Raw genomic sequence first — 52,989 nt, 5'->3', positions numbered from 1 at the left:
GAATAATTACACATAATATATAAATTCTGTTAGGAATCGTGTCGAAAAATATTTTTTTGACACCCCAACAACGGCTCAAACCGTTGATAAATCAATATTTATAGAGGGAGGCATTACTATGAAAAAATACATTGGTGTAGTATTACTTGTGCTGATCATTGAATTAGCTGTACTTTTCGGTATTCATTTATATTTTGATACGAATTTGTTGTCGACGTTGTTTTTTGGTTCTATTATCTTTTCATTCTTTGCGTTTATCACAGGGTCTAGGGGAGATGCGTTGTCGAAACAATCAGAGCTTGCTGCCTTTGATTCTCAAGCAGGAGCCTATAAGCCTAAGCATGAAGCATTAACCTTACGAGTGGGTCCTTTTCTCATTGGTTCACTTTTATGCTTTATTGTTTATTTAATTTTGGAGATATTGATGTGAGGATTGATTAGGAGCGAAACATTTTCAAAGAAGTGGATCTGTTGTCCTAATTAATGTATTCAAATCTCTCCACTTCTTTAGCTGCTTTTTTCAGCCTGTATCTTTCATTGCATTCTGCTTAGATAATCTCTTTTCATCAATGAACTTAAAATATGGTAGATATATCCCGGCAAGTGAAACGGAACTAATAAGAAGGCCGATTAGAAGATATAGTGGTCTGACTCCCCATAGTTCGCTTAAGGCGCCACCAACTAGTACTCCTAAAGGCATAGCTCCTCTTATAATAAGTAAACGAACTGAAAATACCTTACCCATTAGATGATTAGGGACTGTTTGTTGGCAGATTGTTGTATTATGGATACTGAAAATCGCCATAACCACTCCGCCAATCATTTCCGTTGTTATCGCTAGAGGAATGCTTTTGTTGAAGGAAAGGGCGATAAAAGTCATCCCGCCGATAAAAAGTGAACCTAGCATCAGAATTCTACGACTCTTGTAATTTATTCTTGAGACTAACATAGCCCCAATCAGATAGCCACTCGGAAAGCCCGCCATGAAATAACCGTATTCAGCATACGTACCTCCTAATTCGCTAGTGATATATGGCAGCGTCGTCACCATAGTCACACCTACTCCAAATTGAACAAATGCTAAAAAGATACCTAACCAGACAATGATTTTGTGCGTAAAGAAGAAGGAAATCCCCTCCGAAAAATCAGCCAACCATGTTTTTCTACTTTCATTTTTGTTTCGTTTTTCTTTAATAGGAAGCAATGTACATCCACTGATGATAAGGAAAGAGCTTACTAGAAAAAGAGTGACTTGAACCCCAGCGTATTCAATGACAATTCCCGCTAGTATCGGAGACAAAAAGGTCATTAAGCGGACCGTTCCATCAATGTAAGCATTAGCTGATTGCAGCTGGTCTTTTGAGACAATCGTTGGTGTAATCGCATGGTTAGCAGGTACATACAACGGAGTGATTAACCCAACTACACATTGAACAGCATAAATATGCCAAATCTCCAGCTCTCCAGACATAAGTGCAGCCAACGGAATGATAAAGATAGCTCCTCTTGTCCATTGCGAGAACACCATTACCCACTTTCGACTCCATCGATCAATATAAGGCCCTATGAAAAGCTGAAGAATTAATGACGGGACAAAATACAGCAGCCACATACTCCCTAGCGCAAATGTTGAACCAGTCAATTGAAAGATCAATATCGAATTACAAAAGGTGCCAAATGCCCCACCAAGCTCTGAAATACCATTCCCTAGCCAAGCTGACACAAACGAGCGGTTCTTAAGCAAGGATTTTTTCATAGGTACTCCTTTCATTGCTTCAAATAGCGATTAAATTCTTTAAATAAGAGGTCAATGACATTTGCCTTTAAGCTTAATTTCAATCCATTTGCACGAGTGTAATTAAAAATAGAGATGATTGAGTAACAGCGTGTATATATATGCTGTTGTTCCGTACCATGAAAGGTGTTATGCAAATGAATTAAAAGTTCTTTATAGATAATCAACCTCTTAATGGATTCTCTAGTAATCTCATTTTTATTTCGTCTATTGTTTTTGCAATTTTATGGTTACTGTTTGCAGATAGTAAATGGTATTCAATCAGAGCCCTCTTACCAATTGGTTATAGACTTTATTCTTATTTCATCTATGAAATACACACTGAAAAAAAAATGGCTTGATTATGTTCCGGAAAGAATAGCTGCAACATCGGATAAACTAGTACAGCTGTTCATAAATCTCACGCAAATACTTGTCCGTATTCAAATTGGATTCTACTTTCTTATTATTAATCTTAATATCCCAAATTGGCAATTCATCAAGAAACCTTAGTTAGTTAATTTTCTAACAACTTATTTTACCGCACCCACTACTTCTCTACCCATATAGCTTTCGTATAAGCTATTCTCATTCCTGCTCGTTCCATATTATTTTGACTTATGGAAGCAAATCTTGCTTGTCCTACAAGAAGCTTGCAATCTTGTGAAAATGCTTCGTTCAATCTTTTCTTAATTAACGCACTTTGAACTCCATTGTTTCTGAACTTCGGAACTGTCGTTGCTGCAGCAAGTGTCCCGATTTGATTTTTTCGAAACAAAACTCCAATGCCTACAGCTTCACCTAGCATACTTGCTAGATAAAACGTCCAACCCTCTTTTTGATAAAGAATTTCATTATTTCGAGCAACTCCATCTTTTAAAAACGAAGGCAGCTCAAATCCCAAAGTATAGATTTCTGCAAAAAGATCAAATTCATCACTTTTCAATTTACGAATTGTTATAGATTCATCAATTACTCTTTCCTCCTCAGTATGTGGGGTAAAGAGAGTAGTATGGAAATCTGACTGATAAAACCCTTTCGTATTTAGATATCTTAATAAATCTGGAGAAACATTGGATGGTACTATCTCAAATCTAACAGGAATCTCTTTCTTATGATAAAAATCAATAATCTTATCAATTTCCTTTTCATCCTCAATTTGTAGCCCTTTTACAGTATTAAAAGACGGCCCCGGAATGTTTTTAACTGAAAATGCAGTTGCATTTCCAAAGCGTTCAACTTCTACAGACATCGGATTTCCTTCTATCTCTTTCATTGCAGAGAGTCTTGATAACAAGCAATCTATTTCAGACTGTTCTAGCTTCTTGGCCATTTCTTGATTAACAATCATGTTCATTACCCTCTCCTTAATTTATAGTTACTCCTTCCACAACCCAACCTTCATATACCAAACTATTAATTTTCTAGGCACTAAAAAAATACCCTCTGTACCAAAAGGGTATTAGATTATTTCCATTATATGTTTTTCGGAAATTTCTGTCTATTAATTTACTGGAATCCATATTTCTGAATAATAATTTGGGTCAGATGGATTTCCACCAGGATATACTTCTAATTCAGCTGTCTCTACATACTGGTATCCGCTTGATGGAAACCACTCCGAGAAAATTTGCTTCCATACCTTTGGCATCGCCTCTGGCATCGCGCCATGCACCTCAAACACAGCCCATGTAGAGGCCGGAATCTCCAATGAAAGAAATCCGTCAACCTCCTCCCCTTCATGTTCGACAGCAACCCAATAATCAATCGTTTTTGCTGACTGTGTCGAGTGGTCATCACAAACCCCAAGCACTCCTCTGATTTCACCGTTCATCAACTCAATTAATGAATCACAGGTACCATTTGAATTAACTTCATCCCACATTTTTGGAATGCCTACCAAATTTGCGTCTTGCTCTAATGAAAATTCCCGCTTTACTCCTACCACCTTAAATCCATCTCTTTCGACAATTCGATACTTCATTGGTTCTGCTCCCTTCAGTTTCATCTGGATAACCAGGCGATTATAAGATTGCAGCCTTCCATTCCCTTTTCGAACATCACTCGGGGTTACCCCATGCTGTTTTCGAAAAGCCTTTGAGAAAGCCTCAGGAGTTTCATAGCCATACTTAAAGGCAAGGTCAATAATTCTCGTATCCGTTCGAATCAATTCTTCAGCTGCTAAAGTTAACCGACGTCTACGCAAATATTCTCCTACACTAATGTCTGTCAGAATCGAAAAAGTTCGCTGAAAATGAAACGTTGATGCATTTGCATGATAAGCAATATTCTCAATCGAAACATCCTCTAGCATATTCTCTTCCATATAGTCGATCGCCTTCTGTAATGATTCCAACCATGCCATATCGCTCACTCCTTACTCTCATTTTATCCGTAGAGCACTTCGTCTTCCTGTCATTTCATGCTTTGTTTGGACAGATTTTCTCTAATGAAATTAATTGTATCTTCATGGGTCAATGTCTTAATCAGTTCATTACTCTTTACAAACTGCAACTCTACAATTTCATCATCCTGAGGAGTCAGGCTACTCTCATCCCCAACAAATTCAACAAGAAACATAGTCGTCTCCTGGCGCTCGTAGCCAATCCTGTCTTTGAGCTCTTCTGGGAAATCGAAGCAAATCTTTTCATCAAATTGTTTGATCATACGATAATCCGAAGAACCTGTTTCCTCACTTAATTCACGCATGATAGCTGCTTCAAGGGTTACATCATGAGGTTCAATACCACCTTTGACGAAATCCCATTGTCCATCAATCTTTCTTTTTCCTTCTTTTGTATTCATTTTTGTTTTATGTATCACTAAGTAAGTATCACCTTTAATAACAATTGCTCCTACAGCATGTCTAATCATGACATTTCTTTCCCTAGTGTTTTGTAGTATAAGACGGTTGTATCAAGCGTCCCTTCTAAGGATTGAGCAAAATAAGGAATTTCACCAGCTTGAATATATCCCAATGATTGATATAGTAAATTAGAAGGGTCACCTTTTCGAGTATCTAACACAAGCAATGACCTTTTTTCTCTGACTGCAATCTCTTCTGCTTTCTCCATCAGTAGGCGCGCAATTCCAAGACGTCTAAAGGCTGGATGAGTCATCAATTTCGCTATTTCAGCACGATGACTACCATTTTGCTTCATACATAAATGCACCTGCACCGTCCCAGCAATCTTAGAATCTTGCATTGCAATTATTAATCGTACATCCGGAGCAAGTACCGTCTCCCAATAGGACCTTGCTTCCGACAAATCAAGTGGCGGAAGAAATCCAATTGACGCCCCTCCATCAACAACCTCTTTCAGCAATTCAGACAATTGATCTATATATGGAACAACTGACGAAACTTCAGTGATCTCAACATTCTTGCGCATGAAACCCTCTCCTATATTTTCAGATTCATATTACTTCTATACTAAACTGAGAAATCCTTTTTCTATCATTTTTTTCCATTTCACACCCTAATTCTCCTTTTGTTCATGCTATAATCAAGAGGAGAAAACAGCAGGAGGAAATACAAACGTGGGAGAAGAAAAGAAGAAACAGAAACGAGTCAAAAAACAATTACATTTTCGTACCAATCTTTTATTTTTTATCACCTTTTTCTTATTTATCACATTGATCGGACGACTTGCTTTTCTTCAAATTGTGCATGGAGAAAACTATGTGGATGAGGCTACTAGACAAGATGCAACTACCGTGAAATTAAGCGCTCCTCGTGGAGAGATGTATGATAGACACGGCCGAGTTGTTGTTGATAATAAAGGGGTCACTGCTGTACTTTATACAGTGAATTCCTTAAACCAAACATCCCTTCATCTTGAAGTTGCTCGTAAGTTATCAGAATTATTAGAGATAGATACAAGTGAGATCAAAGAGAGAGATATCAAAGATTATTGGCTAGTGAAGGAACCTGAGAAAGCCAGAGAACTCATCTCTAAAGATGAATTAGAACTCTCTTCAAAAGAGACTTATGCCCTTCAACTTGAGCGAATTCCTGCTCATGAACTTGAAGAGATATTGCTATCACATCCTGAGGAAATTGTCATTTATAAAAAGATGACAAGTGGCTACATACATGAAGCGCAAATAATCAAAAGCACAGGGTTATCCAATCGTGAAATTGCCGCTGTTGTTGAACGTTTGGATGAATTACCTGGTGTTGATGTGAAATCTGATTGGCAACGGGAATATCCGTATGGAGAAATGTTAAAACCTGTCTTAGGTGGAGTCACCACTGAGAAACAAGGAATTTTAGAAGACCGTCGTTCGTTCTATATGACACGTGGGTATTCACGGAATGAACGCGTCGGAAAAAGCTACCTAGAATATCAATACGAAGAAACACTCCATGCTTCTAAGGGTGAAAAGACAATCGTCACCGACAAACAAGGTGACATTGTAAGTGAAACTCTATCGCATGAAGGTGTAAGAGGACGCGACCTTCGACTAAGTATCAATGCAGGTTTACAGCAAGCTCTTGATGCAACACTTATCGAGGAAATGACACGCGCAAAAAGTCAGCCTGGAAACCATTTAATGGATCGAGCATTTATTGTTATGATGGATCCTTATAATGGGGACATTCTTGGTATGTCTGGAAAAATGATAGATCCTACCCCAGATGGCAAACTTTCATTTTCCGATTACTCTGTTGGTACATTTACTAGTCAGTATGAAATCGGCTCAACTATTAAAGGAGCTACTATTCTAGCAGGCTATGATTCTGGAGTGATTGCTTATAACCATACTTTTTATGATGCACCTATTACCTTAGCTGGTCTGGGAAAACCAAAATCATCTTGGAAAAACTTTGGCCGTATCAATGACCTTACTGCGCTCAAAGTGAGTTCGAACGTCTATATGTTCCATACTGTCATGAATTTGGCAGGTGTCATCTATCGACCTGGTGGAGGACTTCCGATTTCCGAGGACGATTTTACACGTTTACGAAACTATTATGCTCAATTTGGGTTAGGTGTAAAAACCGGAATCGATCTTCCCAATGAAAGTGCCGGACTTCTGGGAAATATCACAAACCCCGGGCTATTGCTTGATATGAGCATTGGTCAGTTTGATACGTACACTCCCCTCCAGATGGCACAGTATGTGAGCACAATTGCCAATGGTGGCTACCGCGTACAGCCACGCATGGTAGCAAGCATTCACGAACCAGTGAACGACGGGACACTTGGTCCTCTTCTTTCTGAGCGACCACGCACCGTGTTAAATCGGATTTCAAACAGGGACGAAGATATCCAACGAGTTCAAGAAGGCTTCCGTTTGGTTACTCAATCAGTCGGTGGAACAGCTAATAACGTATTTTCGCCTCATGATGTAAGTGGAAAAACAGGAACAGCTCAAACCTTTTATTACGGGCCAGACCGAGACAAATGGGGACGAGCAACTTACAACCTGACATTTGTTGGCTATTATCCATCGGATAAGCCAAAAGTAGCCTTTAGTGTGGTCGTACCATGGGTAAGTGACAAATCTCCTATCTCTAAAAATCTAGCAAAACGTGCGGTTGAGGCCTACATCGAACATGAAGAAAGGTTAGCATTTGTTGACTCCATAGACGAAACCATACAAGTAGATAGTCAGAATACAGAAGAGTAATAACAAACTTTATATTTTGCTAGATTGTCCTTGAACGGTCAAATAATATATTTAGTTGAAAAGAGTATCTTTGGAGTCATTTGCTTCCTCGGATACTCTTTTCTTTAAGTTTTGTTAAAAATCAATAATATCGATAAATTCAAAATTATGAGATAATAAAATCAATAGTCTGATGATTGTTGAGGGGAAAGTGAATTGTGAAAATACTTTATGGTGATATGTTTAAAGACAAGAACTTCACACTCTTATTATTTGGAAGGTTTTTCAAAAGAAGCGCTTTGGTCTTATTTAGTTTAGAACTAATATGGTTAACTATGGAACTAACTCATAGTTCCCCTATACATTTATCATTTATGGTAATGGCTGAAACTTTGCCATTTATATTACTTGGAATATACGGCGGCGTAATAGCTGATAAATTAAATAAGAAAAGACTTATGGTTATAAGTGACATTCTTACGGGAATGTTAATTCTCTTAATACCTATTTTATATTATCTCAATTCTATTAATTATTTAATTTTAATGGGTATTGCTGTTTTGATCAGTATTTTTAATTGTTTCTCTGAACCGAGCTTCCGAGCTATTTTACCCGAGCTTGTTAAAGATAGTAAATTGCAAAAAGGAAATGCTTTGTTAGACTCCATTCAAAGAGGAGCAAGTATTATTATTCCTGCTTCAGTGGGTATTATAGTTAAATTAACAGATCAAATTCATATTTTAACTCTTGCTTTTATATTAATTAGCATTGCTAGTATTTGTCACTTCTTAATCTACTATAATACAAATATTGAAAATATGGCTAAAGTGAATAACAAGACTATGGTAGAAATAAAAATGACTTTATCCTATCTAAAAATAAATAAAGATATATTTTATGTTATTTTAGTTCAGGCCATTAGTATCTTTATTAATACCGGGTTATGGAGAGTTGGATTACCAATCTATCTAGAATCCCGTCTTGGCGAGGATATTGGTACTTTCGGATTAATTACTGGTATTCTTGGTGCTTCATCATTTGGAACCTCCATTTTAATTGGTTTAGCAAAAAAACTAAATCCCATTTCTATTTTTAATATGGGGATAATATTATGGGGTGCTGGCCTCTTAATAACGAGTTTTTCTCCTACAGTTTATGCTCTATTTGTTGCTGCAGCAATTATAGGGATTGGTCAAGCTCTTGAAGGTTTAGGCAGAGTTGTCATTATACAAAACGAAGTACCAAAAGAAATGTTAGGAAAAGTATTTAGTATCTCATCTTCCATTAATTATACGAGTGATACAGTTTCTTTGGGAATCATCAGTGCGGTATTATCTATTTTCTCCCCTTCAATCATTTTTTTTAGTGGGGGAACTTTAATCATCCTAACAGGAATATTAGGTATGCGATTACTTAAAGAACGTAGCAAAGAAATTGGGAAGAACTTAAAAAAGAGTGTGATTTAATGTGTTAATCTTAGGGCTATTTTGACTATACTTGTGTAAAAAAGAGCATTCATGAATTTTCATTTAAACTATGAAATTTAATAAACTAAAGGGTTCTTTTGATCTCAAATGAGCTCTTCTTTAAGAATTCACTACAAGAATATAAAAGATCAAATAATAACCTACTGGAATGAATGTTACAATTATCCCCATTAGTTTAGTTCGATCTTTAAACTGCATGAACAACCCGATTCCCCACAAAATAAAAAGGAGCATAAAGTACCATCTGTATGTAGGTGTGTCAGTTTCACCAATCCCTGGGCCACTCATCCACAACGATAAAAATAAAACAAATACTCCTGAAAGAACATTCCAAGTATGTTTAACTATTTTCATAGTCATTTTTCCACGCCTTTCTTTATTCATCTTCTATTTCGGTATTCTCTTTTACTTCCAAGATAAATTCTCCTAAATGAGTACCATCAATATATACAACGACCTCCCACAAGCCTGATTGAACAAACCCAATATAGGATGGCATCGTTTTGGTTGCACCAAGGTTAGCTTGTGTGAATCCATGATTAAATTCCCAAGTCGCATTTTTGAAGCTATATCCATCTAATAATAAAGGTGATTTTTCACCTGTTTCTAAATGGGTTCCTTCAATTCTAACTGCACCTTTGATTTCATCCTCTTCGCCCCAAAAATGCCATAAAGTCTTTATTGGTTCATTTTCAAAATAGGTTGTGTTCAGAATACCTACCTTTTTTTCGACACCTACAAATTCCTCCCCTTCAGAAATAAATATTGGAGTCCTCTCATAATTATTCGTTGTTTCTTTCTCACATCCTACTAATATAAGGATTATGATCATCCCAACTGCAACCATTCGCAATAAACCAATCAAAAAAATCTCTCCTTTTCATCATTAACTATGAATCGTTTTCATGGCATTTTGACCATCATCTAAGTTTCAGGAGCTTTTATAAGGACTAACCATTATCTTTTTTAAACAAACCTAATAACTAAAACGATAAATAATCCTATGACTGCTCCAATATCTGGAACGAAACTTTTGTTTCCCTTTTTCTTTTCAAATATCGTAATCATTTTCCCAAGAATGACTAAAATAATTGCTGTGTTTATTACAATATTACTTATTGTTGAATTGAATGTAACATCATCAGAAATTAATACTACAATTGTTGGAATGATAATTAAAGAAGCTCCACTCCAATACAAGATCCATTTTAATTTATTCATTATCAAAGTCACTCCTTTTTTGGAAAAATAAATAATTAACTCTTCTGTTACTTATGGATTCAATTACTTTACATTGGTTGCTAAAATATCCTACTTTCTATCGCCTTAATAATTGTACGAAGTTATCAGGTCAAAGTTTCATAAATCCTCTGTGTGCTAAAGAATCATGTACGACCTCCATTTACATGTTTCTGTTTGACAGTTCCTACAATCTACTTTTCCACTATCATTCAACAAAAAGGCCCATTAATCCTGTTTATATGATGAAAGAAATTATTACTTTTTCAATTTTCACGGTTTTATTTTTGGAACTATGTTTAAATTTGGGGGATTCAGTACTCTAAACTATCTAATTCCATTACCCATTCACTTTCATTCCAGATATTAGGGTTATGAATCTTTACGTTTTCACCACGCACTATGAAATCGTAACTATCCTTGGAACCAGTATACCAATCAACAATGACTAACTTTCCGTTTTGATTACGCACAAGAAATTCAGTAACTTCCCCATAACCACCTATAGATTTATTGATTTCCGCTGGTAAATATAAATAGAGATAACCACCATCTAAATCGTCAATATACTTCACTTCCCAAGCACCAATATCAATACTTTTCACCTCATCATTAAACTGACCATAAACACTATTTTGGGAATGAATTTTATTTTGTGTGTATTGTTTTAGATTCCCATTATCAATAAAAGTAGCTAATTCAATATCCAATCCGTTCCAATTTGAATCTTTGCTACAATTAATAATAAATTTAAAGTTAGAGAAGTGAAACTAATAACTGATTATATCCGTAGAGTTAGGGAGGAATGGAACTCTTAAAAATTGGGGAGGAATTTGATGACCAAAAAAAGTAGATTTTCTAACTCTTATTTTATTCCTATTTTCATTTTAGGCCTAATTGGGGTTCCCGTAGCAACAATAGCCAACTATAGAAACGGCTGGCCACCATTATCGACATTATTGACCGTTGTTTTCTTTGCTCTGTTTATTTTTGGATTAGTCGGGCTAATAAGGAACTATTCAAATAGAAGTAGGGAGTAAATCCCCCTACTCTCATGGTGCAGCCCATGTAACAAAGTTGATGTACTCACCTACTTACAAGTAAAACAATATATTTTTGGTAAAATGATACGTATAATGTATTTGCTATATTTTCTAACAGAGCATATAAGAATAACTAATTTGTAGTAAAATAATGACCCTGTGCACCGTTTTATTGGGGTTGTTAAGTTCCAGCTGAACTTAATTGAATACCCGTCCCTGCTTGTAGCACATGGTCTTTTTCTCGTTTTTGTTTATGTCACTTTTACCCCTACTTCCCTTTCAACCATTACATATCAGTATCTTGTATAAATTTGATAATTATTTTTCCCCTGTTCTTTAGCCCAATACATTGCTGTATCTGCTTGTTTTATAAGTGTTTCAGCGGTTTCCATTTCATTATTAGATAATGAAATACCAATACTCGGAGTAACAATAATCTCATTAGTATTAATCAGCATGGGTTCCCTTAAAGCTTCTATAATTCTTTGGGCAACTGCCACATAATCATTTTGACGAGTAGATGGTAACAATATTACAAATTCATCACCTGCTAGTCTCGATACAGTGTCTGCTCTACGAACACAACTGGACAAACGCTCAGCCACATTTACCAATACTAAATCACCAATATCATGTCCTAAAGTATCATTCACTTGTTTAAATCCATCTAGATCAATGAACATGACAGCCAAATAATTTGTTTTTTTATCTTTTAATGTTTTATTTAAACGATCTAAAAACAAAAGTCGGTTAGGTAATTTTGTTAATGAATCATGATAAGCCAATTGGTGAACCATTTTTTCAGCTTTTTTCCTATCTGAAATGTCTTGAAAGAAAACTTGTACTAATGTATCACCATTACTAGTTATTGAGAGTCCGGTCATTTCAACATCTATAACTTGTTTATCTAATCGTACCATTTTTTCTTCTAATGTCTCTGCTTTATTTTGTTCTCGTATCCTTAACCAGCGAGCCTTCACTATCTCGTGATAGTCAGGATGGATGAAATCTAATATATTCCGACCAATCAAGTCTTCCACTGAGTTAGCACCCAAGATTGTCATTCCTACAGGATTAATAAAAGTGATTACACCAAATTTATGTATCGCAATTCCAATTGGAGATAGTTCAACTAAACGTCGATACTGTTCTTCTCTTTCTCTCAGTTTCCATGCGTATCGTTCATCTATTACAGAAGTAATCAAAATGACTATTAAAACCAAGAAAAAAAACAAGCCACTTGCAACAATGAAAGTAGAATAACTACTATAGTCAATCGGACTCGGAACAGTTTGTTCATGACCACTAATTGTTATTTCTGCTGCAGACATACCCATATAATGCATACTTGATACGGCTATACCTAAAATGATTGAACTACTAATTTTCCCGGTTATTTTACCATTTCTGTACCTTGAGAATATAAATAATGCAAGCATAGAAGCCAATATCCCAACTAAAATCGAAATTATAAATAACATTGGTTCATATGTAATTTCTCCGGGTATCTCCATAGATTCCAACCCTGTATAATGCATCCCAGCAATACCAAGCCCCATAATTCCACTGCTTAAAAATACATTATGTTTCCTTTGTGAATGCCAAACAATGAACCAAAAAGAAATAATCGAAGAAGCAATTGGAAGTACGAATGAGACAATCGTTAAACCTATATCGTATCTATGGGAAATACCTTCATGAAACGCGAGCATCCCAATAAAATGCATCGTCCATATTCCACCACCCATAAGGATTGATGAAGTTAGTAACAACCACATATCTATAATTGTTTTAGCTTTAATTCTGCTAACAAGATTGATGGCTGCATACGAAGCAAAGATGGCAACCAAAATGGAGATGAATACCAAATGAATATTATAAGAACTTAATACTCCTTCTTCAATTAACACTTTTAACATTCCTTTACATATGACTACGTATTTTACATTCAAATGACACATCCGCTTATTTATTATGCCTATAAAAGGTTAATCTGATTAAGTGTTACATTAAATTGATTTTATGAAATTTTCTTATAAGGAAGTGATATCTTTTTATACACTTCTGATATATAAAACGCCTTATAAAGCGGTGACATGTATTCCTTAATACGTTCAAATTAATTACATAAAAAGATTAGACTTGTAAAATAAGAAAAAATCTAGTAAACTCATCAAAGTGGTTAATGAAACTAAATATCTCTATACCCTGTATAACCTCAAGAATATGGCTTGAGGGTTTCTACCAGGAACCTTAAAATCCTGATTACAGAAAAATGAATTCTATTCGTTTTCTGTAATCAGGATTTTTTTATTTTCAGAAATTTAAAGCAAATGATGAAAGGAAGATAAATTAAATATGAATTTCAAAGTTTTTATACTTGCATTATCGACTGTGGCCGTTGGGCTTGTTGAGTTAATCGTGGGGGGAATCCTACCTACGATTGCAAATGATTTTAACATCTCTCTAAGTAGTGCTGGCCAGCTAATAACCGTATTCGCGCTAATATATGCAGTCGCTGGACCCGTTTTGCTTGTTTTAACGAGTAAAATTGAGCGAAAGAAGCTGTATCTCATCTCCTTGTTTGTTTTCTTTCTCGGTAATATCATGACCTATTTCAGTTCAAGCTTTACCTTTATGATGGCCGCAAGGGTGTTGACTGCCATGAGTACAGCCCTTATCGTTGTCCTTTCGTTAACCATTGCTGCAAAAATTGTTACTCCTGCACATCGAGCAAAGGCTCTGGGGTTCATTTATGTGGGGATTAGTTCATCACTTGTCATGGGTGTGCCACTTGGGATATTAATTTCTAATGCTTTCGGCTGGCGTGTGATTTTCCTTGGTATAGCTATTTTATCCATTGGGTCAATTGTTCTAATTTCCATCTTTTTGGAGCGAATTCCAGGTGATAATACAATCCCACTTTCACAACAATTAAAAGCAGTAGGTAGCGCAAAACTAGGAAGTGCTCATCTTGCCACCATGTTTATGCTAGCTGGACACTATACAATTTATGCCTATTTCACGCCATTTCTAGAAGCGGAATTTAATATGACTTCCAATTGGATTAGTATTTGTTATTTATTATTTGGAATTGCAGCTGTAAGTGGTGGAGCCTTTGGAGGCATTCTTTCAGATTCGATTGGCGCACCAAAAAGCATCATTGGTGTCATCAGCGCATTTGTGATTGTTCTCTTCATCTTACCATTAACCACTTTTTCACTAATTGTATTCATTCCAATCATGATGATTTGGGCAGCATTAAGTTGGAGTCTAGCACCACCACAGCAAAGTTACTTGATTCAAACAGACCCAGCTACGTCAGATATTCAGCAAAGCTTTAACAATTCCGCATTACAAGTAGGAATTGCTCTTGGTTCAGGATTGGGTGGCCTTGTGTTAAGTCATTCCGGTACAGTTTCGCATACAGCATGGGTTGGCGGCGGGATTGTCATCATCGCCCTCCTATGTGCAATCTTTTCACTAACAAGAACAACCATTTTTAGAGAGAATACGATGAAAGTTTCTTCGTAAAATGGCTTAAGTCAAAACAACTAAAAGCGGTCAAGAAACCTCGTTCATATATATGAGGTTTCTTGGTCCGTTATGGTTTAAAATTAACCCTATATTTTTTAACCTTCCAGCTTGTTTGTTGACGTTTTTAATTGTTGGCCAGACTTATCTAGATAGATGTCTAAAAACGTACCATCAGTAAATTTTATTACTACTGCCTTTGTTGTAATAGCAACATCAGACACTGTCTTCCCCTTAAGTTTTTCAGGTATAACTTTAAAATTATTCTTTTCCATTTTTAAATTTCCTTTCAGTAACTCTCCTGTTTCTATCCACTCTATTAGTTGTTAGAAATCGAGCTTTTTAACAATTTTAATTCTATTATTCATTACCTTTATAACTTCAAAATAATAGCGATAATCGTTCTTGGATCATCGCATCTGTACTCCATTTAGTTATTACAGAGGGACATTTTCGAAATGTTCGACTGTTGGAAAAGGATCATAGAAATGATGTAGTTGGTTTTTCCATTCTTGATATTCCTTAGACTGTCTAAATCCAACTGTATGGTCTTCTAAATTTCTCCACTTCACCAACAATAAATATCTCCCCTTCACTTCCATACATCTTTGTAATTCGTGAGATATGTAGCCTTTCATTGATGATATAATTTTTGATGCCTCTCGAAATGCATCCTCATACTCATTTTCCATCCCCTGCTTAACTTGAAGCATAACAGCTTCTAATATCATAACTATCTCCCCTTTTAAAGAATATGACTACTGTGATACAGCTTTACTTACTTTAGGTTCTGTAAAGAGATAGATATCGATTTTAGTTCCTTTTCCAACTTCACTGAAAATTTTTATTCTTCCCCCATGTGCTTCTTCAACAATACTAAACGTAGTCAACATTCCAAGTCCTGTTCCTTTTGTGTAAAAAGGAAGACCTATTTTACTGAGATATTCCTTTGGTATACCACATCCCTGATCAGCAACTTGAAGACATATTTCATCCTCAGAGATTTTCCTTAAATGAATCTTAAGTTCCCCTCCGTTAGGCATCGATTCAATCGAATTTTTTATTACATTGATTAAAACTTGTTTTAGTTGATTAGCAATACAAGAAATAGGAGGAATCTCTTCATATTTAACATTTATAACCACATTATTAATTAATGCTTGAGGGTTCAGTAGGACTACAACGTTCTCCACTATTTCAGTGAACTTTTCTTTTTGAAAGTCACGAGCCTGAGGTTTTGCATTCAGTAATAATTCATTCGTAATACTTTCGATTCGTTCTATCTCATCTCTCATAATATGGAAGTAATCTGGAACACTATTAATTGAGGATTGAAGCAATTGCAAAAATCCTTTAAGAGACGTAAGTGGATTTCTAATCTCATGAGCAATGGATGCTGCTAGTTGTCCTACCACCGATAACTTTTCAGAACGTAAAAGCATGTCTTCGGACTGTTTCTGCTTTGTCAAATCTTTTGCAATACCATAAACACCAACAATCTCATCATCTACAATGATTGGGATGTTTGTCACGTTAACTGGTACAGCATGTCCATTTTTATGTAATACAATTGATTCATAGTTTTGAGTGATTCCATTAACAGCTCTATTAAATTTTTCATTCTTATGTTCTAAATAATCCTCTTCAACTAATTGCTTGTATGATAATGATAAGAATTCATTTGCCACCATTTACACGCATGCTTACTAATTAATCACGGACCTGTTCCCAGCCCTTATCAACAATTTTGTAATCTCGACTCTGCTTTTTGATGTACAGGCTTTTCACTGTATAATCCGGATCTTTACTTCTCACCCAACATCCTGTCCTTGTTTGTTCAGTATCCCATCAATTCTGTGATCGTTTTGTTTAATAGTCCAATTAATCGTAAAAAGACGCGTTATGTAGCAAACGCGCCAGATTGCAGATCTACTCATTCTAGTGAATTCATCGAAATTGATTTCTATGATAATCCTAAATGTTCACGGAAAGTATGGCCTTCATATTTTTTTCTAAAAAGACCTCTTCGTTGCAATTCAGGAACAACGAGTTCTACAAAGTCGTCTAAACTACCGGGTAATGTGGGAGGCATTAGGTTAAAACCGCCAGCCACACCAGCTTTAAACCAGACTTCCATCTGATCTACAATTTGTTCGGGTGTACCTATCAACGTGTGATGCCCACCGCCTGCATTAAGATAGCCTAATAATTCTCTTACTGTAGGTTGGGTATCATTTATAATTTCTAGTATGGTTTCGTATCGTCCAATAGGACCGGCAAATTCTTCTACTGGGGGTAATGGAGGTACTTCTTTATCAATTTCCCAATTAGAACAGTCTTGTTGTATGAAGAAACTCAACTGCTTTAAAGCTGTTTCAAGTGGTAATTGCTCATCTAACACTGCTTTTTTGGCCAGCGCTTCTTCGATGGTATGGCCCACGTAAGTTACTAAGCCTGGAAACACTTTAATATGTCTATCGCTGTTTTCGCTTTGTTTCACTTGTTCGTCTAATTTTTTCCGAAACTTCTTTGCTTGCTTTAAATTCCATGACACGGAATAGACTGCATCGGCATATTTAGCGGCTAAAGCAATTCCTTGTTTAGAAGCCCCCGCTTGCATAGATACTGGTTTGCCTTGAGGGCTTTTTGGCGTAGTGGATGGGCCATACACTTTAAAATACGTACCTTCATGTTTAATGGGATGAATGTTTGAAGGATTTATCAATGTTCTTTCTTCTCGATGATGGAGAAACTCATTGCTATCCCATGACAGAAATAACTTATTCATTAATGCAGCGAATTCATCTGCTTTCTCATAGCGTTTTTCATGGGAAGGTAATTCTTCCATACCATGGTTTAATGCCTCTACATCTCTCATTGACGTAACGAGGTTCCAACCAACACGTCCTTTTGTAATATGGTCTAAACTTAATAGTTGTCGTGAAGCTGTGAAAGGATTAGAAAAAGTACTTGAAATTGTTGAAACTAGTCCCACATGTTTAGTCACTTGAGAAATAGCCGTCAAATTGACGACTGGATCAAACCAAAAGGCTGGCATCTCACTCGTATCTTCCCCTTGAAAGGATTGATTATCAGCAAAGAATACTGCATCAAAGTACCCTTTTTCCGCCAGCTGAGCTAAAGACTGATAGTAGGAAATGTCACCGATACGTTCAACACTTGAATCAGGCATTAACCAAGCAGCTTGATGGTGTCCACAACCATACAGTAGAACACCTAAGTGTAGTTGTTTCTCTTTCATTTTTGTCATTTGTTTACACCTCAAAGGTTTATCTACGGTAATTTATTCGATTAGTTCATTGTCAAACCGCCATCTACTGTGAAATTTTGACCTGTAATCCCGTTTGCATGTTCGGAGGATAAATAAGCGACCATATTGGCTACATCTTCAGGTGTGGTCACCTTCCTCAATGGTGTTGATTGAGCAATTAAATCAAATACTTCTGGTGTTGTCACAGCACTTGCGTCAGTCATTTTTAACAATCCGCCTGAAACTACATTCGCTCTTATACCATATGGTCCTAATTCAGAAGCGACATTACGTGTAAACCCTATCAACCCAGCTTTAGCTGTTGTATATTCATGGTAAGGTACAACAGGATTTTGATATAAATTCGTACCTATACTTATAATACTTCCATCTTGGCGTTCTATAAATTGAGGTAAGACGCTTTGAACTACATTAAATGCTCCTTTTAACGTACCATCTAATTGGTTTTGATAGTCTTCCCAAGTCAAATCTATGAATGCTTTCTGTTTCGTTGGATCGAATTTAAAGTCTACTAACGCATTGTTGACGACAACATCGATTTGACCAAAATATGTGGTTGCTTTCTTTATTAAGTTATCAACTTCTTCACGATTGGTCACGTCCGCCTGAATGGCAATCGCATTCTCTTCACCAAGCTCAGAAACGAGCTTCTTTGCAGCATCTTCACTTTTATAGTAATTGATAACTACTTGAAATCCTTGTTTTGCCAATGTCCTTACAATCGTTGCGCCTAACCCTCGACTACTACCTGTTACGACTACTGTTCTAGTCATCCTAGCAACTCCTCTATTTTACATTTTTGTTGAAACTCACCTAAAAAATGATAGAAAAAAAACGCAACATCCCCAAAGGAAAGTTGCGTACAAACAAATATATACATAGTAAAACTAAGGCACAATGGCCTTTCAATATGTATTACAGTTTACACTTTCCTACGCTAGTATTAGCTAGTTCAGGTTCAAAGGGTTTGAGTAAGACTCATCTCAGTTAAATAACACCCCTAGTGTTTATCATTAAGTTATATATAATGTTATAGTTTCTAGAAAATTATGTCAAGAACCTCTAAACGAATGATTAGAAGCAGACTTGCAGTCAACAATCCCCATATTCCAAATCCTAATGAATTATTCCCCTTTAGAAATAAGTTACTTAATCATTTAAGGCACTTTGAATATCACTACTTTTTCTATATACTCTTTGGGTAGTCATAGCATTGAATGTATCAGCTATTGCAGTAATTCGGGAAACCAATGGGATTTCTTTTTCCTTTCGTCCTGTAGGATAACCCTTGCCATCAAACCTCTCATGATGAAATAAGATGCAATCTAATACTCCATTAAGTCTGACTACTTTCGATGCAGACGACGACCTTTCCCTTGGCGTTTCCTTCACCAAGATAGCGAATCGCTTCCTCCGTTAGATTTCAATTTTATTAATGCACCTTTATTAAACTGTCACTTATCTCTCTACCAATTCCAACTTCTCCCCATTAGGACCTTGGAAAAAGGCGATTTTAACAGTACCTTTTAAAATAATTTGAGGTTCTTCATTTATTAATTGAGTACCGGCTTCTTTTAATCGAATAATTTCATCTTCGATGTTATTCACTGTAAAGGCCAGGTGGTTCACGATCCCTTCGTTTTCTACAGGGACGCCGTGTACAAGTTCAATCTCTACACTTGGCTGTTCTGGGAAGAATAAAAAGGCAAGCTCAACCGTTTCATTCAACCATTCTCTTTTTCTTAATTTTAATCCGAGGATGTTTTGGTAGAACGCCAAAGACTCGTTCATGTCATTGACCATGATCCCTACATGTTCTATTTTCATAATTGTTTCCTCCTAAAATGAGATTAACGCACATTCATTTCCTTTGGATGAGGACCAGTCCTCCGTCCAGAATCTAATTGATTAATTGCCTCCATATCTTCATGAGAAAGCTCAAAGTCAAATACCTGAATGTTCTCTTCCATGCGGGAAGGTGTGACTGTTTTTGGAATTACAATTGTATGATTCTGTAAATGCCAGCGTAAAATGACTTGAGTTGGAGTCTTGTCATATTTCTCTGCAATCTGGAAAATTATAATTTATATTTAATTAATTGGACTAATTCTAAACAAGATCAATATGTGATGAGGAATTTAATATCTAGAATAGCTATCTTCTTTACTAGCTACAAGGGATCGACCCCTTACTAAGGCATCGCTCCTAATAGTATATTTATACTTTCCACAAACAACAAGGGACTGTCCTTGGTCACTTACATGCTCTTACAAATTCTACAAACAATTTAAAGTTATCGTCATCAAATTCGTAGTTGAACTCAGGATGCCATTGAACTGCTAAAGTAAATTTCCTATTTGGCATGACAACTGCTTCTATCAATCCATCTTCTGCTGTTGCGGCAGACTCTAATTGTTCCGATATAGTCTGAATACCCTGATGATGATAACTATTCACTTTTAGTGTATCTGTTTGAAGAATATGATATAGCAAGGTATTTTTAGCTATGTAAACATTGTGTACTGGTTCAGTGTATGGCGGCTTTTGCTTATGTTTAATATGACTATGACTTAGTTGAGTTGGAATATCCTGATATAAGGTTCCTCCTAACAAGACGTTAAATAATTGAAGACCACGACAAATCCCTAATGCTGGTTTATCTAGCTCTATAACTTGCTTAAAAAGTTTTGCTTCCATTGTATCACGTGCAACGCATATTTCCCCACATTTATCCCCTATTTCCTCACCATACAACTTTGGGTTTATATCATGACCACCAGTAAATAAAAATCCATCCAAAGTATTGGCTAATCTCAAGATCGCTTCACCATCGGTGGTTAACGGTAACATTATCGGGATTCCTCCTGCATCCTCAATCCCTTTCATGTAACCTGGTAGCATCCAGTAACTTTCTTTTTCACTATCATACAAGGGTAAAACGCCAACCAAGGGTTTCTCCATATCTTATTCACTCCCTGTTTATTTCTATTAAACTATAAAGGTGAAATTTATTTTACCTTTAACACTATTATATTTGATTTTCAAAAAATCACCTACTCCCGTTCACGGAACAATGGAGCGTAGGTTCATTTATACAGACATAATTACGATATACTGAACAAAAGTTAGGGAAGTCTGTTTTTTAATTGTGAATAAGGTAACTTATTATTATATAGTGTTGGCACTATTTACTATGAAAGATTCTCCAATAATAAGCAATACAATCTCCCAGTAGTTACTCACAAAGATAACGCCGGTTATAAAAACTGGTCGTTTAATTTTTTCTAAAAGAAATTCCTTCCAGTTTTTCATTGAATGATAGGTTTCCCTCCAGGTAATCCTCCTCAATAAAACCTTAAAACATATAGTAAAGATACCCAGTTTTATACTCTTTTTGTGGAACTATCCTGCTCGTTAGAGGTTAAGTATATTCTTCACAAGTTACCTAAAAATGAAGATATTTATTGCACAGTATTTAGTCAACTAAGTATTAAAAAAGCCACTGATTCCTCAGCAGCTCCCCAATCCCTTATACATATTTCCTAGTCACACTCTTCCCATCATACGTAAACACAACACCCTTGTTCTCAATCATCGACTCCATATGAACTGGTCTTCCCCAAAGCTGGTGAAGATATGGCATGACCTTCTCAAGGTATTTCAAATCAAGTTCGATTCCCTCATACCAATGTTTTAAATACAGCTCCCCCGTTTTCATGTAATCTCCATCATTAACGGTGATATATGGAAACCCTCCATTAACACGCATGCTCACTAGCTGATCACGTACTTGCTCCCAGCCTTTATCGACAATTTTATAGTCACGACCTTGCTTCTGGAATAAGTACATATCCTCGCGCATGACTAGATCTTTTGTTAAATAGTTACGGATAAACGAGATATCTGATTCCACTTCACGAACCTCAAACATCTTCTCTCGACCAGATCCTGGCTTCACACCCCGCTCAATCATATCAGCTGTAGGATTATTATAACGTTCCTCAATGTCTTCGAAGATTTTCAAACCTAAATAGTAAGGGTTAATTTGAGTCCTCGATGGCTGGACCACACCTGCATTTAGCTTTGCAAATTCAATCGCCTCATCAGACGTTAAGTCCATTTCACGAATGATGCGTTGATGCCAGTACGAAGCCCAACCTTCATTCATAATCTTTGTTTCAAGCTGTGGCCAGAAATAGAGCATTTCTTCTCTCATCATCGTAAGAATATCGCGCTGCCAATCTTCCAAATCTCTGCTGTATTCTTCAATGAATAGGAGAATATCCTTTTCTGGTTGAGGAGGGAGCTTTCTTTTCTTCTTCTTTCGAACTGGTTTTGGCTTATCTTTGTCATCCAATGACCATAAATCATCATAAGGTGAAACTGATTTTGCCGGGATGTCCTCTTCATCATCTTCTATTGTATCGTCCAGACTCCATGCAAGCTTTGGTCTCATAAGTGAGGGGTCAATATGCTCTTGAATCGCAAGAACCGCATCTAAAAATGATTCAACCTCTGCTGTTCCATAGATATGTTCATAATGCTTTACCCGCTCAGCTGTTGCAGCCATACTTTCAACCATGTCTCGCTTTGTGTTACTGAAGCGGTAGTTATTCTTAAAGAAATCACAATGTGCTAGAACATGCGCGACAATTAGCTTATTTTGAATAAGTGAATTAGAATCTAATAAAAACGCATAGCAAGGATCAGAATTAATCACAAGCTCATAAATCTTACTTAATCCAAGATCATATTGTAATTTCATCCGGTGAAATTGCTTACCAAAGCTCCAATGTGAAAAACGCGTCGGCATACCATATGCCCCAAACGTATAAATAATATCAGCCGGACAAATTTCATATCTCATCGGATAATAATCCAGACCAAATCCATCTGCAATTTCAGTGATTTCATCAATAGCATACTCGAGTGCTTTACGATCTTCCTCTCTCACTGCCATCTCCTCCTTTTTGTCCTTACAAACACTTTATGAACAAACCTATGAAATGATGAAAGAGGAATGCAGAATCATGTGATTTTCTTTTTATGTTGTAATAAAAAAGAGATAAAATGCACTAAGCACTTTACCTCATTTCTTCTAAGCTTAACGATATAAGTGAATCTGTTTTTGGATTAAATAAGATGATAACGTTCACCTTAATTGTTCCCTGTTCGCCTTCTGTATTTAATTCAAAAGTATCCTTTGCTTGGACATCAGAAATTTCTTCTCTGCCTTTGTAGCTGTAGTCACTTACCTTTCGCTCTGGATAATTTAATTTGACGACATCAATGGCAATTTTGCTCCATTTTTCATAATCTGCTGCCTGTTCTTCAGGCTCTGCACTCGCAAATGTGTTCATCAACCCAAAAGCCAATAAGCTACAAAAAATCGTAATAAAGCACGATTTAAGGACAAATTTTTCTCCCACGTTTTCTACCTCCTGCTTTGTTACATATTTATTGATAGCATACCCCGATGGAAGAAAAATAATCTTTTTAGTTGAGTGGTTTAATCACTTTTGCTTGTTCAGCAATCATTAGACCTACACCATTATTTCGCTTCCATACCTCAGGAAATATGCTCAATGGGAGGTTTGTTTCTTTTACTCTATATCCGATTTCAATGGTGTATGCCGGTCTTTTATAATGAGTAATAAACCAATCTGTTAGTCCTCCTCCTACTGCTGTCTTTGGAGGTTTAGCAAGCGAATATCCCGTTAGAGTCGAAAGCTTGGATGCAATGGCTTTATCTCGATTCACATTGTTTTTATCATTTTTATAAGCCCAATAAATGACTCGACCTGCTGAATGGTAAGCAACTGAAATGAGTGGATCCTCTTCAAGAATGAAGCGAACAAGCGCATTCACTTCGACAGCTTCTAGAGGCTGTGTTCCTTTGTAATATTGATAGGATTGAAAAGGGTGATCTCCTTTTATCTCTTTCCATCCAGCTGGATACTGTCGATTCAAATCTATCCCAATCCCATTTGCTTTCCATTTCTTAAAATTCAAATCATTGCCATTCATCTCCAGTAAAAGCTGTTGGTGAATTAGTGGAAAGGCCAGCATTCCTTTTTGTTGAATATCGACTCCATCTGGATTTAACATTGGCACAAACCAAATCGAGACTTCGTCTAATATCCTCGGATCAAATTGACCAACCTTTGTATGTTGATAGTATGCCTCTGAATAGCTCTCAATCATTTTCATTAACAAAGTCGATGTTAGCCATTCTCTTCCATGATGTGAGCCAACAAATAATACGTGTTGCTTTCCTGCTCCAAGTTTAATCGCTGGTATTTCTTTACCTAAAGTTGATTTGCCAATTGTTTTATATTCAATAAAATTCGGGTATTTTTCCGATAATAAATAGAGATCCTTCAACATTTTTTCATATGTATAGATCTGGGAAGTTTGAACAATTTTCTCTGTTTTCCCTTGAACAGGACTTACAAAAAGGAGACATAGTCCGAGGATACAAATAAATATTCGATGCATTTATTTAACACTCCAATGACTTCTTTTTGCTTAGTTTTCACTCTACCCTTGATATTACAATGGTAATTTAGGGAATCACCTATTTGGCGATGTGACCAATATTTACAGTGAGAAAAAATTGTACAACTCCACACACTAGTATTAACTCCTAAAAAGGAGGCAACTAGTGATGAATACAGCAGATTATGATAAAGCATTGTACTATACACATCGTTCCCAATGGGATAACCTACTTATTCTTATGGTCAGAACGAAGGACGATTTTCTTTCTAAGAAAATTGAGCATTTCCTACATGCGTATAACTTTGAAAAAGATTACTCGGTTATCGAGCGCGAACTCTATTCCTTGTTAAGATATATTGATCATGCCTCACATGATTTCAGTGATGACGAAGAATTAACGGCGTATCTATAAATAAAAGGAAGGGACCTCTAAAAGTCCCTTCCTTTTTTGATGCTTATATTAGCTCGTGAATTTGTGCCATCACATCTTCTTTGATCGCTTTTAACACATCTTCACTGTCAGCAAGTGAGTTGCCCTTCACTCCAAAGTAGAATTTCACCTTTGGTTCTGTTCCAGATGGTCGTAAGCAGAACCATGACCCATCCTCAAGGAAATATTTAAGTACATTTGATTTAGGTAAATCAATGACCACAGTTTCGTTTTGTTGAACATTAATTCTTTCGCTAGCTTTATAATCCTCAACTGTTACTACTTTTCGTCCAGCAACAGCCGTTGGAGGAGTACTTCTGAAGGTTGAAAGGATGCTGTTAATTTGTTCAGCCCCTTCTTTTCCTTTTAACGTTAATGACTCTAAGCCCTCTTTATAAAATCCATATTCTTCAAAGATCGATACTAACGCGTCATATAGTGACATGCCTTTTTTCTTGTAGTAAGCAGCAACCTCAACAGCAAATAATACCGCTTGAATGGCATCCTTATCACGAGCAAAATCTGCGATTAAATACCCATAACTTTCTTCATAACCAAATTGGAATTGGTATTGACCTGTTTGTTCATACTCTTTAATTTTTTCCCCAATGAACTTAAATCCAGTAAGGGTATCAATCGTATCTAACCCGAATGATTTAGCAATTTCTCTACCAATTTCTGAAGTAACGATTGTCTTTAGGACAACCCCATTTTCAGGTAAAATGCCTTTTTCCTTCTTCTCTGATAATAAATAATGTAGAAGGATAGCACCTGTTTGGTTCCCTGTTAAAACGGTGTATTCACCTTGATCATTTTTCACAGCGACACCTAAACGATCTGCATCTGGATCTGTTGCGATTAAGAGGTCTGCACCAACCTCAAGTCCATCACGAATCGCTAATTCAAAAGCCGCATGCTCTTCCGGATTTGGTGATGTAACTGTTGAGAAGTTTGGATCTGGTAGCTCTTGTTCTTTTACAACTGTAATATTTTTGTACCCTAATGCTTCTAAGCCTCTTCGTGCTGGCTTGTTAGCAGTACCATGTAAAGGTGTGAAGACAATCTTTAAATCCACTTCCTCAGAAAGTGTTGGATTTAGGGAGATTGTTTTTAACTTATCCGTATATGCTTGGTCAATTTCTTCACCGATCATTTTAATTAGACCCGCTGATTTAAGCGTTGCTTCGTCATCCACTTGAATTGTAAGTTCATTTTCAATTTCATTTACCTTGGCAATCACTGCATCTGCTTCTAATGGAGGTAATTGACCGCCGTCAGATCCGTACACTTTGTACCCATTATATTCTGGAGGATTATGACTAGCTGTGACAACGATTCCTGAGAATGCTTGTAAATGTCTTACGGCAAATGATAATTCTGGTGTTGGTCTTAATTCTTCAAATACATAGGTTTGAATGCCGTGGGTTGCTAATGTTTTCGCAGCCTCCATCGCAAATTCCGGAGATTTATGGCGTGAATCATAAGCAATAACTACACCTTTCTTTTTAGCCTCTTCTCCAGCTGATTCGATGAATCTTGCTAGACCTTCCGAAGCCTTGCGAACTGTGTAGAGATTCATTCGGTTTGTACCTGGTCCAATTTCTCCACGCATTCCACCAGTTCCGAATTCAAGATTTTTATAGAAGCAATCCTCAAGCTCCTTCGGATTGTCTTTTTTCTCTTCTAGTAATGCTTTTATTTCATCATCTAGGTTTGATGTGTTTGTCCATAAATCATATTTCTCTTTCCAGCTCATTTTGTTCCTCCTTAAATATGTAACTTTGTTACCATTTCTTATTCTCCATCTTTTGAAGGATTCCTGCAACAAGATGATGTCAGTATATGTCATTTTATCATAAAATCATTGAAAACCTTTTATATTTGATTTTTTTGTAATTTTTTGATGTGGGTTTGGTGATTGGGGGATTATGTTGAGGGTCTGTAGCTCTTATTTTGGAATTAATTGGATGATTGAGAGCTATTCTGGCGCTCTGCTATCCTTTTCATAGTATCCATGCCTTGATTGGGGGCACTACTCATGCGAACTAGTACCCCCATTCAGGCTTCATCTCTCCGTTCAGGTCACTACTCACGTGTTCTAGTACCCTCATCAGGACTTCTCCACTCCGTTCAGGCCACTACTCATGCGTTCTAGTACCCTCATCCAGTCTGCTCCACACGAATCAGGGCACTACTCACGCGTTCTAGTACCCCCATCCAGTCTGCTCCACACCAATCAAGCCACTACTCACGCGTTCTAGTACCCCCATCCAGTCTGCTCCACACCAATCAGGACACTACTCGCGCTCACTAGTACCCCCATTCACTCTTCTCCACACCAATCAGGACACTACTCACGCGCACTAGCAACCCCATCCAGTCTGCTCCACACGAATCAGGGCACTACTCACGCGTTCTAGCACCCCCACCTAGCAATCTCCCCCTTAATCAGGGCACTAGCACTAGTACTATTACCATCCAAACACCAATCCATCAACTCATAGCTTAAATTTTTGAAGCGAGGATGTTAATTCTTGGCTTACTTTCTCTAATTTTGTTGAAAGGTCGATTAAATTTTCTCCAATACTTAATTGTTGGACACTTAGTGAAGCTACTTCTTCTGATGTAGCGGAAGATTCCTCTGCCACCGCATTCACATTTTCCATTGCGCTTGATAATGTTGATTGTGAGTTCTCAAGCTCATAAATTGAGCGCGACACGATACCTAGTTCATCTAAAAAGCTAAACATTTCCTCTTTTACAGATAAAAAGATGGTATTTGATTCTTTCACTGCTGTCACTTGTTCTTGGAAAAGTGGATATGCTGTTGATAACACATCTACGGTTTCATCAATATCCTGTTGAATGCCATCGGTAATTTCTCCGACTATTTTAATTGATTGACTTGATTGATCAGCCAATTTTCTAATCTCATCAGCAACGACCATAAATCCTCTGCCTGCTTCACCAGCTCTTGCCGCTTCAATTGCTGCATTCAGAGATAGGATATTGGTTTGTTTAGTCATATTATTAAGCAAATCCAAAATTTTACGAATCGATTTTGTACTTTCTTTTAATTCATCTACTTTGTTAAGAATAGCAAGGTTCATTTGCTCTGTTGAATTAGTTTTTGAAATAAGTTCATTCATATAGACTGTACCTTGTTCACTGACCATATTTACTTCATTAGCTGTACTTCCTAATGATTCATTTGTTTGAATGACTTTTTTCATTTGATCTGAAATGGTGGTTGTGATGTATGTTCCTTTTTCAGCTTCAGATGCTAATGTTGATGCCCCTAAAGCAATTTCTTCTGTTGCTGTAGCAACCTCTCTTGCTGCTTCTGCTGTATGCTGAGATGCTTTTGTTAATTCAGTTGCTGTACTTAGAACCTCTTCAGTTGCTTCATTTACCTGATTCACTAAATGAGTGATTTGGTCCATCATGTCATTAAAGTTCTGTGCTAGCTGTCCAATTTCGTCCTTGCTCTTAATTGATGAACGAACTGTTAGATTCCCTCTTATTCCTTCAAGCATTAATGAGCTAAGCTGTGTAATTGGTTTTCCAATCATTTTCACGACAACAAAACCTATCACAACAGCAATGAGTGCAGCAGCTAATGCCATTAAGATTGTTAGTATTCTAATTGAGTTTGTTTCATCGGCTAACTCTGATTTAGGAAAAGCCCCAGCCACATCCCAGTTGAATTCACCTATCTGATTAGATACCTTAATCATTTCAGCATCATCTATAATATGCTCTGTTCCGATTAATTCAGAATCTGGAGAGTAAATGACTTGATTCTCCTCATTAATTACCATCGTATAACCCGCTTGTCCTAGCTGAGCTGACTCTAAATATTCCCCAAGTTGGGAAAGCTTGATTTCCATGAGGAGTACAAACTGATAATTTCCATTGGCTAGCTTCACCAATCGGGAAAGTCCAAAGGTTGGTTCTCCATTTCCTAGAATCCCTTCTTGATTAGATTCAATCCATCTTGGAGTTCCATCTAATGCGATGCTATCCTCAAACCACTTGGAATTCCTAATTTCATCAGGTACAGCAATCTCTGTTGAAATCTCTTCCTTGTCCTTATCAATCGGAATAATTGAAATGGAAGCGATCTCTTTATTGACATACAGGTAGCTTTTCAGCCTGTCCTCTGCTGATTTAATAGCTGTTAATCGATCAAACTCATTATCAGAACTTGAAGCGGTTACAGGAAATTTCATTAAATCCTGATCCACGATTAAACTCACGGTTCGCTTCACATAATCATCAAATACAATATTTAGCTTTTCAGCCGTCTGAGTAATCGTTTGTTGACTACCTTCAGACACCTTTGACTCAATGACTTTTTTCGAATTTGTATAAGAGAAAAGCCCCACTGCGACGACACAAACTACAATGCTAATGAAAAATAATACAAATAATTTCATCCCCACAGAATTGAATTGAAACGTCCTCTTCTGCCCATTTGTCTTTTTCTTTTTTTTCAGTAATTGTTTTTTTAATAACACGTCATTTTTCCCCCATAGCTCCAGTTTATGAATTCGTTTTCATTATACCATCGGACCCATTTTCATTGAGGAAATGTTTATGAATTTTATATGTTTTTTATTCATCAACAGGACTTTTGACCTAATTTATCCTCAACAAAAAATGTCAGACTTCATTAAGTCCGACATTTTCCATAGCTATTGCTTATAGTTAATATGATATATATCACGTCTTCGATCCTTCAGCTGGCGAACCGTTCCTGATTGGCGTTGTCGTCTTAACACTTCTAAGTCTACATCACCAATGACAACCATCGGTAAATTGGGACTACATTCTCCTACAATTCCATCTCTCGCGAATTCAAAGTCTGATGGAGCAAAAATCGCTGACTGTGCATATTGAATATCCATATTTTCTGTTTCTGGTAAATGACCAACAGTTCCAGCAATAACTGTATAGATTTGGTTTTCAACGGCTCTTGCTTGTGCACAATATCTTACCCTTAAGTAGCCTTGACGATCCTCAGTGCAAAACGGGGTGAAGATGATTTTGGCTCCTTGCTCTGTGGCAATTCTAGCAAGCTCTGGAAACTCAATATCATAACAAATTTGGATTGCAATTTTCCCGCAATCGGTATCGAATACTCGAACTTTATCCCCTCGACTAATCCCCCACCATTTCCGTTCGTTCGGTGTAATATGTAGCTTATATTGCTTCTCAATTGTTCCATCTCGTCTAAAAAGATAAGCAATATTATAAATCTTATCGTCTTCTTCTACAAAATGAGAACCACCAATGATATTAACATTGTATCGAACCGCTAAGCTTGTAAATAATTGAATATAATCTTCTGTGTACTCCGTCACTCGTTGAATCGCCTTACTTGGTGATTTCTCTTGCATAAAGGACATTAGCTGTGTTGTGAAAATTTCAGGAAAAACAGCAAAATCACTTCCTGCATCTGAAGCCACATCTGTATAGTACTCAACTTGCTTAGCAAATTCATCAAAAGACTCAATCAGCTTCATTTCATATTGAACAACACAAATACGGACTGGAAAGGATGTTTTGTAATGCTGCTTTGTTTTCCCGATGTAATCAATGTTATTCCATTCCATTAAGGTCGCATATTTATCCGATTGAAAATCATCTGGTAAATAGTTTGGATTGATCCTCATTAATGTAAATCCATTCATTAGTTGGAAGGACAACACTGGGTCATATAATTTGTGAAGCATCACCTGTTGAACGTATTCTCTAGGAGATAATTCACTCGAGTGCTTATGGAAATTAGGAATCCTTCCACCAATGATAATGCTCTTTAAATTCAGTCTTCTGGCAAGGTCCTTCCTTGCTTCATATAAGCGATTACCAATTTTCATCCCACGGTAATCTGGGTGTACCATGACTTCTATACCGTAGAGATTATACCCATCAGGATTATGATTAGTTATATAGCCTTCATCGGTAATATCATCCCATGTGTGGCGATCATCATATTCGTCAAAATTCACAATCAAACTTGAGCAAGAACCAATGATTTCTCCGTCAAACTCAGCACATATTTGACCTTCAGGAAAATGCTCTAGGTGACTAATTAATTGCTCCTTCTCCCAAGGTACCATTCCTTTGAAACACTTTTCTTGTAGTTTGATAATGTCCTCTATATCCTTAAACTCGATGTTTCTGATGATCATCTTCTTTTCAAATTTGGATAAATCAATTTTCTCTGACATCATTCATCCCCCTTGATTGACCAGGCTTTTGACTCTTTTGTTCCCTTTTTCATATAAAAATAAACCTTTGCGAGCTATTACCCCTTCTTTTTTCCCTATTCATCCATTCTTTCTAATTGTTATACTATATAGTTGTATGCTTTAATATATTTATCAAATGCACAATCAGAGAGGAATAAGCAGGAATGAGTCAAAGTTATGAGAAGAAATTAGAAACATATCAGCTTATTGCGTTTTCAGCTGCGTTAATTGCTACATTAGGAAGTCTATATTTTTCCGAGATTATGTTATTTATTCCTTGTGAGCTCTGCTGGTATCAACGGATTTTGATGTATCCACAAGTCATTCTCCTTGCGATTAGCATTGTAAAAAAGGATTATGGTGTTTCAGTCTATACATTCGTCCTTTCTGTGATTGGATTATGCACTTCCTTCTATCATTACTTAGTTCAGAAGGTACCATTTCTTGGTGAGCATTCACTTTCATGTGGGATCGTTCCATGTAATACACAGTATATTAATTGGCTTGGCTTTATCACTATTCCTTTTTTAGCATTAGTGGCCTTTATTATCATCTCAATTTGTAGTTATTTAATGATGAAACAACTGAAAGAAGGGAAATAATCGTGAAGAAACTAATTATCTTTACATCTATAATTATTGTATTATTTGGTGCCCTGGCTTTTGTCACCACCTATTCAAACAGTGAAAAAGTAAAAGGGAATCCTTATGGGAAAGATACCTTAAACCAAGCAACTACAGATCAATTAGATGATCCTAATTATCAAAATCAAATCCTACCAGAGGAATTAAAAGCTAGTCTAGAAGCTGGGGAAACACAAACTGTCTACTTCTACAGTCCTACCTGTCCAGCTTGCCAAGCTTCCACACCAGTCGTCGTACCATTAGCAGAAGAACTTGGAATAGACCTGAAGAAATTCAATCTACTCGAATTCCAAGCTGGCTGGAACGAATACGGAATCGACGTAACCCCAACCATCATTCACTTTGTAGATGGTAAAGAAGTAAAGCGCATCGACAGCTACCAAGAAGAAGAAACCTTTAGAACTTGGTTCAGTGAACTAGAAGTAGAAAAATAGACGGGTTCTCTAAGAGAATGGTGATTCACCACACTAGCAGGCTGAATATATGGAGACTCCCGTGGGACTAGTGCTACCCGAGAGGACGCGGAGTATATCCAGACTGCGGCATTTTATCAACAAAAAAAAGGCATTCCCACCAGTGCACCAGCACTAAAGGGAAAGCCTTTTTCATTATAATTACGCTAAATATAGATTAGTCGGTTTAGAATACCTACTTATTACCTCATGCTTCAACGTTGTAAATTGATCCAACGTAAAAGGAAACGAATACCCATATTCATTTAAAATCATCACATTCTTAGAAAAAATATCTTCGTGAGTACGCTCAATCATCTCATATTGAACAGTTTCCATCACAGCAATTAAAGCCTGCAAGCTTGAGATAAGTTGGAATGCCTCTTTCATCGTCCCATTATACTGAAGATCTTCCTCATTCGGTGCTAATACATTAATTGCTTCCATTTTGATAATATACTCATCAGAAAAATGTAAAGGAAAAATCTCAGAATAAATATATTCAATTAATTCCTTTATATAATTTTCCTGTTCTGGAGTAGATGCGCATACTATTTTCACCCTAAAACCACCTTACTGTCTAGTCTTCCAATTTTGCTACTAATAGAATAACATAGGGCTACATTCAAATGGTAAGGTAAGTCTTTCCTCTATATTCATTTCCTTCTAACGTTACCATTCGATATAATAGAGCTTACGTACATTTAGATTGAAAGGTGATTATCTTTGAAAATAGCGAAAAGAGGACAATGGTTACAAATAGCAGTACCCGTAGAATGGTCAGGACTTAAAATTGAAGACATTCTTAAAGAAAAACTACATATTCCTAAATCCTTACTACACGAAATCCGTATGAATAAAGGGGTAAAGCTAAATAATGATACCCTCCCCTGGAGCAATACAGTAAAAACATCCGATTCCCTTCAAATTCAATTATTTGTGGATGAGGACTACGGGTTGATTCCAGAGTATACCGATTTAAACATCCTTTATGAGGACGATCATGTGTTAGTCGTGAATAAGCCAGCTAATATGGATACACATCCAACAACAGAAGGGCAATTAGGGACACTTGCAAATGCAGTTGCTTTTCATTATCAAGCCCAAGGTATACAGACAAAGGTGAGGCATGTTCATCGTCTTGATCAAGATACAACAGGTGCGATTCTTTTTGCGAAGGATCGATTATCTTCAGCCGTGTTGGATCGTATGCTTGAACGCAGGGAGATCAAACGTACCTATTATGCACTAGTCCATGGAATCATCAAGCAGAAATCAGGAACGATCGATGCCTCCATCGGTCGAGATCGCCATCATCCAACTAGAAGACGTGTCTCCCCATCTGGGCAGCAGGCAAAAACGAGATTCAAGGTCATTGAGAAACTTCCTAGTGAACAGATGACACTTATCGAGCTTCAGCTTGAAACGGGAAGAACTCATCAAATACGTGTTCATATGAGTCATTTAGGGTATCCCTTGGTTGGGGATATTCTCTATGGGGGCAAAGAGGTTTTCTCTAGACAGGCACTGCATGCGAAGTATGTACAATTTCCACATCCAATTACAAATGAGGTTATTCAAGTTGAAGCACCTTATATGGATGTACCACCTATTTTTCCACAATAAAAAAGAGGTTGTCCTACAAGTATTCACTACTTGCATTGGACAACCTCTATATTTATTAAATAAATTTCTCGATTTCACTATCTTCTCTTAGCTGATCAAGTAATGCTTGAATTTCTTGTTGCTGTTTTTGCTGAACAATGGTTTGTTCAATTTGCGGCTTCACTTCTTCAAGTGTAGGTAACTCTTCTTCTTCACTTACTTCTGTATATTGATCATACATTTCTTTAATTTCTTCGTCTGTTGCTTCTGGTGTCGGAATCTTTGACGTTAGATATTTACTAATTTTTAAATCCTTAGCAATTTGAGCTTCTAACTCTTCTTCAGTCAAATTATTCGCTTCTAATGCTTCATTATATTGTTCATCTGTTTCAAATTGGCCTTTGATTTCAGTTAAACTAGCCGTCACATCTTCAGGAGAAGTAACAATTTCATCTTTATCAGCAGCTTGGAGGACTAATTCATTATTGATTAATTGATCTAGTGCCTGCTGTTCGAGTAGCTTCGTCTCTTCTTCACCCAAACTATCAACATCGATGCCGCTCTGTGCATAATTTAATTTATACTGCTCTAATGCAGAGCTATATTCAGATGACAAAATCGTTTGTCCATTGACACTTGCCACGACTTCATCCTTTTTTGACGATTCGTCTGTTGATTTATCGTTTGATCCACAACCAGCTAATGCGAAGATCAAGCTTAAGCCTACAATGATGCCCTTACTCTTATTAAAAAACATTTTACCTCTCCTTTTTTTTAAAGAATACTAATAATTGTAACATAGCTTCTCCTATCCTGCATTTTAATTTGCTGTTTGTCATGCAAATGTATTATCAATGGAAAATTTGGGCATCACGTTTTAAAGTTTTACATAAGAATGAGTTCATGCCCTTCTATAATCAACATGGTTTCTGTATGATAGGAGGAGAGACATTTTTTAACCTTAACCATGTTTAAAATCCTTATGCCATCACAAAATAGATAAGGGTTAGTAGATGGTCATAAGAAAGGAGTTTCTCAATTGCCAGAAATTATTCTTTATCTTTCTTTAGGTTTGGGAATTGGAATCTTGTCTGGTTTCTTTGGAATTGGAGGAGGATTTATCCTTACACCAATTCTATTATTACTTGCTTTCAATCCTGTTATAGCCATTGCGACAAGCCTATTATATACAATTGCTACTTCCCTTTCCGGCTCTTTCGCCCATTATCGGTTACATCATATTAAGTGGAAGCCTGCAATTCTAATTGGCATCAGTGGAATCATTGCCACACAATTTGCACATCCATTTGTTTTATATATTGAAAGGTTACAGATCGAAGATACAGTCGTCCCCATTTTATATATTCTGTTAATCTGTTATTTTTCCATCTCGTTATTACGGAGACAAAAAGAGCAAATATTAGCTAGTACAATAGAAAAGAATACTCGTGTTCAAGTCATCAGTAAAACAATTCTGATTGGATTCTTCGCCGGTTTCATTTCGGCTACATTGGGTGTTGGTGGTGGCTTCATCATTGTCCCATTATTAATTAGTGTTCTTTCCTTTACGCCTAAATATGCTGTTGGCACAAGTCTCTTTAGTGTTCTGTTAATTGTCACAGCTGGTTTTGCCTCATATGCCTTCAATACACCCCTTAATTATGAGATCAGTGGAATCTTAATTATTGGGGCCATTTTCGGTGGACAAATCGGTTCCCTTTTTACAAAAGGCTATTCAAATAAACAAATTCGAACCTTCCTGGCAGGTCTCTATATAGCAACAGGGATTAGCTTGGTTCTCGATTTATTTAAGCAAGATCTTGTAGGGTTAATGACACTTTCCATTTATTGTTTATTTTTACTTATTCATTTTTCAATGCATTCGATCCGTAAGAGAAATGTTATGAAAGAAAACCAAACCCCATAAAAAAACAAGGCAAGCTTCTGCCTTGTGAATTCGAACAATTATTGTCTTTCCGCATACATAATATAGCGGTCTGGAGCATCACCAATATAGCTAAATGGATAGCAGGTTGTAAGAATTAATTCTTCTTCCTCGTCCTGTAAGGTGATAATGCTTGTATCATCTGCACTTACGATTTTCGTATTGGTAATCTTGTAAGTGAAATCCCCTGTTGGTAATTGAATGACTAACGTATCTCCTAGCTTTAATTTTCCCATATCCCGAAAGACCGTGTCACGATGTCCTGATAAAACAATTTGTCCATTTTCATCTGGAAGGTAAGAACCTCGGTAATGCCCTACCCCTTTATCTAAATCATCAGGATCAGTACCTTCAACAATTGGTAGCTCTGCATTCAAAACAGGAATCGATAATATTCCGATGGTTTCACCGAATTTCACGTCAGATTTTTTGATCACTTCCTGACTATTATTCTCACGTCCCTGTTGAATTAATTCCTTAGCTTCAACCAAAGACTTAGATGTCTCTGCCTTGGTCTTATAGATCTCCCATCCAGAATAGCCGATAATGCCTCCTCCACAAAGAATAAATAAAAGAGCAATGATTGAGCTTTTTTTCATGGAATTCTCCCTTTTTTCGAATTTTTCATATAGGATTTATTTTAACATATTTTGTTGAAAATCAATTGTTAAAACTTTTTTGTTTTTCCACCGATGTCCATTTCACATCATCAAAAGGACGCATAGATTATAGTAACTCTGTTAAAGGAGGTGCTACTATGAGCTACGCAGGTGGAGGATATGGAAACAGCTTTGCGTTAATTGTTGTACTTTTCATCCTTTTAATTATTGTTGGTTCAGCTTACGTAGGCTGGTAATTAACAAAATGGAAGAAGGCCCACTCTAAAAAAGGTGAGCCTTTTTTCAATGACTTTATTCAAGAAATCGGAATAAGTCACCATATATGATTTGATCTGAGTAATTAAGCTCTTCTTTTGCTAATGACATGTAAGGTTTGCAGGATTCTTTCGCAGCCTTCATCCCTGTATCACGTATGTAACAGTTATTTCCAGTCATGATATATTTATCCGTTATAAAGCTTCCATCCCTCAAAATCACAAATTGTCGCTTATCTGTTGAAAATAAATCACTCCCAAATTGAATCGCTCCCTGTTCATTAATCCCCATCAGGTTAAGAATCGTTGGTTTGACATCAACCTGTCCAGCAACCGTAGTGATTTCTTTCGTTTCCGTACGATTTGGAAAATGAATGATAAAAGGGACACGTTGCAATTGAATCGTCTCATATGGTGTTATTTCCTTTTCTAAAAACTGAGCCATTGCTTTATTATGATTTTCGGATATACCATAATGGTCTCCATACAGGATAAAAATAGAATTATCATATAACCCCTCTTGCTTCATCTTCTCAAAAAATTGCTTTAGGGCTTCATCCTGATATCTTACGGTTGTAAAGTAGCGATTCACCGTACCATCCTTTGATGTCCATTCAGGAATAATCTCGTCTGCTTGTGCTAGAGTGAACGGAAAGTGATTGGTCAAGGTCAGTAATTTTGCATAATAAGGCTGTGGAAGCTCTTTTAAATACGGAATCGTTTGGGAGAAGAATTCTTCATCCTTCAAGCCCCAGCCAATTGAATTCTCCTTACTGATCTTATATTCCTCTTCTGCATAAAAGCGATCATAGCCTATTGCATTATACATTACGTTTCGATTCCAGAAGCTTTTATTATTCGCATGAAAAACCGCAGAATAATAGTCACCCGCTTCCCCTAAGACACTTGCTAAAGTATGGTATTGATTTTCCGGATTCGAAAAAAACACCGCTCCTCTCGGAAGTCCATAAAGCGAGTTCTCAATAATAAATTCTGCATCAGACGTCTTACCTTGTCCGGTTTGATGGTAGAAATTCGAGAAATAATAGGTTCCCCGCTCTTTAATTAATTGGTTAAGAAATGGCGTGATTTCTTGCCCTTCTACCTTATTATTAATAACAAAGCTTTGTGTTGATTCGAGCGCAATCATGATAATATTTTTCCCTTTAGCTGCCCCAAAGTAATCTGGATTAGGTTTCTGTTCATTCGCTTTGACATAATTAATGATTTCAGTCAGCTCATTATTATCAGCTAATACGATTTTTGTCTTCGTATTGGTATATAGATAGAAATCGTATACATGATAAGCATAGAGACCAATATTTTTCACAAGCAGCTTTCGATCAAACGATCTCGTTAATAATTCTGGTCGTTCTTTATGGGCTAATCCTGTATTCAGAAGAAGTAAGATTATCCCCATAGTAAGAATGGCTGTCCTATTTTGATTGATCACTTCACTTCTTAAGTGTAATCTTTTTGAAAGAAGAATCAGCAAGAGTAAATCTACAAACAATAGGAGATCTAGCAATCCAATCAACCCGAATAGACTCCCACCAAGATTGGCCAAGTGCATCGACTGAAACATCACCGGGATTGTAATAAAATCATTAAAGAAACGGTAGTAGAGAACATTGCCATATAATACAACAGATATAATGGAATAAATAATGAATAGGGCAGATTGATGATACTTCCTCTTCACAAATAATGAAGCTGATAGAAGAAGCATAATGGCACTTACCGTACTTAATACTAAAATGATCTCAGCAATCGCTGTATCAATTCCCAGATCAAATACCGTTTTGCTCACAATATATGTTTTGATACTTAATAGAATAGTTGCCACCCAATACAAAGAAATCCTAAACACAAAAAAACGCAATGTACAGCCTCCTTTTTTGCCTCTTTTAGGATTATATGTATTTACTTGTTTTTTTAACAAAGAAATCATACAATTTGTCCATTTTTTTCATAAACTTGGTAAATAAATAGAGCTATCAGATAAGTGGTGTGCACTTATTTCAATAGCTCTTAATCATAGTATATTTATTGTCCTGCAACAAAGCGTCCTGCTGATGTGATTTGCACTTCTAATGTACCAGCGCTTTCGTTCATTATTGTTTTGATGACGACTGGGTAGTCTTTGTTATTGATGAATTTAAAATCTTTGAATCCATATGCAATGGTCGCGTCTTTTCCTTTTGGAACATAGCCTACTTCTTTTGAATGATGATGAAGTTCGATGATTTCTAGTCCCGCTCTTTCAACTGCATTATAGAGGGTACTTGATGTTTGACAGATGCCTCCACCATACCCTGTCACAAATTGTTTGTTTTCAATAACAGTAGCAAGCTGATAACCTTTATCTGGCGTTGAATCTCCTACAATTAAGTTAAAATAAAAACGGTCCCCTGGCCCTAAGACAATTTGATCAATTTCTTTTGCAGATAACGCAATATTCGTTGTTCTGCCTTTGACAGAAGGGTCAAATCTCGTAGTATAACTCCCTAACACAACCTCCTCAAGTCCCATTACGGTTTCCATACTTACGTTAGGTTCTGTCTCTGTAATAGGCAATTCTACTACCCTATCAAATACTGACACATTCGTAAGTTGTTCTAACAACGCTTGCTCATCTAGGATGACTCTGCTTTGTCCGTCAATTAGACTCCCATCCTGACTGATGCGTGCGGGAATCATTGGTTGATCATATACCGAAGCTAGCTCTTTCACTAATGCTTTCATTTCTTCTTCATACTGTGTTTCGTCTGTATAATCAAATGGCTTAAGTGATTGAATGACAGAATCATTTCTTTGGTCAATCAACGTTAATTCATGTTCAAATTGTTTCGCTGACATTTGGATTTCTTTTTCTAAATGTGTAGCTGGACTTGCCTCTCCTTTTACTGTTGCTTTCGCTTCAACACTGCACCCCGCTAGTAATACTGAAATTCCTAATAAAAGTCCCCATTTCCTTTTCAACCGCACTCTCTCCCATACTAAAAGTTAATGTCACCATTTGTGCTTACTAGGAATTTTATTACAAATATTACAAATATATTACTGAATATGTTATTGTTTTATCTCCCATAAGTATTAGACGTTTTAGAGAACGGAAAGGTTACATAAATTGGAAAAATGTTTCAAATGGATATTAAGTAGTTGTGGATTGTTTGGGGAGCCACAATTTTGGTGGCCCCCTTCACCTGGTTATCAAAATATTTGAGGAGTTTGTCATTCATTTTACTTAGATAGCAGCACCGATTTTTTTGTACACTGTTCCATTGCTTTTAGAATCGTTCCTCTGAATTGAGTTTGTTCTAAGCTAACAACTGCTTCAATTGTTGCACCACCTGGGGTGCAAACATGATCCTTTAATTCTGCGGGATGGATTCCTGTTTCGAGCACCATTTTTGCTGCTCCTAATACAGCTTGGGCTGCCATATTCAAACCTTGTTTCTTTGTAAATCCTTGTTGAACAGCACCATCAGCAAGAGCTTCAATTAACATATACACATAAGCTGGAGACGATCCACTTACAGCCGGAATCGCATCCATTAATCTCTCTTCGATCGCTTCGACTTTCCCAATGCTTTCAAAAAGAACTTTGATTTGTTGTAACTCTTTATCAGTGACTAGGTCATTGTGACACATAGCTGTCATTCCTTCACCAACTAAGGAAGGGGTATTTGGCATCGTTCGAACAGCCTTAACTTTTCTAGAAAAACGTTCTTCTAATCCATCCAAACTTATCCCTGCAGCAATCGTTATGATGACAGTTGCTTCATTTAACTTGTCTTTTATTTCATCAATAACTGTTTGATATAAATTAGGTTTGACGGCAAGGACGAGAAAATCTGATTTTTGCGCTACCTCTAAATTATTTAATGTGACATGTATGCCATATGTATTCCTTACTTTTTCAAGGGTCTCATCCGACTTTGCACTTGCGATAATACGTGTAGGTTCAATGGTTTGAGCTCTAATTAGGCCTTGAATAATGGATTGAGCCATTTTTCCACAGCCAATAAAACCAATCGTTTTTTCCATAGTGTTCTCACTCCTGCTGCATTTATTTACTCTAAGGATACCCATTGAATGTTCGATCTTGCAACTTTTTAATTCCATGAATAATCCAAGGGTGACTTGGAACGCTAAAGAATAAAAGGACTGATGATTGTGGCTAAATTTACGCAAATGATGGATGTGATTTTTGGATTAACCCATTGGGTTGATTTCACAAATGAATGGAACGGCTTAACATCAGAGACAACAGATGTCCAAGGTGCTACAAATGAAGAACTGGAAGACATTAGCCCTGTTGTGACTGAATAGATCCATAAATGAATGCAACATCTCCATTGCCAGTCAAATGACTGGTTATTTTTATATAGAGAAAATCTTCAGCTTGTGGGGGAATTTATGGTTATAACAACCTGGAGGTGAACAAGATGGAGAACGAAGAGCTTAGAGATACGATTACGGTTGAAGATGAGAATGGCGTGATTAGAGATTATCGTATTGAAGCATTATTTGATATGGAAGAGGATTCCTATGCGTTATTAAGGGATGGCGAGGAAACTCTCTTGATGAGAATTGAGGATGAAGATGAGGAGCAGTACCTCGTAGGGATTGAAGATCTTCAAGAAAAAAACTCCATTCTCGATGCGTATCAAATTGCCGTAGAAGCAGCACCAGCTGACTAGAAAGAAAAAGACCCCAAGAGGTCTTTTTCCTGTTGATTATTAATACGGATCTGACGGGTGACCCATTTGTTCTGCTTGCTTTACAGCTTCTTCTGTATCTGTTGCCCCAATCGGACCACGATGAGTCGCGTTTGGATCATTATCGGCCATAGAAAGTCCTTCTCTGACTCTTCTTCCATATTCTTCATCACATTTTGTGAAATGTTCAACCATTTGGTCTTGAATTTCTTTGCGACAAGGCTTTAATGTGTTAACTAAATTGTTAATCAGCTCATCACGTTCCCAATCAGTAAATCGGCGATAGGTTTCACCCGCTTGACCATAATTATTTTCTCGCTCAATTTTTTCTCTTTTCACTTCACCCTCAACATAAGGTGTATGCTCTTTGCCAGTTTGTTGTGCTTCCTTTAGTCCTCCAATGATCGATGGCTCATAGTTTACATGTGGATTTTGTTTCTCACCTTTATCCACTACATATTCCATTTGCCCACCACGTTGATTGGTTGCTACATGTTTTTTCGGAGCATTGATTGGCAGCTTTAGATAATTTGTCCCAACCCGGTATCTTTGTGTATCAGAGTAAGAGAATGTTCTCCCCTGTAAAAGCTTATCATCTGAGAAATCAAGTCCATCTACAAGGACCCCAGTACCAAAGGCAGCTTGCTCAACCTCTGCAAAGTAATCCTCAGGATTCTTATTTAGCACTAATTTCCCTACTGGCACCCATGGGAAATCTTCTTTATACCAAAGCTTTGTTGGGTCAAGAGGATCATAATCTAGCTCAGGATGCTCATCATCACTCATGATTTGAACAAAGAGTTCCCATTCTGGATAATCTCCATTTTCAATTGCTTCATATAAATCTTGAGTCGCATGATTAAAGTTCTTTGATTGAATTTCTTCCGCCTCAGCTTGAGTTAGATTTTTAATCCCTTGCTTTGGTTCGAAGTGATATTTAACAAGCACTGCTTTCCCTTCATCATTCACCCAACGATATGCATGAACACCTGATCCTTGCATATGACGATAGTTTGCAGGAATTCCCCAAGGTGAGAATAAGAAGGTAATCATTTGCATTGCTTCTGGTGATTGAGAAATAAAATCAAAAATACGCTCGCCATCCTGAAGATTTGTGACTGGATCTGGCTTAAAGGCATGCACTAAATCTGGAAACTTAAGAGGATCTCTGATAAAAAATATTTTCAAGTTATTCCCAACTAAATCCCAGTTCCCATCCTCGGTATAGAATTTAACAGCAAATCCTCTTGGGTCTCTCAATGTTTCTGGAGAATGTCCTCCATGAATTACTGTGGAGAATCTGATAAATACTGGAGTTTGCTTTCCCTTCTCCGTGAATACCTTTGCACGAGTATATTTTGAAATCGGATCATCACCATATGTACCATACGACTCGAAGTAACCGTGTGCCCCTGCACCACGGGCATGAACAACACGCTCAGGGATTCTCTCGCGGTCAAAATGACTAATTTTTTCAAGGAAATCGTAATTTTCTAATGTGGTTGGTCCACGATTCCCCACAGTTCGTACACTTTGATTATTTGTTACTGGATGCCCTTGTCGATTCGTTAATACGTCTTCACTATTCGATTGTTTATCTTCCATTTTCATCCTCCTTATGAACATCATGGAAGTATTATTACCCAACCTATATCGTAATACACCAAAATAATATGAAAAAAATGTTAATTTTTTTGTGCTTTTTTTCATAATAACTGGGGATAACAAGAGCATACTTGTATACAAAACTCTATATGAAAGCGATCGACATGTGGATAATGATGTGGATAAACCTCATTTCGCTGTGGATATGATGTTATTATCTGTTATTTCAAATAAAAAAAACATAAACAATCATCTCTAGAAAAAGGATGAGTTGTTTATGTTTTAGTAATCCTGTTCTAATAACATTTTGGCAGTTAAGTCATCAGTGACTAACACATTAGCATAGCCGCCCTTAAGTGCCCCATATATAGCATCAAGCTTTCGCGGACCACCTGCAATCAGGATGGATTTATCCTTTTTCGCTAATTCGTCAAGTTGAATCCCAATCGTTCGATCATTTAGCCCCTCTATGCAAATATACCCCTGCTTATCGAAGAATCTTGAGCATATTTCGCCCGCTGCCTTCGATTGAATTAACTCTCTATCACTGTTTGAGAAATATTCAGCTTGTAATAAGACTGAATCAACTTCTGGGATACCTACACTGAAGATGGCGATATTCGCTTCTCTTCCTTTTTCCAATAGCTTATGAATATGGCGATCAGCTTCAATTGCCTGCTTAACGACGATGTGATCAACAATCGCTGGCAGTGGCAATAGAAATGTTGGCGTATTAAATGCCTCACCAAACAAATGGATGATTTCAGATGCATATGTTTTTGTTTCTGAATGACTAATTCCTCCATTTAATTGGACAATTTGAGCACCTGATATATTCTTAGGCTTCAGGTTTTTGGCCACTTCATAAATCGTTGTTCCCCAAGATGTTGCAACAATATCGCCTTCATTAATAACATTATATAAGTAAGCTGCTGCAGCTTCTCCTATGTATTTCTTGATGATTTCGTTTTCAAATTCAGGAACTGAAATGACATACGCATCTTTTAATCCAAATTTCGCTTTTAACTGCTCTGTTAGAATTTCACCGGTCTCTACTGGGTTGTTGATTTTTATTTCAACAATTCCTAACTCTTTCGCCTGTTTAAGCAGCCTTGAGACAGTAGGCCTAGAAACATCTAGTTTTTTTGCAATATCCTGCTGACTATAGTCTAATTGATAATATAATCTTGCTGCTTCAACGATTTTAGCTAGTTTTTCATTCTCCATTTAACCGCACCTATTAATCCTTTAGAATCAAAAAACAAAGTTGGTTCAAACTTTGTCTCAACTACTTCTTTTGTAGTAAACCACATCGCTGAACCAACTTTGTTTGTGTCATACATTAAATTAGTTATTATTAATTAAGTTCTTTACACGTGAAACCACGTTTTCAACTGTGAATCCGTACTCAGCCATGATTTTTTCACCTGGAGCTGATGCCCCGAATTGGTCAATGGCAAGAATATCTCCTTCGTCACCTGTGTAGCGTTCCCAGCCAAGAGAAGAAGCCATTTCAATGCCAAGACGTTTCTTCACTGATTTTGGAATCACTGATTCTTTGTATTCTTTTGATTGCTTCTCGAAGCGATCCCATGATGGCATACTTACAACCGATACTTGAATATTCTCAGTCGCTAATACCTTCTGAGCTTCCACTGCTAAGCTTACTTCAGAACCTGTAGCCAAAATTAATGCGTCTGGTTGATCTGAACTTGCTGGAGATACCACGTATGCTCCTTTTTGAACACCCTCATAAGCATTTTTATCTGTACCAGGTAGTGTTGGTAAGTTTTGACGAGTTAGAACAAGTGCAGTTGGCGTATCTGTTGATTCAACGGCAGTTCTCCATGCAGCAGCTGTTTCATTACCATCTGCTGGACGGATAATTGATAATCCAGGCATTGTTCTTAATGATGGTAATTGCTCGATTGGCTCATGTGTTGGACCATCTTCCCCAACGGCAATACTATCATGTGTGAATACATAAGTTACAGGAAGCTTCATTAAAGCTGCAAGACGGATTGCTGGTCGTAAGTAGTCAGAGAAAACAAAGAATGTTCCACCAAATACCTTCACACCACCATGAAGCGCCATTCCGTTTAATGCTGCACCCATTGCAAATTCACGTACACCGAACCAAATGTTACGGCCACTGAAATCTGCTGGAGTAAAGTCATTTCCGCCCTTAATCATTGTTTTATTTGATCCTGCTAAGTCAGCAGAACCTCCAAAGAATTGAGGAACACTGCTTGCAACTGCATTTAGTGCTTCTCCTGATGATGCACGAGTTGCTAAGCTTTTACCTTCTTCATAGACCGGTAAGCTTTTTTCCCATCCTTCAGGTAGCTTTCCAGCAATCGCTAGCTCCAATTGATTACTTAAATCAGGATATTGTTTTTTATATTCAGCTAATAATGCATTCCATTCTGTTTCTTTTTGTTCACCAGCGTCTTTGATCACTTCTTTAAAGTGTGCATAAACCTCAGATGGCACGTGGAAATCTTCTTCGAATTCCCATTTGTAAGAAGCCTTTGTTAATTTTGTTTCTTCTGCTCCAAGTGGTGCACCGTGTACATTTGACGTTCCAGCTAAGTTTGGAGAACCATATCCAATCGTTGTTTTTACTTCGATCATGGTTGGACGTGTAAGATCACTCTTTGCTTCTTCAATTGCTTTTGCAATTTCCTTAATATCATTTCCATCCTCAACACGGATGTATTGCCAATTATAAGATTTGAAGCGTTGTTCGATTGACTCTGAGAACGAACGATCTAAGTCACCATCTAGTGAAATATCATTTGAATCATATAGAACGACTAATTTCCCTAATTGTAAGTGACCAGCTAATGAAGCTGCTTCTGCAGATACACCCTCCATTAAGTCGCCATCTCCACAAATGCTGTAAGTGAAATGATCAACTACGTTAAAGCTGTCTTTGTTGTAGACAGATGCTAAATGTCTTTCTGCCATTGCCATACCAACAGCCATAGCAACACCTTGACCTAGCGGACCAGTTGTTGCATCTACTCCTGGAGTGTGACCAAACTCAGGATGTCCTGGTGTTTTGCTTCCCCATTGACGGAAATTCTTGATGTCATCAATCGATAAATCATAACCAGATAAGTGTAATAGGCTGTATAAAAGCATTGAGCCATGACCTGCTGATAAAACAAAGCGATCACGATTAAACCATGTTGGGTTGCTTGGATTATGATTCATGAATTTTGACCATAACGTATACGCCATCGGTGCTGCTCCCATTGGCATTCCTGGGTGACCTGAGTTAGATTTCTCAATCGCATCAATTGAAAGTGTACGAATTGAATGAATAGCTAATTGCTCTAAATTTACTGTTTCACTTACTGACATTGTTGTTCCCTCCGACTTTTTACTTTTTTTTGAAAATAACTTCATGATTTTGAATCACTAAACGTCCAGGCTCTAGACCTTTATTTATTAAATCTAATAACATAGTGCTAAGCTTTCTTATATAAATCTGATCCAATGCAGTAGGAAACGGACCGACACATTGGGACTTACTAATGCTCATGACCTTCCAGTCTACATCAAATTCAGTGGTAATCACTTGCTCTAGGCTTTTATGATCAACAGAGTAGTCCATCAGAATAAATAAGTATGATTGATTACGTCTATTTTTTTCCTCAATCGCCTTTTTTATTATCGTGAGACCTTCATTATGATCATTTGTTACAAATGGTGCATTAACAGCAAGTGCTGCATCCTCGACAAGTGGTGTAAATTGTTCACCAGGTACTTGAATCGGGAACACTCTTAATTTGTTATAAATTAAAGAACTCGCTGTATCACGAATTTTTTCTACTGATGAATATACCGTGTTAAGAGCTGAATCATATCCTAGGGAATAGCTTGATTCGGGTATCTCATTGAAAATCGAAACTGGCACATGAATCATATTAATCGTTGAATTGATTTGATGATGCTCTTCTCCACCTAATACAATCACATGATCAAGTTGTGCGATTTCCTCTAATTCATGATTGCTCCAATATTGATCTGGAAATGACATCAGAAGTGAATCACCTTTATAATCTGCTTGTTTGATTGATTCTGTATGTAGTTCTTTAAGTTCGATTCCTTTTGTATGACGATTCCATTCAATTCCATATAATGTATAGAGATTCTGATGATTTTCCTCAATAAGTGTACGAATTACTTCTATCGCACCCATTGTAAAGGAACCAAAATGAACTACTCCTAATTTCATGAACACCCTCCTCACGCATGAAATTTTGTTAATTCAGTTATGAACAAATGTTACATAAATTAGTATACTATATTCTCTTTTTAAAATAAACACTTCAACTCTTACTTTTTTATGTAAAATACGAAACAATGTTCATCTGTTTGTTAACTTTTTTACAAACGCTATACAAAAAGAAAGGGTAGACTCTAAATAGTCTACCCTCTTCAAAAGTTTTTTTATAAAAATTATCGCTTATTTGACCAAACAAAATCATTCCATTGTAATTCTTTGCGGAACTGCTGTACTTTTGTATCTTTATCAATGACAACGCACTCAATGCCAGTCATCTCGGCAAAGTCTTGTAATTGTTCAGTTGTTACCTTAAAGGAGAATCCAGTATGATGCGCTCCACCCGCATGGATCCATGCCTCCACTCCGTCTTTTAACGAAGGCTCAACTTTCCATAATACACGAGCTACTGGAAGATTTGGCATTTCTTCTTCTAATTTGACTGCTTCTACTTCATTCACAATCAGACGGAAGCGATTACCCATATCAATGATTGACGCATTTAATGCTGCTCCAGAAGCTCCATCAAACACCATACGTGCTGGGTCTTCTTTTCCACCTATTCCCAGAGGATGTACCTCTAAACGCGGACGAGTCACTGCAATTGTTGGGCAGATTTCTAACATGTGAGATCCCAACACTAGCTCATTTCCTGGCTCGAAGTGATACGTATAGTCCTCCATAAATGAAGTACCTTCATTACCTGCCATAATTTTCATTAAGCGAACAAGTGCAGACGTCTTCCAGTCACCTTCTCCACCAAATCCATAGCCTTGCTCCATTAAACGTTGAACAGCAAGACCTGGAAGCTGCTTCATTCCATGTAAATCTTCAAACGTTGTTGTGAATCCACCAAAGTTCCCTTCTTCTAGGAATCCTTTAAGTCCCAATTCAATCTTTGCTTGCTCTTTAATTGAGTCTCTTACTGGCCCTTCCACTAATCCTTCAGGAGTAAATTCATACGTTTCTTCATATTCTTTCATTAAATTGTTTAACTCTTCTTCTGACACATCGTTGATTCTTTGAACAAGGTCACCAATTCCATAGCCATTGATTGACCAGCCAAATTTAATTTGAGCTTCAACCTTATCCCCTTCTGTAACAGCTACTTCACGCATGTTATCACCGAAACGAGCAATCTTCAAATGCTTGCTTTCATTTACTGCCACTGCTGTACGCGTCCAAGTACCAATTTTCTCAAGGACTTCTTGGTCTTCCCAATAACCAACCACCACTTTACGGGAGATTCCAAGACGTGCCCCAATGAAACCATACTCACGGTCACCATGTGCAGATTGATTTGTGTTCATGAAGTCCATATCAATGCTATCCCAAGGAATATCACGATTAAACTGTGTATGAAGATGTAATAAAGGCTTCTGTAATGCTGTTAATCCAGCAATCCACATTTTCGCTGGTGAGAACGTGTGCATCCAAGTGATAATTCCAGCACAATTCTCATCATGATTAGCCTCCATACATAACGCACGAATATCATCTGGAGTTGTTAGAACAGGCTTAAAGACAATCTTATAAGAAATCTCTTCACTACTATTGATTCCTTCTGTAATTACCTTTGAATGCTCGGCTACTTCTACTAATGTTTCAGGTCCATATAAATGCTGACTACCTGTTACAAACCAAAACTCATAGTTCTTCGTTAATTTCATTGTGAATTCCTCCTACTATTTTTATGATATTAATAAATTACCGTTGTTAGTTCCCTTGACCATAGTAAGCATTCGCACCATGTTTACGTAAAAAATGCTTGTCTAATAACGCTTGATTAATTGGCTCTACATTCGGATTTAATTTCATTGTTTCTGATGCAATTTTTGCAACCTCTTCTAATACAACAGCATTATGAACGGCGTTATGTGCATCCTTGCCCCAAGTGAATGGTGCATGACCATTCACAAGTACGCCTGGCATAAATAAAGGATTAACCCCTTGGAAATGCTCGATAATGACGTTACCCGTTTCCAATTCATACTCACCTTGAATTTCTTCGTCTGTCATCTTTCTTGTACAAGGGATTTCCCCATAAAAATAATCTGCATGTGTTGTTCCTAACGCAGGAATACTTCTGCCTGCTTGAGCCCAGCTTGTAGCCCATGGAGAATGTGTATGAACAATTCCACCGATGGTTGGAAACGCTTTATACAACGCTAAATGAGTAGGAGTATCTGACGAAGGTTTTAACTCTCCTTCTAATCTATTACCCTCTAAATCTATAACCACCATGTCCTCAAGCGACATATCTTCATACTCTACTCCGCTTGGCTTAATCACAACTAAACCACTTTCTCTATCAATCGCACTTACATTGCCCCATGTAAACGTCACCATTTTGTATTTAGGTAATTCCAAATTAGCCTCAAATACAGCCTTTTTTAATTCTTCAAGCATCATCTCAGCTCCTTGTTCGAAAAAATCATTCTACACTCATTATATAATTGTACGTACAAATTTTCTAGTTATTTTTCATTTGTACGTACATAACTTTATATTATTCTCGTTGAATCCCTAACAATTAACTCAGGTGAAAATATAAAGTCATTCTGTCTAATTGAAGGATTCTCTATCATCTGTAAAAGAACTTCAGCTGCTTTCTTCCCGATTTCTGCCTTCGGATGACTTAATGTAGTAAACTTCACTTCCGTTGCAGTAGCTAATAGCGAATCATCAAAGCTAACCATTGAGAGATCACTTGGTATGCTTAGTCCCTCTTGACGCAGGACTTCTAAGAGCTTAATCGCCAGTTCATCATTATAACAAACAAATGCAGTAGGTCGTTCTTCATTTCGCTTTATCGCTTCTAGTGCTTTCTCTAGTGGCTTATCATTTTTCTCTTCTGTTGCATAGGTAATCACATTTACCGGATTCATAACAACTTGATCCTTTTGATGAGCACGGATAAATCCCTTCAGACGATTCACCCCTTGAATATCATCCGTCTTAAAAAATCCCATGATCCTTTTGTGTCCAAGCTTTATTAAATGCTCTGCTGCTAAAAATCCACCCAATTCATCGTCCACTTTTATGCAAGGACATGATAGCTCTGGATATCTTTCATTAATCATTAAATATGGTAGGTTTTTATTCTCAAGGGATAAGTAGAATTCTAAATTCGGATTTCCTTGAGCACTTTTAGTTGGCTCTATAATTAATCCCGATAACGGCTGATTCATTAACATTTCTAAGTTTTCTTTTTCCTTCTCCTTATGATTATCGGTACTAGATAATAGAAGACGATACCCTTTTGTCCTTAACGTTTCTTCAGCCCCACGAACTATATGTGGAAAAATATAATCTGAAATATATGTTGTTAATATCCCAATTAGATTAATATCCTTGCCTTTATTTGCTTCACGCTTAGACACAAAGGATCCTTTCCCTTGCACTTTGTATAACCAGCCTTCTTTTTCGAGTTCACCTAATGTTTGTCGAACCGTATGGCGACTGACCTCAAACTGTTGGGCCAGTTCATTCTCTGTAGGAATTTGGCCATTCATCTTTAACCTGCCAGAATGTATCCATGATAAAATCTCTTGCTTTAATTGTAGGTATTTCGGAATATTTCTTTCTTTCATTAGGTCACCCCGTCATCATCTAAAAAAATAGATCGTTTCTTTCACCTATTGTACCACGGATTAAATTTGTACGTACAAATGGATTTTTATCTGACAATTAAATGAAAATCTTCTTCTTTGTCCTATTTAATGTATAATGAAAGGGTATTAATCATTTATTGGAGGAATTACTTATGCAGACTTCCGGATTGATGGGCGGCTTTTATAAAATCACATTGATTATCTCAAGACTTGCCTATGTAAATTTACTTTGGACAATCTTTACACTAGCAGGACTCGTTGTATTCGGGTTATTTCCTGCCACTACTGCCATGTTTGCCGTAACACGAAAATGGGTAATGGGAGAGGACGACATCCCTGTCTTTAAAACCTTTTGGCAATCATACAAATCAGAATTTCTTAAGAGTAATCTAATTGGGCTAATTTTAATTGTGATCGGATTTATCTTATTCATTGATATTAGATTTTTCCAATCCCCTGACATTGGATTTTTTGCTATTCTGTTTATCCCTTTACTAGTCGTTTCTGTTATTTTTCTTTTAATATCGCTCTATGTCTTCCCTATCCTGGTTCATTTCGATATTAATATTAGACAAGTTCTTAAGAATTCATTTTTAGTGATGGCTTTAAATCCATTATTAACAATAATGATGTCTGTTAGTATCCTTGCATATTTCTTCATTCTATTTAAAATACCTGGATTAACGCTCTTTTTCACAGGAAGTGTAACTGCTTATATCATTATGTGGTTTGCAAATCACGCTTTCCAAAAGGTTCAACAAAAGCAACAAACATTTTTTGCAAAGAAGGAGAATGTGTAATTCATTGTTTTTGATGAGTCGGCTGGTTGAGCAACAAACTAGAAGTCGTAGATAAGAAGAACTTTTGCGGAAATTGCCTTCGATACAAAGCTAAATGCCTCTTTTAATTGGAAAGAGAGGCATTTAGTTTTTTTTATGCTGTTTTATCCTATTTGACTGGCTTACAGGACATTAGTGGCATTGACTTAGCTTGTTTATCTGTTTTATTCTTTTGATTTGTCCTATTGGATGCTCCCCTAAGACACTTCGCTCGAGATTTGCTCCTGTTTTGTCCTATTAGATGCTCCAACAAGACAGTTCGCTCGTTCTTTGCTCTTGCTTTGTCCTATTGGATGACCAACAACAGAACAGTTTGCTAGTTTTTTGCTCTTGCTTTGTCCTATTGGATGACCAACAGAACAGTTTGCTAGTTTTTTGCTCTTGCTTTGTCCTATTGGATGACCAACAGAACAGTTCGCTCGGGATTTGCTCTTGTTTTGTCCTATTGGCTGCTATAACAGAACAGTTTGCTAGTTCTTTGCTCTTGCTTTGTCCTATTGGGTGCTCCAACAAGACAGTTCGCTCGTTCTTTGCTCTTGTTTTGTCCTATTGGATGACCCTACAGGACACTTCGATTGGGAATTTCTCTTGTTTTGTCCTATTGGCTGATCCTACAGAACAGTTCGCTCGGGATTTGATCTTGTTTTGTCCTATTGGATGACCCTACAGAACAGTTCGCTCGGGATTTGCTCCTGTTTTGTCCTATTGGATGACCCTACAGAACAGTTCGCTCGGGATTTGCTCCTATTTTGTCCTATTGGATGCTCCAACAAGACAGTTCGCTCGGGATTTGCTCTTGAAGTGTCATATTGGATGCTACAAAAGAACAGTTCGCTCGGGATTTGCTCCTATTTTGTCCTATTGGATGCTACAACAAGACAGTTCGCTCGGGATTTTCTCCTGTTCTGTACCATTGGATACCCCAACAAGACAGTTCTTTCGTTTTTTGCTCTTTCTTTGTACTATTGGATACACCAACTGGACACTTCAATCTGGCTTTGTTCTTACTTTGTCCTATTAAATGCCCCAACAGGACACTTCAATCTGGCTTTGCTCTTATTTCGTCCTTTAATATGCTAAAAAACAATAATCTAAAACACAAAAAAGACCAGCTCCAAAAGGAACTGATCTTTTGTCTTGCCTAGCGACGTCCTACTCTCACAGGGGGAGTCCCCCAACTACCATCGGCGCTGAAGAGCTTAACTTCCGTGTTCGGTATG

50 protein-coding genes, 1 rRNA gene, 2 pseudogenes and 2 riboswitches are annotated in these 52,989 nt (G+C 37.0%); of the genes and pseudogenes, 13 read left to right on the top strand and 40 right to left on the bottom strand.

Annotated elements, in window-relative coordinates; genetic code table 11:
* Nucleotides 1-118 precede the first annotated feature (118 nt).
* Nucleotides 119-430, top strand: a complete 312-nt coding sequence (locus F7888_RS19395) for a hypothetical protein (protein WP_191782490.1) — start codon at nucleotides 119-121, stop codon at nucleotides 428-430.
* A gap of 90 nt (nucleotides 431-520) precedes the next feature.
* On the opposite strand, the gene F7888_RS19390 is transcribed toward F7888_RS19395, so the two are convergent.
* The 5 genes from F7888_RS19390 to F7888_RS19370 all read right to left on the bottom strand — a co-directional run bounded on the left by F7888_RS19390 (nucleotide 521) and on the right by F7888_RS19370 (nucleotide 5,166).
* Nucleotides 521-1,756: an MFS transporter gene (locus F7888_RS19390; RefSeq protein WP_191782488.1), complete on the bottom strand. Its 1,236-nt coding sequence runs from the start codon at nucleotides 1,754-1,756 to the stop codon at nucleotides 521-523.
* Nucleotides 1,757-2,324: 568 nt separating this feature from the next.
* The gene (locus tag F7888_RS19385; protein ID WP_191782486.1) at nucleotides 2,325-3,131 is read right to left on the bottom strand and encodes a GNAT family N-acetyltransferase; all 807 of its coding nucleotides are present in this window, start codon (nucleotides 3,129-3,131) and stop codon (nucleotides 2,325-2,327) included.
* A gap of 147 nt (nucleotides 3,132-3,278) precedes the next feature.
* Nucleotides 3,279-4,139, bottom strand: a complete 861-nt coding sequence (locus tag F7888_RS19380; RefSeq protein ID WP_191782484.1) for an AraC family transcriptional regulator — start codon at nucleotides 4,137-4,139, stop codon at nucleotides 3,279-3,281.
* A gap of 50 nt (nucleotides 4,140-4,189) precedes the next feature.
* Nucleotides 4,190-4,648 carry an NUDIX domain-containing protein gene (locus tag F7888_RS19375; protein WP_191782482.1) on the bottom strand — a complete coding sequence of 153 codons (459 nt, stop codon included), beginning with the start codon at nucleotides 4,646-4,648 and terminating at the stop codon, nucleotides 4,190-4,192.
* Nucleotides 4,645-5,166, bottom strand: coding sequence for a GNAT family N-acetyltransferase (locus F7888_RS19370; RefSeq protein ID WP_191782479.1), 522 nt, complete (start codon nucleotides 5,164-5,166; stop codon nucleotides 4,645-4,647). The genes F7888_RS19375 and F7888_RS19370 overlap by 4 nt, the downstream gene beginning before the upstream one ends.
* A gap of 148 nt (nucleotides 5,167-5,314) precedes the next feature.
* Here F7888_RS19370 and F7888_RS19365 point away from each other — a divergent pair, with 148 nt between their 5' ends.
* Nucleotides 5,315-7,411: a peptidoglycan D,D-transpeptidase FtsI family protein gene (locus tag F7888_RS19365; protein WP_191782477.1), complete on the top strand. Its 2,097-nt coding sequence runs from the start codon at nucleotides 5,315-5,317 to the stop codon at nucleotides 7,409-7,411.
* A gap of 197 nt (nucleotides 7,412-7,608) precedes the next feature.
* Nucleotides 7,609-8,856 (top strand): MFS transporter, encoded by a 1,248-nt coding sequence (locus tag F7888_RS19360; RefSeq protein WP_191782475.1) that lies wholly within the window; start codon nucleotides 7,609-7,611, stop codon nucleotides 8,854-8,856.
* A gap of 120 nt (nucleotides 8,857-8,976) precedes the next feature.
* Here the strand turns inward: F7888_RS19360 and F7888_RS19355 are convergent, their stop codons facing one another.
* From F7888_RS19355 to F7888_RS19335, 5 genes are all read right to left on the bottom strand, one after another.
* Nucleotides 8,977-9,231 (bottom strand): hypothetical protein, encoded by a 255-nt coding sequence (locus F7888_RS19355; protein ID WP_225228906.1) that lies wholly within the window; start codon nucleotides 9,229-9,231, stop codon nucleotides 8,977-8,979.
* A gap of 22 nt (nucleotides 9,232-9,253) precedes the next feature.
* Nucleotides 9,254-9,742 (bottom strand): DUF4871 domain-containing protein, encoded by a 489-nt coding sequence (locus F7888_RS19350; RefSeq protein ID WP_191782471.1) that lies wholly within the window; start codon nucleotides 9,740-9,742, stop codon nucleotides 9,254-9,256.
* A 101-nt stretch (nucleotides 9,743-9,843) separates the two neighbouring features.
* Entirely contained in the window at nucleotides 9,844-10,098 is a 255-nt protein-coding gene (locus F7888_RS19345; protein ID WP_191782469.1) for a histidine kinase, read from the bottom strand.
* 332 nt (nucleotides 10,099-10,430) lie between these two features.
* Nucleotides 10,431-10,826 (bottom strand): hypothetical protein, encoded by a 396-nt coding sequence (locus F7888_RS19340; protein WP_191782466.1) that lies wholly within the window; start codon nucleotides 10,824-10,826, stop codon nucleotides 10,431-10,433.
* 626 nt (nucleotides 10,827-11,452) lie between these two features.
* Complete coding sequence (locus F7888_RS19335) at nucleotides 11,453-13,111, bottom strand: sensor domain-containing diguanylate cyclase (RefSeq protein WP_191782464.1); 1,659 nt, start codon at nucleotides 13,109-13,111, stop codon at nucleotides 11,453-11,455.
* A 236-nt stretch (nucleotides 13,112-13,347) separates the two neighbouring features.
* Nucleotides 13,348-13,447: riboswitch (purine riboswitch) on the top strand.
* A 70-nt stretch (nucleotides 13,448-13,517) separates the two neighbouring features.
* Here F7888_RS19335 and F7888_RS19330 point away from each other — a divergent pair.
* Nucleotides 13,518-14,693 carry an MFS transporter gene (locus tag F7888_RS19330; RefSeq protein WP_191782462.1) on the top strand — a complete coding sequence of 392 codons (1,176 nt, stop codon included), beginning with the start codon at nucleotides 13,518-13,520 and terminating at the stop codon, nucleotides 14,691-14,693.
* A gap of 98 nt (nucleotides 14,694-14,791) precedes the next feature.
* Here F7888_RS19330 and F7888_RS19325 read toward each other — a convergent pair whose 3' ends face one another.
* The 12 genes and pseudogenes from F7888_RS19325 to F7888_RS19270 all read right to left on the bottom strand — a co-directional run bounded on the left by F7888_RS19325 (nucleotide 14,792) and on the right by F7888_RS19270 (nucleotide 24,483).
* Nucleotides 14,792-14,968: a hypothetical protein gene (locus tag F7888_RS19325; protein WP_191782460.1), complete on the bottom strand. Its 177-nt coding sequence runs from the start codon at nucleotides 14,966-14,968 to the stop codon at nucleotides 14,792-14,794.
* Between the two features lie 162 nt (nucleotides 14,969-15,130).
* Nucleotides 15,131-15,424, bottom strand: a complete 294-nt coding sequence (locus F7888_RS19320) for an antibiotic biosynthesis monooxygenase family protein (RefSeq protein ID WP_191782458.1) — start codon at nucleotides 15,422-15,424, stop codon at nucleotides 15,131-15,133.
* 27 nt (nucleotides 15,425-15,451) lie between these two features.
* Entirely contained in the window at nucleotides 15,452-16,384 is a 933-nt protein-coding gene (locus F7888_RS19315; RefSeq protein ID WP_191782455.1) for an ATP-binding protein, read from the bottom strand.
* Nucleotides 16,385-16,656: 272 nt separating this feature from the next.
* Complete coding sequence (locus tag F7888_RS19310; protein ID WP_191782453.1) at nucleotides 16,657-17,964, bottom strand: LLM class flavin-dependent oxidoreductase; 1,308 nt, start codon at nucleotides 17,962-17,964, stop codon at nucleotides 16,657-16,659.
* A gap of 41 nt (nucleotides 17,965-18,005) precedes the next feature.
* A complete protein-coding gene (locus tag F7888_RS19305) occupies nucleotides 18,006-18,758 on the bottom strand; it encodes a 3-oxoacyl-ACP reductase (RefSeq protein WP_191782451.1) in 753 nt (250 codons plus the stop codon).
* Nucleotides 18,759-18,897: 139 nt separating this feature from the next.
* Nucleotides 18,898-18,997, bottom strand: a riboswitch (TPP riboswitch).
* A gap of 137 nt (nucleotides 18,998-19,134) precedes the next feature.
* Nucleotides 19,135-19,377: an HD-GYP domain-containing protein gene (locus tag F7888_RS19300; protein ID WP_318246326.1), complete on the bottom strand. Its 243-nt coding sequence runs from the start codon at nucleotides 19,375-19,377 to the stop codon at nucleotides 19,135-19,137.
* Between the two features lie 66 nt (nucleotides 19,378-19,443).
* A complete protein-coding gene (locus F7888_RS19295; RefSeq protein ID WP_191782449.1) occupies nucleotides 19,444-19,812 on the bottom strand; it encodes a VOC family protein in 369 nt (122 codons plus the stop codon).
* Nucleotides 19,813-19,835: 23 nt separating this feature from the next.
* Nucleotides 19,836-20,066 (bottom strand): annotated as a pseudogene (locus F7888_RS19290) (aldo/keto reductase); the annotation flags it as partial.
* A gap of 172 nt (nucleotides 20,067-20,238) precedes the next feature.
* Complete coding sequence (locus F7888_RS19285) at nucleotides 20,239-20,946, bottom strand: gamma-glutamyl-gamma-aminobutyrate hydrolase family protein (RefSeq protein WP_191782447.1); 708 nt, start codon at nucleotides 20,944-20,946, stop codon at nucleotides 20,239-20,241.
* Nucleotides 20,947-21,514: 568 nt separating this feature from the next.
* Nucleotides 21,515-22,945 carry a SpoVR family protein gene (locus F7888_RS19280; RefSeq protein WP_225228904.1) on the bottom strand — a complete coding sequence of 477 codons (1,431 nt, stop codon included), beginning with the start codon at nucleotides 22,943-22,945 and terminating at the stop codon, nucleotides 21,515-21,517.
* 124 nt (nucleotides 22,946-23,069) lie between these two features.
* The gene (locus F7888_RS19275; protein ID WP_191782443.1) at nucleotides 23,070-23,414 is read right to left on the bottom strand and encodes a DUF3889 domain-containing protein; all 345 of its coding nucleotides are present in this window, start codon (nucleotides 23,412-23,414) and stop codon (nucleotides 23,070-23,072) included.
* A 67-nt stretch (nucleotides 23,415-23,481) separates the two neighbouring features.
* A complete protein-coding gene (locus F7888_RS19270) occupies nucleotides 23,482-24,483 on the bottom strand; it encodes a M14 family zinc carboxypeptidase (protein ID WP_191782441.1) in 1,002 nt (333 codons plus the stop codon).
* Nucleotides 24,484-24,652: 169 nt separating this feature from the next.
* Between F7888_RS19270 and F7888_RS19265 the strand changes: the two genes are divergently transcribed.
* Entirely contained in the window at nucleotides 24,653-24,898 is a 246-nt protein-coding gene (locus F7888_RS19265; RefSeq protein WP_191782439.1) for a YhdB family protein, read from the top strand.
* Nucleotides 24,899-24,941: 43 nt separating this feature from the next.
* Here F7888_RS19265 and F7888_RS19260 read toward each other — a convergent pair whose 3' ends face one another.
* From F7888_RS19260 to F7888_RS19250, 4 genes and pseudogenes are all read right to left on the bottom strand, one after another.
* Complete coding sequence (locus F7888_RS19260) at nucleotides 24,942-26,672, bottom strand: phospho-sugar mutase (RefSeq protein ID WP_191782437.1); 1,731 nt, start codon at nucleotides 26,670-26,672, stop codon at nucleotides 24,942-24,944.
* 742 nt (nucleotides 26,673-27,414) lie between these two features.
* Nucleotides 27,415-28,359 (bottom strand): methyl-accepting chemotaxis protein, encoded by a 945-nt coding sequence (locus F7888_RS23125; RefSeq protein ID WP_412096019.1) that lies wholly within the window; start codon nucleotides 28,357-28,359, stop codon nucleotides 27,415-27,417.
* Nucleotides 28,360-28,488 (bottom strand): annotated as a pseudogene (locus F7888_RS23120) (HAMP domain-containing protein); the annotation flags it as partial.
* Between the two features lie 1,125 nt (nucleotides 28,489-29,613).
* The gene (locus tag F7888_RS19250) at nucleotides 29,614-31,152 is read right to left on the bottom strand and encodes a bifunctional GNAT family N-acetyltransferase/carbon-nitrogen hydrolase family protein (protein WP_191782433.1); all 1,539 of its coding nucleotides are present in this window, start codon (nucleotides 31,150-31,152) and stop codon (nucleotides 29,614-29,616) included.
* Nucleotides 31,153-31,337: 185 nt separating this feature from the next.
* On the opposite strand from F7888_RS19250, the gene F7888_RS19245 reads away from it, so the two are divergent.
* Entirely contained in the window at nucleotides 31,338-31,775 is a 438-nt protein-coding gene (locus F7888_RS19245; RefSeq protein WP_191782431.1) for a disulfide oxidoreductase, read from the top strand.
* Nucleotides 31,776-31,777: 2 nt separating this feature from the next.
* Nucleotides 31,778-32,251, top strand: a complete 474-nt coding sequence (locus tag F7888_RS19240; RefSeq protein WP_191782429.1) for a thioredoxin family protein — start codon at nucleotides 31,778-31,780, stop codon at nucleotides 32,249-32,251.
* Nucleotides 32,252-32,431: 180 nt separating this feature from the next.
* Here F7888_RS19240 and F7888_RS19235 read toward each other — a convergent pair whose 3' ends face one another.
* Nucleotides 32,432-32,830: a DUF5365 family protein gene (locus tag F7888_RS19235; protein WP_191782427.1), complete on the bottom strand. Its 399-nt coding sequence runs from the start codon at nucleotides 32,828-32,830 to the stop codon at nucleotides 32,432-32,434.
* Between the two features lie 165 nt (nucleotides 32,831-32,995).
* On the opposite strand from F7888_RS19235, the gene F7888_RS19230 reads away from it, so the two are divergent.
* Complete coding sequence (locus F7888_RS19230; RefSeq protein ID WP_191782425.1) at nucleotides 32,996-33,895, top strand: RluA family pseudouridine synthase; 900 nt, start codon at nucleotides 32,996-32,998, stop codon at nucleotides 33,893-33,895.
* Nucleotides 33,896-33,950: 55 nt separating this feature from the next.
* Here F7888_RS19230 and F7888_RS19225 read toward each other — a convergent pair whose 3' ends face one another.
* Nucleotides 33,951-34,631: a SurA N-terminal domain-containing protein gene (locus F7888_RS19225; RefSeq protein WP_191782424.1), complete on the bottom strand. Its 681-nt coding sequence runs from the start codon at nucleotides 34,629-34,631 to the stop codon at nucleotides 33,951-33,953.
* Between the two features lie 282 nt (nucleotides 34,632-34,913).
* On the opposite strand from F7888_RS19225, the gene F7888_RS19220 reads away from it, so the two are divergent.
* Nucleotides 34,914-35,801 carry a sulfite exporter TauE/SafE family protein gene (locus tag F7888_RS19220; protein WP_191782422.1) on the top strand — a complete coding sequence of 296 codons (888 nt, stop codon included), beginning with the start codon at nucleotides 34,914-34,916 and terminating at the stop codon, nucleotides 35,799-35,801.
* 38 nt (nucleotides 35,802-35,839) lie between these two features.
* On the opposite strand, the gene F7888_RS19215 is transcribed toward F7888_RS19220, so the two are convergent.
* On the bottom strand, nucleotides 35,840-36,418 hold the full coding sequence (locus tag F7888_RS19215; RefSeq protein WP_191782419.1) for a class D sortase: 579 nt from the start codon (nucleotides 36,416-36,418) through the stop codon (nucleotides 35,840-35,842).
* 158 nt (nucleotides 36,419-36,576) lie between these two features.
* Here F7888_RS19215 and F7888_RS19210 point away from each other — a divergent pair, with 158 nt between their 5' ends.
* Nucleotides 36,577-36,675: a YjcZ family sporulation protein gene (locus F7888_RS19210; RefSeq protein WP_191782418.1), complete on the top strand. Its 99-nt coding sequence runs from the start codon at nucleotides 36,577-36,579 to the stop codon at nucleotides 36,673-36,675.
* 55 nt (nucleotides 36,676-36,730) lie between these two features.
* Here the strand turns inward: F7888_RS19210 and F7888_RS19205 are convergent, their stop codons facing one another.
* The 3 genes from F7888_RS19205 to proC all read right to left on the bottom strand — a co-directional run bounded on the left by F7888_RS19205 (nucleotide 36,731) and on the right by proC (nucleotide 40,743).
* Nucleotides 36,731-38,575 carry an LTA synthase family protein gene (locus tag F7888_RS19205; RefSeq protein ID WP_225228903.1) on the bottom strand — a complete coding sequence of 615 codons (1,845 nt, stop codon included), beginning with the start codon at nucleotides 38,573-38,575 and terminating at the stop codon, nucleotides 36,731-36,733.
* Between the two features lie 164 nt (nucleotides 38,576-38,739).
* Entirely contained in the window at nucleotides 38,740-39,675 is a 936-nt protein-coding gene (locus F7888_RS19200; RefSeq protein WP_191782413.1) for a VanW family protein, read from the bottom strand.
* 261 nt (nucleotides 39,676-39,936) lie between these two features.
* Nucleotides 39,937-40,743 carry a pyrroline-5-carboxylate reductase gene (gene proC, locus F7888_RS19195; RefSeq protein ID WP_191782411.1) on the bottom strand — a complete coding sequence of 269 codons (807 nt, stop codon included), beginning with the start codon at nucleotides 40,741-40,743 and terminating at the stop codon, nucleotides 39,937-39,939.
* Between the two features lie 129 nt (nucleotides 40,744-40,872).
* On the opposite strand from proC, the gene F7888_RS19190 reads away from it, so the two are divergent.
* On the top strand, nucleotides 40,873-41,028 hold the full coding sequence (locus F7888_RS19190; protein ID WP_191782409.1) for a hypothetical protein: 156 nt from the start codon (nucleotides 40,873-40,875) through the stop codon (nucleotides 41,026-41,028).
* A gap of 116 nt (nucleotides 41,029-41,144) precedes the next feature.
* On the top strand, nucleotides 41,145-41,399 hold the full coding sequence (locus F7888_RS19185; protein ID WP_191782407.1) for a DUF1292 domain-containing protein: 255 nt from the start codon (nucleotides 41,145-41,147) through the stop codon (nucleotides 41,397-41,399).
* Nucleotides 41,400-41,438: 39 nt separating this feature from the next.
* Here the strand turns inward: F7888_RS19185 and katX are convergent, their stop codons facing one another.
* The 7 genes from katX to F7888_RS19150 all read right to left on the bottom strand — a co-directional run bounded on the left by katX (nucleotide 41,439) and on the right by F7888_RS19150 (nucleotide 50,909).
* A complete protein-coding gene (gene katX, locus F7888_RS19180; RefSeq protein WP_412096018.1) occupies nucleotides 41,439-43,022 on the bottom strand; it encodes a catalase KatX in 1,584 nt (527 codons plus the stop codon).
* Nucleotides 43,023-43,304: 282 nt separating this feature from the next.
* On the bottom strand, nucleotides 43,305-44,249 hold the full coding sequence (locus F7888_RS19175; protein ID WP_191782403.1) for a sugar-binding transcriptional regulator: 945 nt from the start codon (nucleotides 44,247-44,249) through the stop codon (nucleotides 43,305-43,307).
* Nucleotides 44,250-44,369: 120 nt separating this feature from the next.
* Nucleotides 44,370-46,391: a transketolase gene (gene tkt / locus F7888_RS19170; protein WP_225228902.1), complete on the bottom strand. Its 2,022-nt coding sequence runs from the start codon at nucleotides 46,389-46,391 to the stop codon at nucleotides 44,370-44,372.
* A gap of 19 nt (nucleotides 46,392-46,410) precedes the next feature.
* On the bottom strand, nucleotides 46,411-47,268 hold the full coding sequence (locus F7888_RS19165; RefSeq protein WP_191782398.1) for a 6-phosphofructokinase: 858 nt from the start codon (nucleotides 47,266-47,268) through the stop codon (nucleotides 46,411-46,413).
* Nucleotides 47,269-47,492: 224 nt separating this feature from the next.
* Complete coding sequence (gene araA, locus F7888_RS19160) at nucleotides 47,493-48,986, bottom strand: L-arabinose isomerase (RefSeq protein WP_191782396.1); 1,494 nt, start codon at nucleotides 48,984-48,986, stop codon at nucleotides 47,493-47,495.
* Nucleotides 48,987-49,032: 46 nt separating this feature from the next.
* On the bottom strand, nucleotides 49,033-49,725 hold the full coding sequence (gene araD, locus F7888_RS19155) for an L-ribulose-5-phosphate 4-epimerase (protein WP_191782393.1): 693 nt from the start codon (nucleotides 49,723-49,725) through the stop codon (nucleotides 49,033-49,035).
* A 95-nt stretch (nucleotides 49,726-49,820) separates the two neighbouring features.
* On the bottom strand, nucleotides 49,821-50,909 hold the full coding sequence (locus F7888_RS19150) for a GntR family transcriptional regulator (RefSeq protein ID WP_191782390.1): 1,089 nt from the start codon (nucleotides 50,907-50,909) through the stop codon (nucleotides 49,821-49,823).
* A 173-nt stretch (nucleotides 50,910-51,082) separates the two neighbouring features.
* Between F7888_RS19150 and F7888_RS19145 the strand changes: the two genes are divergently transcribed.
* Nucleotides 51,083-51,730, top strand: a complete 648-nt coding sequence (locus F7888_RS19145; RefSeq protein ID WP_191782387.1) for a YesL family protein — start codon at nucleotides 51,083-51,085, stop codon at nucleotides 51,728-51,730.
* 1,178 nt (nucleotides 51,731-52,908) lie between these two features.
* On the opposite strand, the gene rrf is transcribed toward F7888_RS19145, so the two are convergent.
* Nucleotides 52,909-52,989 (bottom strand): 5S ribosomal RNA (gene rrf, locus F7888_RS23170); the annotation flags it as partial.

This window comes from Litchfieldia stipae (assembly GCF_014837155.1).
Classification (GTDB): Bacteria; Bacillota; Bacilli; order Bacillales; family Bacillaceae_L; genus Litchfieldia.
The sequence above is the reverse complement of the archived record's forward strand: the minus strand, read 5'-3'. Positions and strand labels throughout refer to the sequence as shown.

Excerpts from the sequence above, each read along its gene's own strand:
- F7888_RS19395 (WP_191782490.1), top strand. The coding sequence starts at position 119 with ATGAAAAAATACATTGGTGTAGTATTACTTGTGCTGATCATTGAATTA.
- F7888_RS19390 (WP_191782488.1), bottom strand. The coding sequence starts at position 1,756 with ATGAAAAAATCCTTGCTTAAGAACCGCTCGTTTGTGTCAGCTTGGCTA.
- F7888_RS19385 (WP_191782486.1), bottom strand. The coding sequence starts at position 3,131 with ATGAACATGATTGTTAATCAAGAAATGGCCAAGAAGCTAGAACAGTCT.
- F7888_RS19380 (WP_191782484.1), bottom strand. The coding sequence starts at position 4,139 with ATGGCATGGTTGGAATCATTACAGAAGGCGATCGACTATATGGAAGAG.
- F7888_RS19375 (WP_191782482.1), bottom strand. The coding sequence starts at position 4,648 with ATGATTAGACATGCTGTAGGAGCAATTGTTATTAAAGGTGATACTTAC.
- F7888_RS19370 (WP_191782479.1), bottom strand. The coding sequence starts at position 5,166 with ATGCGCAAGAATGTTGAGATCACTGAAGTTTCGTCAGTTGTTCCATAT.
- F7888_RS19355 (WP_225228906.1), bottom strand. The coding sequence starts at position 9,231 with ATGAAAATAGTTAAACATACTTGGAATGTTCTTTCAGGAGTATTTGTT.
- F7888_RS19345 (WP_191782469.1), bottom strand. The coding sequence starts at position 10,098 with ATGAATAAATTAAAATGGATCTTGTATTGGAGTGGAGCTTCTTTAATT.
- F7888_RS19330 (WP_191782462.1), top strand. The coding sequence starts at position 13,518 with ATGAATTTCAAAGTTTTTATACTTGCATTATCGACTGTGGCCGTTGGG.
- F7888_RS19325 (WP_191782460.1), bottom strand. The coding sequence starts at position 14,968 with ATGGAAAAGAATAATTTTAAAGTTATACCTGAAAAACTTAAGGGGAAG.
- F7888_RS19320 (WP_191782458.1), bottom strand. The coding sequence starts at position 15,424 with ATGATATTAGAAGCTGTTATGCTTCAAGTTAAGCAGGGGATGGAAAAT.
- F7888_RS19315 (WP_191782455.1), bottom strand. The coding sequence starts at position 16,384 with ATGGTGGCAAATGAATTCTTATCATTATCATACAAGCAATTAGTTGAA.
- F7888_RS19310 (WP_191782453.1), bottom strand. The coding sequence starts at position 17,964 with ATGACAAAAATGAAAGAGAAACAACTACACTTAGGTGTTCTACTGTAT.
- F7888_RS19305 (WP_191782451.1), bottom strand. The coding sequence starts at position 18,758 with ATGACTAGAACAGTAGTCGTAACAGGTAGTAGTCGAGGGTTAGGCGCA.
- F7888_RS19295 (WP_191782449.1), bottom strand. The coding sequence starts at position 19,812 with ATGAAAATAGAACATGTAGGGATCATGGTCAATGACATGAACGAGTCT.
- F7888_RS19285 (WP_191782447.1), bottom strand. The coding sequence starts at position 20,946 with ATGGAGAAACCCTTGGTTGGCGTTTTACCCTTGTATGATAGTGAAAAA.
- F7888_RS19280 (WP_225228904.1), bottom strand. The coding sequence starts at position 22,945 with ATGGCAGTGAGAGAGGAAGATCGTAAAGCACTCGAGTATGCTATTGAT.
- F7888_RS19270 (WP_191782441.1), bottom strand. The coding sequence starts at position 24,483 with ATGCATCGAATATTTATTTGTATCCTCGGACTATGTCTCCTTTTTGTA.
- F7888_RS19265 (WP_191782439.1), top strand. The coding sequence starts at position 24,653 with ATGAATACAGCAGATTATGATAAAGCATTGTACTATACACATCGTTCC.
- F7888_RS19260 (WP_191782437.1), bottom strand. The coding sequence starts at position 26,672 with ATGAGCTGGAAAGAGAAATATGATTTATGGACAAACACATCAAACCTA.
- F7888_RS23125 (WP_412096019.1), bottom strand. The coding sequence starts at position 28,359 with ATGGACCAAATCACTCATTTAGTGAATCAGGTAAATGAAGCAACTGAA.
- F7888_RS19250 (WP_191782433.1), bottom strand. The coding sequence starts at position 31,152 with ATGTCAGAGAAAATTGATTTATCCAAATTTGAAAAGAAGATGATCATC.
- F7888_RS19245 (WP_191782431.1), top strand. The coding sequence starts at position 31,338 with ATGAGTCAAAGTTATGAGAAGAAATTAGAAACATATCAGCTTATTGCG.
- F7888_RS19225 (WP_191782424.1), bottom strand. The coding sequence starts at position 34,631 with ATGTTTTTTAATAAGAGTAAGGGCATCATTGTAGGCTTAAGCTTGATC.
- F7888_RS19215 (WP_191782419.1), bottom strand. The coding sequence starts at position 36,418 with ATGAAAAAAAGCTCAATCATTGCTCTTTTATTTATTCTTTGTGGAGGA.
- F7888_RS19210 (WP_191782418.1), top strand. The coding sequence starts at position 36,577 with ATGAGCTACGCAGGTGGAGGATATGGAAACAGCTTTGCGTTAATTGTT.
- proC (WP_191782411.1), bottom strand. The coding sequence starts at position 40,743 with ATGGAAAAAACGATTGGTTTTATTGGCTGTGGAAAAATGGCTCAATCC.
- F7888_RS19185 (WP_191782407.1), top strand. The coding sequence starts at position 41,145 with ATGGAGAACGAAGAGCTTAGAGATACGATTACGGTTGAAGATGAGAAT.
- katX (WP_412096018.1), bottom strand. The coding sequence starts at position 43,022 with ATGGAAGATAAACAATCGAATAGTGAAGACGTATTAACGAATCGACAA.
- F7888_RS19175 (WP_191782403.1), bottom strand. The coding sequence starts at position 44,249 with ATGGAGAATGAAAAACTAGCTAAAATCGTTGAAGCAGCAAGATTATAT.
- tkt (WP_225228902.1), bottom strand. The coding sequence starts at position 46,391 with ATGTCAGTAAGTGAAACAGTAAATTTAGAGCAATTAGCTATTCATTCA.
- F7888_RS19165 (WP_191782398.1), bottom strand. The coding sequence starts at position 47,268 with ATGAAATTAGGAGTAGTTCATTTTGGTTCCTTTACAATGGGTGCGATA.
- araA (WP_191782396.1), bottom strand. The coding sequence starts at position 48,986 with ATGAAATTAACGAAGAACTATGAGTTTTGGTTTGTAACAGGTAGTCAG.
- araD (WP_191782393.1), bottom strand. The coding sequence starts at position 49,725 with ATGCTTGAAGAATTAAAAAAGGCTGTATTTGAGGCTAATTTGGAATTA.
- F7888_RS19150 (WP_191782390.1), bottom strand. The coding sequence starts at position 50,909 with ATGAAAGAAAGAAATATTCCGAAATACCTACAATTAAAGCAAGAGATT.
- F7888_RS19145 (WP_191782387.1), top strand. The coding sequence starts at position 51,083 with ATGCAGACTTCCGGATTGATGGGCGGCTTTTATAAAATCACATTGATT.